This is a genomic window from Prevotella sp. P3-122, from assembly GCF_002251365.1.
Taxonomy (GTDB): Bacteria; Bacteroidota; Bacteroidia; order Bacteroidales; family Bacteroidaceae; genus Prevotella.
On sequence record NZ_NPJH01000046.1, the window covers coordinates 1 to 57,671 of the forward strand.

42 protein-coding genes, 1 tRNA gene and 2 pseudogenes (1 of these 45 running past the window's edge) are annotated in these 57,671 nt (G+C 48.3%); 22 read left to right on the forward strand and 23 right to left on the reverse strand.

Annotated elements, in window-relative coordinates:
• The 6 genes and pseudogenes from CIL02_RS16320 to CIL02_RS08565 form a co-directional block, all read left to right on the forward strand.
• Positions 1 to 355: DNA-binding protein (locus CIL02_RS16320; protein WP_094400893.1), on the forward strand; the 355-nt coding region annotated here is incomplete at its 5' end.
• 621 nt (positions 356 to 976) lie between these two features.
• Positions 977 to 1,051 (forward strand) — tRNA-Glu (locus CIL02_RS08545).
• A gap of 128 nt (positions 1,052 to 1,179) precedes the next feature.
• A complete protein-coding gene (gene lon, locus CIL02_RS08550; protein WP_094400895.1) occupies positions 1,180 to 3,648 on the forward strand; it encodes an endopeptidase La in 2,469 nt (822 codons plus the stop codon).
• A gap of 22 nt (positions 3,649 to 3,670) precedes the next feature.
• Entirely contained in the window at positions 3,671 to 4,798 is a 1,128-nt protein-coding gene (gene tgt / locus CIL02_RS08555) for a tRNA guanosine(34) transglycosylase Tgt (protein WP_094400897.1), read from the forward strand.
• A gap of 81 nt (positions 4,799 to 4,879) precedes the next feature.
• A complete protein-coding gene (locus CIL02_RS08560; RefSeq protein ID WP_094400899.1) occupies positions 4,880 to 6,154 on the forward strand; it encodes an LptF/LptG family permease in 1,275 nt (424 codons plus the stop codon).
• 41 nt (positions 6,155 to 6,195) lie between these two features.
• A pseudogene (locus CIL02_RS08565) lies at positions 6,196 to 7,467 on the forward strand (DEAD/DEAH box helicase); the annotation flags it as partial.
• A 347-nt stretch (positions 7,468 to 7,814) separates the two neighbouring features.
• On the opposite strand, the gene CIL02_RS08570 reads toward CIL02_RS08565, so the two are convergent.
• Positions 7,815 to 8,216 carry a DUF3127 domain-containing protein gene (locus CIL02_RS08570; protein ID WP_094400903.1) on the reverse strand — a complete coding sequence of 134 codons (402 nt, stop codon included), beginning with the start codon at positions 8,214 to 8,216 and terminating at the stop codon, positions 7,815 to 7,817.
• Positions 8,217 to 8,467: 251 nt separating this feature from the next.
• Between CIL02_RS08570 and dnaN the strand changes: the two genes are divergently transcribed.
• The 5 genes from dnaN to CIL02_RS08600 all read left to right on the forward strand — a co-directional run bounded on the left by dnaN (position 8,468) and on the right by CIL02_RS08600 (position 14,825).
• Positions 8,468 to 9,592 carry a DNA polymerase III subunit beta gene (dnaN, locus tag CIL02_RS08580; protein ID WP_094400907.1) on the forward strand — a complete coding sequence of 375 codons (1,125 nt, stop codon included), beginning with the start codon at positions 8,468 to 8,470 and terminating at the stop codon, positions 9,590 to 9,592.
• A 99-nt stretch (positions 9,593 to 9,691) separates the two neighbouring features.
• Entirely contained in the window at positions 9,692 to 10,552 is an 861-nt protein-coding gene (locus CIL02_RS08585) for a 3'-5' exonuclease (RefSeq protein ID WP_094400908.1), read from the forward strand.
• Between the two features lie 60 nt (positions 10,553 to 10,612).
• On the forward strand, positions 10,613 to 11,494 hold the full coding sequence (locus CIL02_RS08590; protein WP_094401017.1) for a DUF4835 family protein: 882 nt from the start codon (positions 10,613 to 10,615) through the stop codon (positions 11,492 to 11,494).
• Positions 11,495 to 11,502: 8 nt separating this feature from the next.
• Positions 11,503 to 13,161: a DNA repair protein RecN gene (gene recN / locus CIL02_RS08595; protein WP_094400910.1), complete on the forward strand. Its 1,659-nt coding sequence runs from the start codon at positions 11,503 to 11,505 to the stop codon at positions 13,159 to 13,161.
• A complete protein-coding gene (locus CIL02_RS08600) occupies positions 13,158 to 14,825 on the forward strand; it encodes a lipopolysaccharide assembly protein LapB (RefSeq protein ID WP_094400912.1) in 1,668 nt (555 codons plus the stop codon). The genes recN and CIL02_RS08600 overlap by 4 nt, the downstream gene beginning before the upstream one ends.
• A 128-nt stretch (positions 14,826 to 14,953) precedes the next feature.
• Here the strand turns inward: CIL02_RS08600 and CIL02_RS08605 are convergent, their stop codons facing one another.
• The 3 genes from CIL02_RS08605 to CIL02_RS08615 form a co-directional block, all read right to left on the reverse strand.
• Positions 14,954 to 17,413, reverse strand: coding sequence for an ATP-dependent helicase (locus tag CIL02_RS08605; RefSeq protein WP_094400914.1), 2,460 nt, complete (start codon positions 17,411 to 17,413; stop codon positions 14,954 to 14,956).
• Positions 17,397 to 18,125 carry a monofunctional biosynthetic peptidoglycan transglycosylase gene (gene mtgA / locus CIL02_RS08610; protein ID WP_094400916.1) on the reverse strand — a complete coding sequence of 243 codons (729 nt, stop codon included), beginning with the start codon at positions 18,123 to 18,125 and terminating at the stop codon, positions 17,397 to 17,399. The genes CIL02_RS08605 and mtgA overlap by 17 nt, the downstream gene beginning before the upstream one ends.
• 106 nt (positions 18,126 to 18,231) lie before the next feature.
• A complete protein-coding gene (locus CIL02_RS08615) occupies positions 18,232 to 18,906 on the reverse strand; it encodes an OmpA family protein (protein ID WP_094400918.1) in 675 nt (224 codons plus the stop codon).
• Between the two features lie 214 nt (positions 18,907 to 19,120).
• Here CIL02_RS08615 and proS point away from each other — a divergent pair, with 214 nt between their 5' ends.
• The 4 genes from proS (at position 19,121) to CIL02_RS08635 (ending at position 25,810) form a co-directional block, all read left to right on the forward strand.
• Positions 19,121 to 20,602 (forward strand): proline--tRNA ligase, encoded by a 1,482-nt coding sequence (gene proS, locus CIL02_RS08620; RefSeq protein ID WP_094400920.1) that lies wholly within the window; start codon positions 19,121 to 19,123, stop codon positions 20,600 to 20,602.
• A 377-nt stretch (positions 20,603 to 20,979) separates the two neighbouring features.
• The gene (gene rho / locus CIL02_RS08625) at positions 20,980 to 23,022 is read left to right on the forward strand and encodes a transcription termination factor Rho (protein ID WP_094400922.1); all 2,043 of its coding nucleotides are present in this window, start codon (positions 20,980 to 20,982) and stop codon (positions 23,020 to 23,022) included.
• Positions 23,023 to 23,283: 261 nt separating this feature from the next.
• Complete coding sequence (pgk, locus tag CIL02_RS08630) at positions 23,284 to 24,534, forward strand: phosphoglycerate kinase (protein ID WP_094400924.1); 1,251 nt, start codon at positions 23,284 to 23,286, stop codon at positions 24,532 to 24,534.
• A gap of 94 nt (positions 24,535 to 24,628) precedes the next feature.
• A complete protein-coding gene (locus CIL02_RS08635; protein ID WP_240513605.1) occupies positions 24,629 to 25,810 on the forward strand; it encodes a DUF5103 domain-containing protein in 1,182 nt (393 codons plus the stop codon).
• Positions 25,811 to 25,851: 41 nt separating this feature from the next.
• Here the strand turns inward: CIL02_RS08635 and truA are convergent, their stop codons facing one another.
• Entirely contained in the window at positions 25,852 to 26,583 is a 732-nt protein-coding gene (truA, locus tag CIL02_RS08640) for a tRNA pseudouridine(38-40) synthase TruA (RefSeq protein ID WP_094400928.1), read from the reverse strand.
• A 30-nt stretch (positions 26,584 to 26,613) separates the two neighbouring features.
• Complete coding sequence (locus tag CIL02_RS08645) at positions 26,614 to 27,870, reverse strand: DUF3078 domain-containing protein (RefSeq protein ID WP_170935051.1); 1,257 nt, start codon at positions 27,868 to 27,870, stop codon at positions 26,614 to 26,616.
• A gap of 81 nt (positions 27,871 to 27,951) precedes the next feature.
• On the opposite strand from CIL02_RS08645, the gene CIL02_RS08650 reads away from it, so the two are divergent.
• The 5 genes from CIL02_RS08650 to CIL02_RS08670 all read left to right on the forward strand — a co-directional run bounded on the left by CIL02_RS08650 (position 27,952) and on the right by CIL02_RS08670 (position 37,289).
• Positions 27,952 to 29,559: a CTP synthase gene (locus CIL02_RS08650; protein WP_094400933.1), complete on the forward strand. Its 1,608-nt coding sequence runs from the start codon at positions 27,952 to 27,954 to the stop codon at positions 29,557 to 29,559.
• A gap of 3 nt (positions 29,560 to 29,562) precedes the next feature.
• Positions 29,563 to 31,449, forward strand: coding sequence for a membrane protein insertase YidC (yidC, locus tag CIL02_RS08655; RefSeq protein ID WP_094400935.1), 1,887 nt, complete (start codon positions 29,563 to 29,565; stop codon positions 31,447 to 31,449).
• A 63-nt stretch (positions 31,450 to 31,512) separates the two neighbouring features.
• Positions 31,513 to 33,678: an alpha/beta fold hydrolase gene (locus CIL02_RS08660; RefSeq protein ID WP_371589255.1), complete on the forward strand. Its 2,166-nt coding sequence runs from the start codon at positions 31,513 to 31,515 to the stop codon at positions 33,676 to 33,678.
• Positions 33,679 to 33,729: 51 nt separating this feature from the next.
• Complete coding sequence (locus CIL02_RS08665; protein ID WP_094400937.1) at positions 33,730 to 35,346, forward strand: MFS transporter; 1,617 nt, start codon at positions 33,730 to 33,732, stop codon at positions 35,344 to 35,346.
• Between the two features lie 608 nt (positions 35,347 to 35,954).
• Positions 35,955 to 37,289 carry an NADP-specific glutamate dehydrogenase gene (locus CIL02_RS08670; RefSeq protein ID WP_094400939.1) on the forward strand — a complete coding sequence of 445 codons (1,335 nt, stop codon included), beginning with the start codon at positions 35,955 to 35,957 and terminating at the stop codon, positions 37,287 to 37,289.
• Positions 37,290 to 38,267: 978 nt separating this feature from the next.
• Here CIL02_RS08670 and CIL02_RS08680 read toward each other — a convergent pair.
• Genes CIL02_RS08680 through CIL02_RS08695 form a run of 4 tightly spaced genes read right to left on the reverse strand, consistent with a single transcriptional unit; the run spans position 38,268 to position 44,153 of the window.
• Positions 38,268 to 38,993: a DUF5932 domain-containing protein gene (locus CIL02_RS08680; RefSeq protein WP_094400943.1), complete on the reverse strand. Its 726-nt coding sequence runs from the start codon at positions 38,991 to 38,993 to the stop codon at positions 38,268 to 38,270.
• Positions 38,972 to 42,472, reverse strand: a complete 3,501-nt coding sequence (locus tag CIL02_RS08685) for a DUF5112 domain-containing protein (RefSeq protein ID WP_240513607.1) — start codon at positions 42,470 to 42,472, stop codon at positions 38,972 to 38,974. The genes CIL02_RS08680 and CIL02_RS08685 overlap by 22 nt, the downstream gene beginning before the upstream one ends.
• Complete coding sequence (locus CIL02_RS08690) at positions 42,453 to 43,124, reverse strand: bifunctional 4-hydroxy-2-oxoglutarate aldolase/2-dehydro-3-deoxy-phosphogluconate aldolase (RefSeq protein WP_094400945.1); 672 nt, start codon at positions 43,122 to 43,124, stop codon at positions 42,453 to 42,455. The genes CIL02_RS08685 and CIL02_RS08690 overlap by 20 nt, the downstream gene beginning before the upstream one ends.
• A gap of 6 nt (positions 43,125 to 43,130) precedes the next feature.
• Positions 43,131 to 44,153: a sugar kinase gene (locus CIL02_RS08695; RefSeq protein WP_094400947.1), complete on the reverse strand. Its 1,023-nt coding sequence runs from the start codon at positions 44,151 to 44,153 to the stop codon at positions 43,131 to 43,133.
• Between the two features lie 186 nt (positions 44,154 to 44,339).
• Between CIL02_RS08695 and CIL02_RS08700 the strand changes: the two are divergent.
• Positions 44,340 to 45,083 (forward strand): annotated as a pseudogene (locus CIL02_RS08700) (substrate-binding domain-containing protein); the annotation flags it as partial.
• Positions 45,084 to 45,298: 215 nt separating this feature from the next.
• The gene (locus tag CIL02_RS08705) at positions 45,299 to 46,522 is read left to right on the forward strand and encodes a site-specific integrase (RefSeq protein WP_094400951.1); all 1,224 of its coding nucleotides are present in this window, start codon (positions 45,299 to 45,301) and stop codon (positions 46,520 to 46,522) included.
• 73 nt (positions 46,523 to 46,595) lie between these two features.
• On the opposite strand, the gene CIL02_RS08710 is transcribed toward CIL02_RS08705, so the two are convergent.
• From CIL02_RS08710 to CIL02_RS08770, 13 genes are all read right to left on the reverse strand, one after another.
• Positions 46,596 to 47,108, reverse strand: coding sequence for a hypothetical protein (locus CIL02_RS08710; RefSeq protein ID WP_094400953.1), 513 nt, complete (start codon positions 47,106 to 47,108; stop codon positions 46,596 to 46,598).
• Positions 47,105 to 47,683, reverse strand: a complete 579-nt coding sequence (locus CIL02_RS08715) for a glycoside hydrolase family 108 protein (protein WP_094400955.1) — start codon at positions 47,681 to 47,683, stop codon at positions 47,105 to 47,107. The genes CIL02_RS08710 and CIL02_RS08715 overlap by 4 nt, the downstream gene beginning before the upstream one ends.
• Positions 47,684 to 47,700: 17 nt before the next feature.
• Positions 47,701 to 48,042 (reverse strand): hypothetical protein, encoded by a 342-nt coding sequence (locus CIL02_RS08720; protein ID WP_094400957.1) that lies wholly within the window; start codon positions 48,040 to 48,042, stop codon positions 47,701 to 47,703.
• Positions 48,029 to 48,193: a hypothetical protein gene (locus CIL02_RS16325; RefSeq protein ID WP_170935052.1), complete on the reverse strand. Its 165-nt coding sequence runs from the start codon at positions 48,191 to 48,193 to the stop codon at positions 48,029 to 48,031. The genes CIL02_RS08720 and CIL02_RS16325 overlap by 14 nt, the downstream gene beginning before the upstream one ends.
• Positions 48,180 to 49,361, reverse strand: a complete 1,182-nt coding sequence (locus tag CIL02_RS08725; protein WP_094400959.1) for an RNA-directed DNA polymerase — start codon at positions 49,359 to 49,361, stop codon at positions 48,180 to 48,182. Before CIL02_RS08725 ends, CIL02_RS16325 begins: the two co-directional genes overlap by 14 nt.
• Before the next feature lie 228 nt (positions 49,362 to 49,589).
• Positions 49,590 to 49,988, reverse strand: a complete 399-nt coding sequence (locus CIL02_RS08730) for a four helix bundle protein (RefSeq protein ID WP_094400961.1) — start codon at positions 49,986 to 49,988, stop codon at positions 49,590 to 49,592.
• Positions 49,989 to 50,059: 71 nt separating this feature from the next.
• Positions 50,060 to 50,824 carry a DUF1566 domain-containing protein gene (locus tag CIL02_RS08735; RefSeq protein ID WP_094400963.1) on the reverse strand — a complete coding sequence of 255 codons (765 nt, stop codon included), beginning with the start codon at positions 50,822 to 50,824 and terminating at the stop codon, positions 50,060 to 50,062.
• Positions 50,825 to 50,847: 23 nt separating this feature from the next.
• Positions 50,848 to 52,983, reverse strand: coding sequence for a hypothetical protein (locus CIL02_RS16030; RefSeq protein WP_141210179.1), 2,136 nt, complete (start codon positions 52,981 to 52,983; stop codon positions 50,848 to 50,850).
• 4 nt (positions 52,984 to 52,987) lie between these two features.
• Positions 52,988 to 54,046, reverse strand: coding sequence for a hypothetical protein (locus CIL02_RS08750; protein WP_094400969.1), 1,059 nt, complete (start codon positions 54,044 to 54,046; stop codon positions 52,988 to 52,990).
• 3 nt (positions 54,047 to 54,049) lie between these two features.
• The gene (locus CIL02_RS08755) at positions 54,050 to 54,511 is read right to left on the reverse strand and encodes a hypothetical protein (RefSeq protein WP_094400971.1); all 462 of its coding nucleotides are present in this window, start codon (positions 54,509 to 54,511) and stop codon (positions 54,050 to 54,052) included.
• A 16-nt stretch (positions 54,512 to 54,527) separates the two neighbouring features.
• Positions 54,528 to 55,688 carry a hypothetical protein gene (locus tag CIL02_RS08760; RefSeq protein WP_141210180.1) on the reverse strand — a complete coding sequence of 387 codons (1,161 nt, stop codon included), beginning with the start codon at positions 55,686 to 55,688 and terminating at the stop codon, positions 54,528 to 54,530.
• A 19-nt stretch (positions 55,689 to 55,707) separates the two neighbouring features.
• Positions 55,708 to 57,450, reverse strand: coding sequence for a hypothetical protein (locus CIL02_RS08765; RefSeq protein WP_094400975.1), 1,743 nt, complete (start codon positions 57,448 to 57,450; stop codon positions 55,708 to 55,710).
• A protein-coding gene (locus CIL02_RS08770; RefSeq protein ID WP_141210181.1) for a hypothetical protein crosses the window boundary here: on the reverse strand, positions 57,447 to 57,671 show its end. It continues 2,055 nt past the right edge of the window; 225 of the gene's 2,280 nt are visible here — the last part of the coding sequence; its start codon lies beyond the right edge, outside the window; its stop codon occupies positions 57,447 to 57,449. The genes CIL02_RS08765 and CIL02_RS08770 overlap by 4 nt, the downstream gene beginning before the upstream one ends.

Genomic DNA, 57,671 nt, shown 5'->3' on the forward strand with positions numbered 1-57,671 from the left:
CAACCACATCAGCGAGCACAATGGCGTATTCTCGAAGGGTACCGTGAAGGGCGTGACCACCGACATGGTAAGCTGCCTGCGCGAGATGCTCGTGGCTGGCAACAAGGTGATTATTGACGGGCTTGGCTCGTTCAGCATCTCGCTTTCGAGCGTAGGTGCGGAGAGCATGGAGAAATTCACCGCCAGCAACATCAAGTCCGTAAACCTTGTGTTTAAGCCTGCCGAGGAGCTGCAGGACCTTATCAAGGATGCCACCTTCACGCAGGTATCGTCCCGCAAGGCTCAGGCTGCCGTTCTCGCTGCCGAGAAGAAGGGTGAAGGAACTGTAGACATTGACGCCGCTAAAAACAGCTAAGCCATGAAAATGTCAAGCGAACAGAAGCATAGCATTATACAGGCCATCCTGACGTTCATATCGTCCGTGCTATGCGCCATCACAGCATCATCGTGCGTAGCGCATGCGCTGTGAGGTTCGAGGGTTCGAGAGGTTCGAGAGGTTCGAAGGTCGGAGGACTAAGGTTTGAGGTAATTATCGCGCTGTAAGCGCAAAAGCACATAGCCCAGGGTAAAGCGTAGCGACACCCTGGGCTATTGCATGTAGCTGATGATCGCCCTGAAAGGGCAAAAGCATAGACACCAGCAGGACAGATAACGCTTTTGCCCTTTCAGGGCGCATTGATTAGATTCCTCTAACACCCAGGGTGCCGCTTCGCTCTACCCTGGGCTATGAGCAGGTTGCCCTTTGCCTTTCCTTGCAGCCGGCGACCTTTGGTTCAGGGCGTTGCTACTGATATTTGTACATCAAACTGTACACCCTACTTATTTATTTAAAAGGAGCTACGTGTAGGCGTCGCTCCTTTTTTCAAAAAAGCTGTTAACAACACAAAACAACTCTTAAATACGGAGGTGTTTTGTGTGATATTTCAAAAAGAAACACTACCTTTGCATCGCTTTGAAAAAGAGCACCAATACAGATGGTCGGTTCATCTAACGGTTAGGATACAAGATTCTCAATCTTGGCATAAGGGTTCGATTCCCTTACCGACTACCAACGAGTTCCATTGACAGAAAATGCCAGTGGAACTTTTTTTTGCGAGAACCAAAAAACACTCCTCAAATTAGCTTATATGAACAAAAATAACTACCTTTGCACACTAAAAGCATAGAAGCGTAATAAAAATGAGCAAGAAACAAAACACTTCCATACAGATGATAGCCGATTTTGAAGGCGACATACGCAACCTTATCGACACTAAGGTGGAGGGCGAGATACCCGTGCTGGCCACCCGCAACATGGTGATGTTCCCAGGTGTTATCACTCCTCTGCTGATAGGCAGGGAAAGCAGCATGAAAATCGTCAAGAAGATGCAGAAGGACCCAAGTGTCATCATTGGTGTCTTCTGCCAGAAACAGAGCGACATCGAATACCCTACATACAGCGACCTGTACGACACGGGCGTATACGCAAGAATTATCAGGGTAATGGAGATGCCTGGCGAGCGTGGAGAGATGACTATCATCCTGCAGGGGCTTGGAAAATGCAAGCTCGACAGCCTTACGGAGACTAAGCCATTCCTGAAGGGCATTACGACTCCGATTATGGATGTGCTCCCCGATACCGAATCGTGGGAGTTCAAGTCGCTGATGAAGAACCTCCATCAGACAACCGCCGAATATATAAAGAAGAACGAGGACATGCCCGACGAGTCGCGCTTCGCACTGAAGAACATCAGCAATGATGTGGTGCTCGTGAACTTCATCTGCGCCAACATGACGTTCAGCGTGAAGGAAAAAATGAGCATGCTCGAGGAGAACTCTCTTGAGGAGAGAATATACACCACGCTGCGCACGCTCAACAAGGAGATATCGCTCTTTGACATCAGAAACAGCATCAGGGACAAGACACGAGAGGACCTGGACGAGCAGCAGAAAGAGTATTTCCTGCAACAGCAGATAAAGAACATCAAGGAGGAGCTCGGCGGCGGTGACGGCTCGCCGGAGAAGAAAGGCCTCATGGAACAGGCTGAGAAGAAGAACTGGCCTGAGGAGGTGGGAAAGGTGTTCTACAAGGAACTCGACAGACTCGACATGTTCAATCCGCAGAGTCCTGAGTACAGCGTTCAGCTGAACTATCTGCAGCAGATGGTGCAGCTGCCATGGGGCGAATATACCAAGGACAACCTCGAGTTGAAGAGAGCGCAGAAAATCCTCGACCATGACCACTACGGCATGGAGAAGGCCAAGGAGCGCATACTCGAGTACCTGGCCGTACTGAAGCTTAGGGGTGACCTGAAGTCGCCTATCATCTGCCTGTACGGGCCTCCGGGAGTGGGCAAGACCAGTCTCGGAAAGAGCATAGCGGCGGCCATGAAGCGCAAGTATGTAAGAATGTCGCTCGGCGGCCTGCACGACGAGTCTGAGATAAGGGGACACCGCCGCACATACGTCGGTGCCATGCCGGGACGTATCATAAAGAGCATCCAAAAGGCTGGCTCGTCAAACCCCGTGTTCATCCTCGACGAGATAGACAAGGTGACGCAGAACACCATCAACGGCGACCCCTCGTCGGCATTGCTGGAAGTGCTGGACCCGGAGCAGAACAACGCATTCCACGACAACTACCTTGACGTGGACTACGACCTGTCGAAGGTGCTGTTCATAGCTACGGCCAACGACCTGAACACCATTCCACGGCCACTGCTAGACCGTATGGAGATTATAGAGCTGAGCGGATATATCACCGAGGAGAAGGTGGAGATTGCAAAGCGGCATCTCGTTCCAAGGGAACTCGCAAATACCGGCCTTGACAATATCACTCCCAAGGTGACATTCAACAAGGCTGCCCTTGAGAAGATTATCGAGCAGTATACACGTGAGAGCGGAGTAAGGCAGCTTGAGAAACAGATAAACAAGGCTATGCGCAAGCTGGCGTTTGTGAAGGCACGCGACGAGGAGTTGCCATACAGCAAGATTACTCCTGCTGAGCTTGAGGGACTGCTCGGGAAGCCTCCGTTCTACAGGGACATATATCAGGGCAACGACTATGCCGGCGTGGTGACAGGACTGGCATGGACGAGCGTTGGTGGTGAGATACTGTTCATAGAGACATCGCTGAGCATGGGCAAGGCGGGGAAACTCACCCTGACAGGAAACCTCGGTGACGTGATGAAAGAGAGTGCCGTCATTGCGCTGGAATATGTAAAGGCGCACGTGGACAAACTGGGCATCGACTACCGGCTGTTCGAGCAGTGGAACATACATATTCACGTTCCTGAGGGGGCTACACCGAAGGACGGCCCGTCGGCGGGTATTACCATCGCCACATCAATAGCTTCTGCTCTTACACAAAGAAAGGTGAGAAAGAACACTGCCATGACAGGCGAGATTACTCTTCGCGGAAAAGTGCTGCCAGTAGGAGGCATCAAGGAAAAGATACTGGCTGCCAAGAGAGCCGGCATCACGGATATCCTCATGTGCAAGGACAACAAGAAGGACATCGACGAGATACCTGCCATATATCTCAAAGGCGTGACATTCCATTATGTAGAGAACATCCAGGACGTATGGGATTTTGCACTCACCGACGAGATTGTCAGCAACCCCGTAGACCTTACGGTGAAGGAGGACGACAGCAAGCAGGGATGTTAGGAACAGCAATTACAGACAGCAAATGACATTTGAACTACAACATACCGACAACGCATCTGACGCAAGGACAGGCATCATAACAACAGACCACGGACAAATAAAGACCCCTATCTTCATGCCCGTGGGAACGGCTGGCACGGTGAAGGGCGTACACTTCAGCGAACTGCGCGAGGAGGTGAAAGCACAGATTATTCTCGGGAACACTTATCACCTCTACCTCCGACCAGGACTCGACATACTAAGGGCGGCTGGAGGACTGCATAAGTTCAACGGCTGGGACAGGCCGATACTCACCGACAGCGGAGGCTTCCAGGTGTTCTCGCTGACGGGCATCAGGAAACTCAGGGAGGAGGGGTGCGAGTTCCGCTCGCACATTGACGGCTCCAAGCATATATTCACCCCCGAGAATGTCATGGACACCCAGCGCATTATCGGCGCGGACATAATGATGGCTTTCGACGAGTGTCCTCCGGGACAGAGCGACTACGAATATGCCCGGAAGAGCCTGCTCCTAACACAACGGTGGCTCGACAGATGCCTCACCAGATTTAACGAGACGGAGCCGCTGTATGGCCATAGACAAAGCCTCTTCCCCATCGTTCAGGGATGCACCTTCAAGGAGCTGCGCCGCGAGGCAGCCAAATATGTTGCCGACAAGGGTGCTGACGGCAATGCCATTGGAGGACTCGCTGTCGGCGAGCCTACGGAGGTGATGTACGAGATGATTGAGGTCGTCAACGAGATACTGCCTAAGGACAAGCCACGCTACCTAATGGGGGTGGGCACACCGCAGAATATCCTTGAAGCCATCGAGCGAGGGGTAGACATGTTCGACTGCGTCATGCCTACACGAAACGGACGCAACGCCATGCTCTTCACATACGAGGGGACAATGAACATGAGGAACAAGAAATGGGAGGCTGACTTCTCGCCTATTGACCCGGATGGCTGCGACGTAGACCGCATATACACGAAGGCTTACCTGCACCACCTCTTCAAGGCTCAGGAACTGCTGGCCATGCAGATTGCAAGCATACACAACCTGGCATTCTACCTCAGACTTGTCACGGATGCCCGCCAGCACATTGAGCAAGGGGACTTCACAAAGTGGAAAGCCAGCATCATCGACCAGCTCGGAGTGAGGAGGTAAGAGAGGAGGAGATACTAAGAGAGAACTCCTTCTAACTCCCTATAAAACAACGGCATCAAAAAAGGACAAAAGACAGCAATAATGGCAAGTATTAGGAAGCTACGACGTCATCGCAAGAGATATAGGACGCTAAGATGGATGGACAGGCATACCAAAGGCCTGCAGGCAGTCCTCGCTTGGACATACCGCAAAACGGCATGGCTCAGGAAAGCAATGCTGTGGATAGCCGGCAAGCTGAGCTTCATGAAATACCTGAATATAACAAGGTATATTAAAATCCTTGACTGGTATATCATCAAGAAGTTTATTGGAACATACATCTACTCCATACTTCTCATCATCTCCATCTCGATAGTCTTCGATGTCAATGAGAACCTGGCTAAGTTCGCACAGTATCAGGCACCACTCAAGGCTATTGTCTTCGACTATTACCTGAATTTCGTACCCTACTTTGCCAACCTCTTCAGCCCTCTGTTTGTCTTCATTGCCGTAATATTCTTCACCTCGAAACTTGCCGGCAACTCCGAGATTATCTCCATGCTCGCCGCGGGCGTCTCCTTCAAGCGCCTCATGCGGCCATACATGATATCGTGTGTCCTCATCTCGTCGCTCTCGTTCTACCTCAGCGCATACGTGATACCTCATGGCACGGTCATCAGGCAGAACTTCGACTCCATGTACCGCAACAAGAAGAAGAACACCTCGGCGGAGAACATTCAGCTGCAAGTAGGCAATGGTGTTATTGCATACATGCAATACTACGACAACAACAGAAAGAGCGGCAACGGCTTTAGCCTCGACAAATTCGAGAACAAGAAGCTCGTCAGCCACCTCACGGCAATGGAGGTGCAATACGACACTATCTCTGACTCCAAGTACCACTGGAAGATACGCAACTGGAAATGCCGGGAGCTGAAAGGACTGAAAGAACATATCACCAGCGGTATGGAGAAAGACACCATCATACAGATGGAGCCTACCGACCTTGTATACTCCAAAGGACAGCAGGAAACGTTCACCTCGCCCGACCTGAAGGAGTATATATCGAAACAGAAGAACAGAGGCTCCGGCAATGTCGTGCAGTATGAGGTTGAATACCACAAGCGCATAGCAGCCAGCTTCGCCTCGTTCATACTGACAACCATCGGCCTGTCGTTGTCCTCAAGGAAACGCAAGGGTGGAATGGGTCTCTCGCTCGGTATAGGCCTGGCGCTCAGTTTTGGCTACATCATGCTGCAAACGGTGTCGGCTACTTTTGCCATCAATGCCAACATGCCACCAATGCTGGCTGCATGGATTCCAAATATGATATTCACCGTTATCGCCTACTTCTGCTATCGCAACGCACCAAATTGATACTTAGGCAGTAAGGCGAAACATAAAAAGTATTACTTATAGTGTATTTTGACGAATTAGAACTAAGCGACAACATTCTCGACGCACTCTATGACATGCGCTTCGACGAATGTACTCCCGTACAGGAACGTTGCATCCCGGAAATTCTCGCCGGACACGATATGTTGGGAATAGCGCAGACAGGTACTGGCAAAACAGCTGCTTACCTTCTGCCAATACTGTCATTGCTTGACGAAGGTAATTATCCAAAGGATGCCATCAACTGCATCATCATGTCGCCAACAAGAGAGTTGGCTCAACAGATTGACCAGGCCATGCAGGGCTTCGGCTACTATCTCGGCGACATATCAAGCCTTGCGGTGTATGGAGGCAATGACGGACAAAGATATAGCCAGGAAACTAAATCGCTAAAACTTGGCGCCGACGTGATAATAGCTACCCCGGGACGCCTGATCTCACACATGCAGCTGGGAAATGTCGATATGAGCAGGGTGTCATTCTTTGTCCTTGACGAAGCCGACCGTATGCTCGACATGGGCTTCTCGGAGGATATTCTTTCCATAGCCAAACAGCTACCCGCAAACTGTCAGACCATCATGTTCTCTGCTACAATGCCGCAAAAGATTGAGCAGCTGGCAAAGAGCCTGCTGAAAAATCCCGTCGAGGTGAAACTGGCTGTCAGCAAACCGGCAGAGAAAATAAGACAGAGCGCATACGTATGCCATGATGCACAGAAGCAAGGACTGTTCAAGCATATCTTCAACGACAAGACCCTCACCAGGGTAATAGTATTCGCCGGCAAGAAGGAGAAGGTGAAGGAGATTTCGAGAAAGCTGAAGCAGATACATGTGAACGCTGGCGAGATGCACAGCGACCTTACTCAAGCAGAGCGCGATGAGGTGATGTTCAAGTTCAAAAGCTCGCAGATAGACGTTCTCGTTGCTACCGACATCGTTGCACGAGGCATTGATATCGACGACATACAGATGGTCATCAACTATGACGTGCCACACGATGTAGAGGACTATGTCCACCGCATAGGTCGCACGGCACGTGCTGACCGCGATGGAATGGCTATAACGTTTGTCAATCCCCAGGACATAAGGTATTTCAACCAAATAGAGGCGTTCCTTGAGAAGGATATTGAAAAAATTCCGATACCACCGGAGCTTGGTGAGGCTCCGGAATATAAGCCTGTATCAAAACTCAGACAGAAGAATGGCAGGCATGGAAGAAAAGACAGAGGCAACGGCAGCAAAGGCAAAAACCGAAACAACAGAAGGAGGAAACCCGCTGCTAAGAAACAAAGAGAAGATAAGGATAAGAGGAGTTAAGAGGAGATAAAGGGAGAGGAGTAAGAGGAGATAAGAGACAATACCGTAGGCAGCGCGCGCTGAACCAAAGGTCGCCGGCTGAAAGGAAAGGCAAAGGAAAGGCAAAAGCGCAGAAGCACATAGCCCAGGGTAAATCGTTTTCGTTTTCGTTTTCGTTTTCGTCTCCGTTATCGTTATCGTTATCGTTTTCGTTACCGTTTTCGTTATCGTTTTCGTTATCGTTTTCGTTAGCCAGAGTGAGCAATCCTATGACACATGGTCGGAAGGATTGCTCACTCTGTATTGTTGTTGTGAGGCATACCGTCGGAAGGCATGCGTCACAAAGCTTAGAATGGGAGATCATCGGCATTGCCATCACCGCCATCCTGCATGGGAGGGAACGGAGCCTGAGCAGCAGATGCTGCTGTGGGAGCGGCTGCCGGAGCAGGCTGGGCAACAGGCTGTGCACCAACTGTAGATGGGTCAACAAGACGTACATCAAAAGCACGTATATTGTTGAACCAGCGTCCGTTATATTCATGAGCGTCAATATCAAACGACACCATTACCTCCTGTCCAACCTGTATATTGAAACGCGCCAGACGGTCTGCGCCGAACACGTCGAACACCATCTTGCGGGGATAAGCATCATGGGTTTCAACAACAAAACTCTGCGACTTCCACTCTCCACGTGCAGAAGTACCACTTCTCTCGGGAAGAGCTACGATAATTTTTCCTTGTAATTCCATTATTTATATTTGTTTAAATACTTTTCGGCGTGATGCCTTCTGTTGATTTTTACTTTTCGATTGCGAAATTAATAAATTCTTCTAAATTAAGAAACTTTTCCCTCCATTTTTTTTGCCTTACCATGTCTTTTTTGTATTTTTGTACCACGTAAACAGGAAACGGGTGCAACACGCCAACCTTTGACAAATGACGTGCATGGTGCCTCGGATTTTTATTTAAAGAGAATATAAACATCAAAAAATATACGACCATGAGATTTACCTTATCCAGTTCTGTCCTAAACAGCAGACTGCAGACTTTATCAAAAGTCATCAACAGCAAAAACCCTCTGCAAATTCTTGACTGTTTTCTTTTCGAGTGTCAAGACGGTGAACTGCGTGTCACTGCTTCCGACAATGAGAACACAATGAAAACCACCATTCACCTCGACTACCAGGAGGGTGAGGGAAGGTTTGCCATACCCAACCGTACGATACTCGATGCAGTAAAGGAACTGCCTGAGCAGCCACTAACCTTCAACATCGATACTAACAACTACATGGTAACAATTTGCTACCAGAATGGCGAGTATAATTTTGCGTGCCAGAATGCAGATGAATATCCGTTGCCTGTTAACAATCTCGACGGACAGACCGTGCTCACCATGAAGTCAGCCATCTTGAGCGACAGCATCTCACGTGCAATATTCGCTACCGACAACAACGAGGTGCGCCCGGTGATGAACGGTATATATTTTGACCTTACCACAGAGAATCTCTCCATTGTTGCTACTGACGGTCACAAGCTGGTACGCAACATCAATTTCGAGTTAAGGAATGACGTGCCTGCATCATTCATCCTTCCCAAGAAACCGGCCACACTGCTGCGCAACAGCCTTGCCAAGGACGATAGCGAGGTAACGATATGCTTCACATCAAGAAATGCTCAGATTACATTTGGAGATACTACCATAGTCTGCATACTCATCGAGGGCCGCTACCCGAACTACAATTCCGTAATACCTACTGACAATCCCAACATTCTTACTCTTGACCGCCGCACTCTGCTAAGTGCCATCAAGCGAGTACTGCCATTTGCAAGCGCAAGCAGCCAGCTCATACGCTTCAACATCGAAATAGGAAAGGTTGAGGTGTCATCGGAGGACATCGACTTCTCGACAAGTGCCAAGGAAACTCTTATCTGCGACTATGGCGGTCAGAAAATGAGTATTGGCTTCCGTGGTGACTCCCTAATTGAAATACTCAACAGCCTTGACAGCGAGGAGGTTTCCATTAAGCTCGCAGACCCAAGCAGAGCAGGAGTAATAGTACCTGTAACACAACCAGAGAATCAGGAAATACTAATGCTGGTGATGCCAATGCTCATCAGTGACTAATCAGCACTATACAACACTTTCAGCAACAGTTGCCACCGTGGATGAGTTTTCTGCGGTGGCAACTTCTGAAAAGACCTATTTACAATATCCATACAGGAAATGAAACTCAATCTTACAAAACCCTTAGTAATATTCGATTTGGAAACGACTGGTCTCGACCTCGTCAATGACCGGATAATTCAGATCTCGTTCATTAAGGTTTATCCCGACGGCAAGGAGGAGCGGGGTGACTACTTAGTAAATCCGGAAAAGCCTATACCTTCAGAGATATCTGCGCTGACAGGCATCTCTGATGCTGACGTCGCTAATGCCAAGACATTCAAGCAGCTCTCATCGGAGCTTGAGGCAAAGTTCAAGGGATGCGACTTTGCGGGATTCAACAGCAACCACTTCGACATACCACTCCTTGCAGAGGAGTTTCTGCGCTCAGGGATAGACTTCGACTTTGCCAAATGCAGGCTTATCGACGTGCAGACCATCTTCCACAAGATGGAGCGCCGCAACCTTGCTGCCGCATACAAGTTCTATTGTGGCAGGAAGATGGAAGAAGATTTCGCCGCACACCGTGCCGACCAGGATACCGAGGCAACATACCGTGTGCTGCAAGGTGAGCTCGACCGCTACAACCCCCTGACGGCAGAAACACCTGACAGGGCATTGCCCAACGACATGGACTATCTCGCAGAGTTCTCGAAAACCAACAACTATGTTGACTTCGCAGGACGTATTATATGGAAGGAGATGGTTGATGCCAAGAATGAGACCATCAAGGACAAAGACGGTAAGCCACTCATGCACGAGGTGTTCAACTTTGGCAAGTACAAGGGATGGGATGTTGCCGAGGTGCTCAAGCGAGACCCGGGCTATTACAGCTGGATGCTGTCCAGCGACTTCACCAACAACACTAAGCAGGTGCTCACACGCATACGTCTGCGCGAATTCAACAAACGTCTATCGTAGCCCATGAAGAAATCATCTGTCACTATTCTCGGACGCATCGCAGCCATCGCTACGACAGCAATGGCACTCGTCTGCTTCTGTCCGCAATCGCATGCGCAGGAGCTACAGGCAAAAATAACCATCAACAACAACCAGATACAGGGCACGGACAAGAGCGTCTTTGAGAACCTCCAGCAGACGCTTGAGCAGTTTGTCAACGACAGGCAGTGGACAAACCTGCAGTTTCAGAAGAATGAGCGCATACAGTGCTCATTCAACATTACTGTTACAAAGTATGACAAGAGCTCGAACCTCTTCACATGCAAGGCCCTTATACAGGCTTCACGCCCCGTGTACAACTCTGCCTATACAACGACTATTTATAATAATAGTGACAATGAATTCACATTTGAGTTTGCGGAATTCGACCAGCTGGAGTTCAACGAGGAGACCCTCGACAACCAGCTTGTTGCCCTTTTTGCATACTACGCCTACCTCATCATAGGCATCAACCTCGACACCTTTGCGCCTATGGGCGGTGAGGATGTGCTGCAACGTTGCATGACGCTCACGAACAATGCGCAGAACCTTAACTTCCCGGGATGGAAGTCGTTTGACAACGACCGCAACCGCTTTGCCATCATCAACGACTATCTCGACGGTGGAATGGCCCCGTTCAGACAATTGCAGTATGACTACTACCGCAAGGGACTCGATGAAATGGCCAATAATGCAGAGCGTGGGCGTACGGAGATAACAACGGCCATTCAGGAAGACCTGAAGAAATGTCATGAGGACAAGCCACTAAGCAGACTGCCACAGATATGGACAGACTACAAGCGCGACGAGCTGGCAAACATTTACAAAGGCAAGGGAACGCAGAAGGAAAAGGAATCGGTATATGAGATTCTGTTCTCCATAAATGCAGCACAGAGTAATGCCTGGAACAAGATAAAACAATAGAAAACAAGATGTTAAGACAACTATACATCCGGAACTTCACACTTATCGATGAGCTTGATATAACATTCAAGCCTGGTTTCTCGGTCATCACCGGTGAGACGGGTGCCGGTAAGAGCATCATCCTCGGTGCCATCGGACAAATTCTCGGCAACAGGGCTGATGCCAGGATGGTAAAGGCTGGATGCGACAAGTGCGTCATTGAGGCTCACTTTGACCTTAGTAACTATGACATGGAGAGCTTCTTCGATGACAATGACATCGACTACGAGCCAGAGGACTGCATCATACGCAGGGAACTGAAGGCCAACGGCAAGAGCCGCGCTTTCATCAATGACACACCTGTTGCACTAACTACAGCAAGGGAACTGGGACAGCAGCTTGTCGACATACATAGCCAACACCAGAACCTGCTGCTGCAAAAAGAAGATTTTCAGCTGAACGTCGTTGATATCATTGCCCATAACAGTCAGTTGCTGAACGACTATAGGACACTCTTTGATGGCTATGCCAAGGCTAAGGCGGCACTAAGAGAGAAGGAGGAGGAATGTGAGAAAGACCGTGCCAACGAGGATTTCCTGCGTTTTCAGGCTGATGAGCTGGTAACGGCACAACTCGTCGACGGCGAGCAGGAGGAACTTGAGCAGGAACTGGAAACGCTCTCGCATGCCGAGGACATAAAGGGTGCCTTGTTTGATGCGGACAACTTGCTTTCGGGCGATGACAGATGCATCACCCAGTCATGCAAGACCATGCTGTCAAGACTCTCCGACATAGGGGACGTCTATCCTGCCATCAGGCAGGTCACCGAGCGTATAGACTCCGCATATATTGAGCTGAAGGACATAGCGCGGGACATCAGCAACCTTGCAGAGAGCATCGACTTTGACCCTGCACGCCTGACAATGGCTAATGAACGCCTCGACACAATATACACACTTCAGAAAAAACACCATGTCGAGAGCGTTGCCGAACTGATAGCCATTCGCGACAACCTTACGGCACGGCTCAACGATATCACCAACAGCGAAGACATGCTGGAGGACATGCGCAGGCAGGTGGAGGACATGTACCGCAAGGCTACAGAGGCTGCCGCAAGGCTTACGGAAAGCAGGCAGGAAGCAGCAAGGCACGTGACCGAGCAGTTGCTCGCCCAAATGACAGCATTGGGTATGCCCAACGCCCGCTTCGAGATAAAGTTCGAGACAAAAGAGCTGGCTGTTGACGGTGCTGACAGAATAAGCTATATGTTCAGCGCCAACAAGAATGTCCCGCTGGAACCCATAGCACAGGTGGCATCTGGTGGCGAGGTGGCAAGGGTGATGCTGTCACTGAAAGCAATGATTAGCGGAGCCGTAAAACTGCCTACTATCATTTTTGACGAGATAGACACTGGTGTCAGCGGCCGCGTGGCTGAGATGATGGCTCAGATAATGAGGCAGATGGGACAAGCCGACCGCCAGGTTATCAGCATCACGCATCTTCCGCAGATTGCAGCCCTTGGCACCACTCACTACAAGGTGGAGAAGACTGATACCGACGACACCACCATCAGCCGCATGCGCATGCTTGGCCACGACGAGCGCATCACGGAGATTGCACAGATGCTCAGTGGCAGCAATATCAGCGATGCCGCTATAGAAAACGCAAAATCATTATTGGAAAAATGAAAAGAATACTATTCCTCGCCTGCACACTCATCATGGTTGCAGGCTCATCTCTTCATGCTCAGACTCCAGCTGTAAAGAAGGCTGCGCAAAGCGTCTTCACGCTGACCACTTTCGACAAGTCTGGCAACATCGTAGGAATGTCTCATGGAGTCTTCACCGGCAGTCAGGGCGAGGCTCTGGCTATGTGGACACCATTTGTTGGTGCTGACAGCGCCGTTGTCACCGACAGTAAGGGTGTGACCATGGCTGTCGATGCCTTGCTCGGTGTTAACGACATCTATGACATCTGCAAGTTCAGGGTCAAGGGAAAGACTGTGCCTGTTGCAGGCATGGCCGGCAGTGCCGCAAAAGGCTCAAAGGCATGGATTGTCGCCTACTCGGTGAAGAAACCAGAGATGCAGCATGTAGCCATACAGGACACGGAGGCCTTCATGGACTCACTGACATATTACCTTTTCGACGACAACGACGTGTCGTCAACCTCTCTCGGATGTCCCATTGTCAATGACCAAGGACAGCTCCTCGGCATCATGCAGCGTCCGAAGAATGGCGGTCGTGCCTTCTCTACCGATGCACGGCTGAGCGCTACTCTCAGGCTCTCTGCACTGTCCATCAATGACAACACCCTCCGCAAGTGCGGAATTCGTACGGCCCTGCCATCGAAGTCGAGCGATGCCGTAGTCACGCTCATGCTTGCCTCGCAGCGTGGCGACTCAGCTCTTTATGCAACATACATAGACGAGTTCATAACCACCTTCCCTACCCTGCCCGACGGCTACAACGCCAAGGGTGAGCAGGAAATGATTGCCGGCAACTACGCCAATGCGGCACGCAACATGGAGACTGCCATCAAGGTGGCGGAGAATAAGGACGAGGCCCACTACAACTATGCCAACCTCATATACCGGAAAGAGGTCTACGTGCCAGAGCCAAAATACAAGGACTGGAGCCTCGACAAGGCATTGCAGGAGGCAGAAGCGGCCTATGCCATCAATCCCCTTCCCGTATACAAGCATCTGCAGGGAAAAATCATCTATGCTAAGGGTGACTATCAGCAGGCATACGACACGTTCATGTCACTCACGTCAACCAACTTGCGCGGTGGCGAGCTGTTCTATGAGGCTGCCCAATGCCGCCGGCAGCTCAACGCTCCGGCAGAAGAGATTATACAGCTTCTCGACAGTGCTGTCTCGGCACAACCAAACGACGCAACGGCGGCACCGTACATTCTGGAACGTGGAATGGCATACGACAAGGCCGGCAAACAGCGCAAGGCTTTCATCGACTACTGCGCATACGACTCGCTGATGAGGGGCAGAGCCTCACACAGCTTCTATTACATGAAATTCCAGTGCGAGAACAAGATACGCCTTTACCAGCAGGCTCTCAACGATATTGCGCATGCCATTGTCCTCAACAGGACAGAGCCTACATACTATGCCGAGATGGCAAGCCTCCAGCTGAAGGTGGGACAATATGAGCAGGCCATAAAGACCACCGACCTCGCCCTGCAACTGACCGACAAATATTCAGACCTATATATTATAAGAGGTGTATGTTTCGGAGAGATGTCAAAGACCGAGGAGGCTCTTCAGGCATTGCAGAAGGCTAAGGAGCTGGGTGACGATCGTGCCGACGAGCTTATAAGCAAATACCAGAAATAGCCAGTTGTCCAGTTATAGAGTCACACAACCATAAAGGGATGATTACACATTTGATTGTAATCATCCCTTTACTATAGTACGCTGACGGCATACGTCAGCAAACGGCTAATGTCATTAATAATGCCACCTCACTTCACGATATTGAACTTGGCGAACTTCAGCAGCAGTTGCTTGATACCAACATTTACGAAGTCGACTGTCGCCTTGGTGTTCTCTCCCGTGCCCTCAACACGCAGCACTTTTCCTATGCCAAAACGCTGATGCTCGATGGTATCACCTTCATTTAACCTCTGCTGTCCAGCCTGCTGCAGAGGTATTCCCGGTTGCGGCACAGATGTTGAAGGCTGTTGTGGGGACAATGTTCTTCCGCCTTTTTTCATCACCTCGTTGACACGTCTGAGGTTTCCACCACTGGTAGCAAACATTCTCTTGAAGCCATCGCCAAATGGGTCTACCGCAGGCTCAGGCTTTCGTGGGGACGTTATTCTTGGTTTGGGGTCGGCCATAAACCTGTCTGCAACAGGACGGCTGTTCTGCACATTCCTGCCATACGGTCTGTTATCTGTTTCCCATGGCAGTCGAGTCTCCGTCTGGCTTCCTGTATAGGCATCATAACCAGTATCACCACTTACCAGCCTATGGTCTATTTCCTTAAGGAACATGCTTGGTTGCATAAATTCCGTACGTCCGTATCTGAAACGGCTCTTGACATGCGTAATCATGCACCTCTTCTCGGCACGGGTAATAGCAACATACATCAGCCTCCGTTCCTCCTCAAGCCCGCGTGGCGAGTCCATGCTCATCTGGCTTGGGAAGATGGTCTCTTCTGCCCCGACGATATATACCGTCTTGAATTCCAGTCCCTTGGCGGCATGGACAGTCATCAGTGACACACGGTTGTCCGTAGCCTCGTCGCTCTCGCTCTCCATGTCGGTGAGCAGCGATATCTCCTGCAGGAAATCATCTAACCCCGTCTGGCTTCCCATATCCTCCTCGAGTCGTGCGGCCACGAAGTCGTGAATGCCCGAGATGAATGAGTCTACATTCTCCCGACGGGTATCTCCCTCTGGCGATGTATCCTTGGCAATGTCAGCCATGATACCGCTCGTCAGGACAATCTCCTTTGCCAGCTCGTAGGCATCAGCATGGTCTTTCTTCTCGACGAAACTCTCAATCAGGTCCCTGAATGCCCCGAGCTTTGACATAGTGCCCTTGTTTACTGGCAGGTTATATGTCATGGGCTGTGAGATTACTTGCCAGAAGCTGACATTGTACTCGAGCGTGGCGGCACTGATTTTTTTTATGGTAGTGTCTCCGATACCTCGTGCCGGATAGTTGACAACTCTCCTAAAAGCCTCCTCGTCGTTAGTATTGGCGACAAGTCGGAAATATGCCACAATGTCCTTGATTTCCTTCCTTTGGAAGAAGCTCTGCCCTCCGAATATCCTGTACGGCATGTTCTGTTTCCTCAGCTCCTCCTCGAAGCTCCTGCTCAGTGCGTTGGCCCTATACAGTATGGCGAAGTCGGAATATGCCATACCGTTCTTCCTTACCTGTTTCCTGATATCGTTGCATACCATCACGGCTTCCTCCTTGTCGGAATAAGCCTCTCGGATGATAATCTTTTCTCCTTTCTCGTTTTCGCTGTACACCTCCTTTGGTATCTGCCTGCTGTTGTTCTTCATGAGGCAGTTGGCAGCCTGCACGATGTTTTGCGTAGACCTGTAGTTGCGCTCGAGCTTGAACAGCTTAGCGTCAGGATATTGGCGCTGAAAGTCGAGGATGTTGTCGATATTGGCACCGCGGAAGGCGTAAATGCTCTGATAGTCATCGCCAACCACGCAGATGTTGTGGTTTTCGCGTGTCAGCAGTGAGAGAATTCTCTGCTGCACGTAGTTTGTGTCCTGATACTCATCCACGAGGATATATTGCAGTTTGTCCGCATACTTTATCCTGACTTCCTCGTTGTCGGCAAAAAGCCTGTATGTATGCATCAGCAAGTCGTCAAAGTCCATGGCGTTGGAATTGGCGAGCCGTTGCTGATAAGTGCTGTATATCTTTGACGTCTCAGGAACACCTGTCCTGAAGTCTCTCTCGGTGAGCGATATGTCTTTGTCATAGGCATCGGTACCAATCAGCTTGTTTTTGGCCAGTGAGATGTGCTTGTGTACCGTAGCGGGCTTGTACGCCTTCTCGTCAAGTCCCATCTCCTTGACGATATTCTTTATGAGCGACCGTGAGTCATTCTCATCGTAGATGGTAAACGAGGAGGTGTAGCCAATGTGGGATGCCTCAGCCCTTAGAATTTTTGCGAATACAGAGTGGAATGTGCCCATCTTCAGCCTCGAGGCGTGTTCCTCACCGACAAGGGTTCCTATTCTCTGTTTCATTTCGTTGGCAGCCTTGTTAGTAAATGTCAGTGCAAGTATTCTCCATGGAGCCACGCCTCTGCTCACGAGGTATGCAATCTTGTATGTCAGCACCCTCGTCTTGCCTGAGCCTGCTCCGGCAATTACCAGTTGCGGTCCGTCGAGCCACACTACTGCAGCTCTTTGCGCTTCGTTGAGTTGGTCAAGAATGTTTTCCATAAACTCCTCCCACAGCCGTCTTTGGGTCGTAGTCTTCACCCTCTTTGGGGAATGAGGGTATATATCTCATGTTGTTCGCTATTGCTCTCTGCCTCTTTCTGATGTAGCTGCTTGGTGTCTTCGAGCTGTATATATGAGGATTGGGCAGTGTCGCTGCCACTAATGCACACTCGCTGCGTGTCATGTCGCATGCTTTCTTGCCGAAGTTCTGCTCAGCCACAGCGTCAATGCCATATATCCTGTCGCCCATCTCCACAGAGTTGAGGTACACCTCCATGATACGCTGCTTGCTCCATATCATTTCTATGAGGGCAGTGAAGTAGACCTCGAATCCTTTTCTCACCCATGAGCGTCCTGGCCATAGGAAGACATTCTTGGCCGTCTGCTGCGATATGGTGCTGGCACCATATTTCTTGCCGCCCTTGGTTGAGAGGTTGCGCTTGGCGGCCTTGCCTATGGCGTCATAGTCGAAACCATGGTGTAGTAGGAAACGCGCGTCCTCGCCTGCCATGACAGCTACGGGCATGTGTGGCGACATCTCTTCAAGCGGTATCCAGTGATGGTGCATTGTTACACTCTTCGTCTCTATCGCCCTGATAAACATCAGTGGCGTGAAGTATACGGGTATGAACCTATAAGCGACAACAGCAAGTATTGTCGATGCGAAAAACAGGACCATCACCCAACGTATAATTTTCTTTACCAGTCTCATATAACAGGACTACATCCTCTCTTTGCACAAAATAAGCAGGAGCACTCCCCATCGTTGTGAACGGAGGGAATGCTCCTGCCGTGAACTATCAGTCTAAGTGTGTTGCTTAGTTAAGGTTTCCAGCATTGGCAGCGTCAACCATAGCCTGGCTGGCATAGAGGAATACCTCCACACGGCGGTTGGCCTGACGGCCAGTAGCTGTGCCGTTGTCTGCAACGGGCTCTGCACTACCCTTGCCCACGATCTTCTGGAACTGAGAGTTGGCAACACCGCAGCTAACGAGATAGTTGACAACGCTCTTGGCACGATTGTTGCTCAACGGAAGGTTGATACCATCGTTACCTGTAGAGTCGGTATGTCCATAAACGTCCACGTGGCAGTCGGTATTGTTCTTCAGCACGCTGGCAAACTGGGCGAGATCGTTCTTTGATGCACTGTTCAGGTCAGCCTTGCCTGTAGCGAAGAGCAGACCAGAGTCGAAGGTAACCTTAACGGCCTTCAGACCGTTGGCATCTGTAACTTCCTCAACCTTGGCATTCTCAACCTTTGCGGCCTCGGCAGCAACCTTATCCATGTGCTTGCCGATGATGGCACCTGTGCCTGCTCCCACGGCTGCACCAATAGCAGCACCAACAGCTGTGTTACCTGCAATCTTACCGATAATAGCACCTACGGCTGTTCCGGCACCTGTACCTATTAAAGCTCCTGTACCTGTCTTTGTTGCGCAGCTGCAAACTGCGAGAACGCAGAGTCCTGCGGTCATCATCTTAAGATTTTTCATACTCTCTTTTTCTTTTGTGTTTTGTTTAAAAATAAATCTGTTCGTAATTATACATTAGTCCCAAAAACAGCATTTGCCGTCATTGGTTGGCATATTCACGCTGCAAAGTTAATTCTTTTTTCCTCATTGTATGTAATATCCCAACATTTTTTTGTAATTTTGCGGCAAAATTAAGCATAAGCACTTACTCTGCAATCTAAATTACACATAAAATATGGCAAAAGAACTCAAAGATTTGACCAAAAGGGCTGAAAATTACAGCCAGTGGTACAATGACCTCGTAGTAAAGGCCGACCTTGCCGAGCAGTCAGCCGTTCGAGGATGTATGGTTATCAAGCCCTACGGCTATGCCGTATGGGAGAAGATGCAGCAGCAGCTCGACAAGATGTTCAAGGAGACAGGCGTACAGAATGCCTACTTCCCTCTGCTCATCCCCAAATCATTCCTCAGCCGCGAGGCCGAGCATGTGAAGGGTTTCGCTAAGGAGTGCGCTGTCGTTACACACTACCGTCTGAAAGCCAGCGAGGATGGAAACAGCGTAGAGGTAGACCCTGCTGCAAAGCTGGAAGAGGAGCTGATTATCCGCCCGACCTCAGAGACAATAATCTGGAACACATACAAGAATTGGATACACTCATGGCGCGACCTGCCTCTGATGTGCAACCAATGGTGCAATGTAATGCGATGGGAGATGCGCACGCGTCCATTCCTGCGCACGGCAGAGTTCCTATGGCAGGAGGGTCACACCGCCCATGCCACACGCGAGGAGGCGGAGGAGGAAGCACGCCGCATGCTGAAGGTGTATGCCGAGTTTGCCGAGAAGTGGATGGCCGTGCCAGTACTGCAGGGAGTAAAGAGCGAGACCGAACGTTTCGCCGGTGCCCTCGATACATACACCATTGAGGCCATGATGCAGGACGGCAAGGCTCTGCAGAGCGGCACCAGTCACTTCCTGGGACAGAACTTCGCAAAGAGCTTCGACGTTACATATCTTAATAAGGAGAACAAGCCCGAGTATGTATGGGCCACATCATGGGGAGTATCTACACGTCTCATCGGCGCGCTCATTATGACCCACTCCGACGACAACGGACTGGTGTTGCCTCCACGCCTTGCTCCTATTCAGGTTGTCATAATACCTATCTCCAAAGGTGGCGAGCAGCTCGAGGCTATCACCAATAAGCTTAGTCCCATCATTAGCCAGCTGCGTGACATGGGCATCAGCGTGAAGTATGATGATGCCGACAACAAGCGTCCGGGCTTCAAGTTTGCCGACTACGAGCTGAAGGGAGTTCCCGTAAGACTTGTCATGGGTGCCCGTGACCTGGAGGAGGGAACTATCGAGGTAATGCGCCGTGACACCCTTGAGAAGGAAACACGCCCCGTTGACGGCATCGTGGAGTATGTCAGCAAGTTACTTGAGGATATCCAGGACAACATCTTCGAGAAGGCACGCAGGTATCGTGATGACCACGTTTACGTATGCGAGGACTACGAGGAGTTCAAGCAGAAGGTTAAGAACGGAGGCTTCTTCCTATGCCACTGGGATGGCACCGAGGAGACAGAGGCTCAGATAAAGGAGGAGACTCAGGCCACCATCCGTTGCGTACCATTCGCCTACGAGCAGACACCTGGTGTGGACATGGTTAGCGGAAAGCCCGCAAAATACCGTGTTATCATAGCAAGAAGCTATTAATAAGGCTCGTATGGAATATGTAGTGACTCTTTAATGATTTTCATTCCTAAAGTGAGTCACACATATATCTCATCGGCTGCGAATATGACTACACAACTGATAAGGTAAATAACTAGGGTGTACATCAAACTGTACACCCTAATATATTTGCATGACTTGACACCTCATACGACAAACTACAACAAATTAAAACCATTTATTTCACACATATACTACCAACCCGGCTGGTTAATGTTTGTTAAAGCATTTAACTTTCTCAACTATACAACTATATAGTTTAAAATAAAAACTGTACCTTTGCAAGGTCATTTTATAACAGGGGTTACAGTTCTTGAAACTCCTTCTTATATCCAAATTTAAAATTTCACATTTTATATATGTATAGTAAAGACGAACTATTATCTAAAGATATCGCCGCATTGGCAGATATTGCAAAAAGTCTTGGTATAGATAAGGTGGACAACATGTCTCCTGAAGAGACAGTTTATGCCATATTGGACCAGCAGGCTATTGATGAGGGTAACAAGAATCCACTCGGAGGCAAGAGAAAACGCACACGAATAGTTAAAGCAGGTACAGATAGAGTTTACTCTGTACACGGAAAAGAGGGCGAGAACTACGACCTCAAGAAAAACAAAGTACAACAGCCAGTTGAGAAAAACTTGTTCAGCGAAGCTCCTGTTCCATCTGTCGAGGAACCATCGGTTGTGGAGCAAGCTACTGATATCAGCAACGATATTCAACCAGAAACTTCCGCAGATTTCATCGCAGAAGAAAACATTGACGTGAAAGCTCTTGAGGCTGAATTAGCCTCTCTGCCAAAACATCGTGGACCAAAGACTAAACGGGAGAAAGAGATACTGGCACTTCTCGACAATGCAAAAAACCAAAACAAATCGGCATACATGCAAGAAGAGAATGCAGACAATGGATACAACGAAGAAATAACTGCTACAACAAACGAAGATATTGACTTCGTTCCGGAAGCTCAATTTCACAATCTGGACAACAGTTCTGCAGACAATGCCCTGCTGGAACAACTTCAGGCAAAGATTGGAAATAAAAGAGAGGACGAGCGTGAGACGTCTGACGAACGTGGACAGGAAGAGTTGGACAATGTGTGGGCTGACGACCCCAACGACGGAACGGATTTCATTACCGTTGTTGATTTGCCAATAGAGGACCAGGGTGCCGTTCCTAACTATGATATGTTCGACAATCCCACCACACCACCCGTACCACACGTCAGCACAACACAGTATCAACAGCAAGAGGACAACAACAAGGATCAGTACGACTTTGCCGACCTCATAAAGGCAAACGGAGTTCTCGAGATAATGCCAGATGGCTATGGTTTCCTCCGCTCCAGCGACTACAACTATCTGTCATCGCCCGATGATGTATATGTGTCTACTGCACAGGTTAAGAAATATGGTTTAAAGACTGGTGACGTGGTAGAATGCTCTGTTCGTCCACCGCGTGATGGCGAGAAGTATTTCCCGCTCACAAGCATCAGCACCATCAACGGCCGTACACCGGCTGACATACGCGACAGGGTACCGTTCGAGCATCTTACTCCTTTATTCCCTGACGAGAAATTCAACCTTTGCGGCAATCCTAATACCACTAATTTGTCTACCCGTATCGTAGACCTCTTCTCACCTATCGGCAAAGGTCAGCGCGCACTCATCGTGGCACAGCCCAAGACAGGTAAGACAATATTGATGAAGAGCATTGCCAACGCCATAGCCGCCAATCATCCCGAGGCATACCTCATGATGCTGCTCATCGACGAGCGTCCAGAGGAAGTAACCGACATGGCACGTACCGTAAACGCAGAGGTCATTGCCTCTACCTTCGATGAGCCAGCCGAGCGTCACGTCAAGATTGCGGGCATTGTTCTCGAGAAGGCAAAGCGCATGGTGGAGTCTGGCCACGACGTTGTCATATTCCTCGACTCCATAACCCGTCTGGCACGCGCCTACAACACCGTGGCTCCAGCCAGCGGTAAAGTACTCACCGGTGGTGTCGACGCCAACGCCCTGCAGAAGCCCAAGCGCTTCTTTGGTGCGGCGCGCAACATAGAGGGCGGCGGCTCGCTGACCATCATTGCTACGGCACTTATCGACACGGGAAGCAAGATGGACGAGGTTATCTTTGAGGAATTCAAGGGTACGGGCAACATGGAGCTGCAGCTCGACCGCAGCCTCTCCAACAAGCGTATCTTCCCGGCTGTCAACCTTGTGGCATCAAGTACACGCCGTGATGACCTGTTGCAGGACAAGACCACTCTCGACCGCATGTGGATATTGAGAAAATTCATTGCCGACATGAACCCCATCGAGGCCATGAACTCCATACACGACAGGATAGTAAGAACCAAGGACAACGACGAGTTCCTGCTGTCCATGAACGGATAGAAAGCTTAGGAAGAGTTGGGGAGCGGAGCAAAACTCCCCAACACAACCTTTCCATACCCGCTTTTTGCAATATGGAGACGACAGCCAACGCCCTAATGCAAAAAAAAAACTAAATAATTCGGCATGATTGTATCTGTATAGAGTATTTTTTATTATCTTTGCAATGGAATAATGACAGTATTCCGACGACATGGTACACGGTTGCCAAAGTCGCATACATGCCTTTGATTATTAGTTTTACTTTAATAATAACGGAAAAAAATGACAATCGATCAATTCAACTTTGCCGGCAAGAAGGCAATTGTTCGTGTAGATTTCAACGTTCCATTGGACGAGAATGGTAATGTAACTGATGACACCCGCATCCGCGGTGCTCTTCCTACTCTCAAGAAGGTACTCGCTGACGGTGGTGCTGTTATCATGATGAGCCACATGGGTAAGCCCAAGGGCAAGGTTAATCCAAAACTCTCTCTCTCACAGATTGTTGCCAAGGTTTCTGAGCGTCTTGGTGTAGAGGTGAAGTTTGCTGCTGACTGCGCAAACGCTTCTGAGGAGGCTGCCGCCCTCAAGCCAGGTGAGGCACTCTTGCTTGAGAACCTCCGCTTCTATCCTGAGGAGGAGGGCAAGCCAGTAGGCGTAGAGAAAGGCACTCCTGAGTTCGAGGCTGCCAAGAAGGCCCTGAAGGAAAGCCAGAAGGAGTTTGCGAAGAAGCTCGCATCGTATGCTGACTGCTATATCATGGATGCCTTCGGAACAGCTCACCGCAAGCACGCATCAACAGCTGTCATTGACCAGTACTTTGATGCAGACAACCGCATGCTTGGATATCTCATGGAGAAAGAGGTGAAGGCTGTCGACGCAGTGCTCGGAGATATCAAGAGACCGTTCATCGCCATCATGGGTGGCTCTAAGGTATCGTCGAAAATCGGTATCATCGAGAACCTTCTTGGCAAGGTGGACAAGCTTATCCTCTGTGGCGGAATGACATACACATTCTCTAAAGCACACAATGGTGAGGTAGGAAAGTCTATTTGCGAGCTTGACAAGCTGGATGTCGCTCTTGGTGTTGAGGAACTGGCTAAGAAGAATGGTGTTGAGCTCGTAATGGCACCAGACGCTGTGTGCGCCCCAGAGTTCAGCAACGACGCTCCACAGAGCGTACATCCTTCCAACGCCATACCTGCCGACCTTGAGGGTCTTGACGCAGGCCCAGAGGCTCAGAAGCTCTTTGCCGAGGCCATTAAGGGCTGCAAGACTATTCTATGGAATGGTCCTGCCGGTGTATTCGAGTTTGACAACTTCTGTGCAGGCTCACGCGCCATCGGTAATGCCATTGCTGAGGCAACAGCAGAAGGCGCTTTCTCACTCATTGGTGGAGGCGACTCTGTAGCTTGCGTCAACAAGTTCGGTCTCGCTGACAAGGTTAGCTACATCTCAACTGGTGGCGGTGCTCTCCTTGAGGCAATTGAGGGAAAGGTTCTTCCTGGTATAGCTGCTATCAAGGGTGAGTAATCTGTTGAACATAAAGAATTTACTTACATCCAATATAAAGGGTGCGCGCCAATGTGCGTGTACCCTTTTATTGTTGTCCCTACCCTTCTGCGGCTTGGCACAGAGACACGAGATATTCTCCGACCGTATAGCCTCCCTGCAGGTGGTGTCAGGCCAGGACTGGATGTCTATTCCCATAACGACACTCGGCGGCGAGCCTGTCAATATATCATTCGATGACCTCACGCATGAATACCATCGCTACACATACAAGCTGGAACATTGCGAGGCCGACTGGACGGTTTCTGAGGAATTGTTCGCAAGCGACTACTGCGAGGGCTTCACTTCCGACAACACCATTGACGAGCTGACAGAATCCATCAACACCAATGTCCTGTATACACACTACACTCTTCAGATACCAAATGACAGATGCCGCTTGAAGATAGGAGGCAACTACAGGCTTACCATTACAGATGAGAACAATGGCGACGAGCCAGTGCTCGCAGCGTGTTTCATGGTGGTAGAACCGGAGATGAGGGTGTCGATGAACATGACAACCATTACCGACCGAGACGTAAACGGAAGACATCAGCAGATTGGCATGGAGGTGATGTATGGCAAGCTGCCTGTCACGCGCCCGGAGTCACAGATAAAAACCGTCGTCATGCAGAATGGCAGATGGGATAATGCTGTTGTCAACGCAAGTCCGCAATATATAATGGGTGACGGGCTTCGATGGGACCATTGCCGAGACCTGATATTCGATGGTGGCAATGAATACCGAAAGTTTGAAATTCTCGACGTTGACCATACAACAATGGGACTTGAGAGCATAACATGGGATGGCGAGAAGTACAACGCCATGATATGGACTGACGAGCCTCGTCCCAACTACGTCTATGACGAGGATGCCAACGGAGCATTCTATATCAGAAACAGCGATAACATCGAGAACGACTATGCTTCAGAATATGTAATGACCCACTTCCGTCTTAAATCCCCGCACCTAAACGGTGACGTATACATCAACGGGGCTTGGACGAACAACCGCTTTCTGCCTCAGTACAGGATGACGTACGATGAAATGGAGAAAATCTATAAAGCCTCCATATTGTTGAAGCAAGGTTACTATTCTTATCAATATCTGCTTGTAGATGCCGATGGAAAGGCAAAAAATGTACCTTCTGAGGGTAATTTCTTCCAAACCGAGAACCAGTATCAGGCCCTGGTGTATTATCGTGGTATTGGTGGCAGAACTGACCGCCTCGTTGGATTCGCCCAAATTCGCAGGTAACAACATCTATGGATGGTGTTCCATTGCGCCATGCCCCAATCTTAGTAATCAACACTCCAGAGGAACAGGCCATGTGCAGGCATGCTCTCGCCTGCATCACAGCGAGTTCCATTGTCTATTATGTCACGCATGCCGTCTATGGTCATGCGCCCGCGTCCGACTTCTATCAGTGTTCCGACAACAGCACGCACCATGTTGCGTAGGAAACGATCTGCAGCAATCTCAAAATACCAATGTGTATTGTCTATCTTTACCCATTCGGCACGTCTGACGTCGCAAAAAGTTGTCTTCGCATCAGAGTGGGCTTTACAGAATGCACGGAAATCATGTGCTTGCAACAATAACGTTGCGGCACGGTTCATAGCGTCGAAGTCAAGAGCGTAATGCAATTCTACGGAATGTTCTCGTACGAAAGGATCGCGATGAGTATGCACGAAATAACGGTATGAGCGTTCTTTTGCGGAGAAACGGGCATGCATATTGTCGTTGACAGGATAGATACTGTTTGTGGAAATATCAGGTGGAAGTACTCGGTTAAGACGATATGCTAACTGTTGACAATCGATGTCATCAGTGGTCTCAAAGTGTACAACCATAGTTTTGGCATGCACGCCAGCATCTGTTCGTCCTGCACCAACTACGGAGATTTCCGTACGCAATATCATAGATAGACAACGTTGAAGTTCTCCCTGAACGGAAATGCCGTTTGGCTGTATCTGCCATCCGTGGTAACGCTTGCCGTCGAAACTCAGGTTAATGAAATATCTGGCCATAAAATATAATTATATGTGGATGCCCGACTGCTACATGGAATATGAGAAACCGAAGGCTATGTATTCCTTTAACTGGAAATAGCCGTAGTCTTCATCCCGCTTGCGTGAGTCATCGAAACGTGGATATAGCGAGATAGTCGATATGACATATTTGTTGAATTTCAGTGAAAACGTATTCTCCCACTCCATTTCCGACCGCTCGTACGTTGTATAGTACTTAAACCGTGTACGCCACGATACGGACTGACTGAATATCCAGTTAAGATCAGCTGTTATAAGCGAACCGTAGTCGTTGAGAGCCTGGCGGTCGGACTCTATGCCGTAGCGTGTGTTAAGATATTTGCGGTCTACATATTTCAGGTTGTATGACAACGGAGCAAGGTGTATGCTTCCCGTGAGCTTGTTCTTGAACCATGAAGGCTTATAGTCCATACCGACAGACAGGTTCAGGGATATTGGGGACATGAAATCGCTATAAACTGTTGTTTTATTGCTCTGGTATCCTCTGAACATTTGTGTGGTGACAATGCTCTGTACGGTGTAATACCATTTTTTTGTTGCCTGCAAGCCAAAAGATGACGTGAAGCGAATGTAGTCGGTATTGGTCTTCACCTTATGAACCGTGTCGCTGGGGCTTGTGAATACACCCAACTTCATCTCCAGCTTGTTGTCCCATTTCACCTTCTGCTTGTTGTTGTAGTTTGCCTCAAACACCACTCCGGCGATAAACGAATAGTTGCGCTCACCACCTTTGTACCAGTTGTCGGAGACATAGTTTTGCTGGAACTGCAAACTGTAGTCGCCTTTGAAAGTCCAGAAATTCGGCTTCAAAATAATAATTTTCGGCTCAGGCATGGTTGGGGGCTCTTCCCTCATTACCACATCAGCCTGTGGCTTGCTTACGGGTGTTGTAACCACAATTGGCTTGCTGTCGACAGGCGGGGCCACGCTATCGATTGTGCTCTCCTTTGTCAGAACAAGGTCCGGACGATTGAGATAGATATTGAGAAACACATCGTCGAGCAGGGCTTCCGATGTGGAGATAGTATCTGAGTCGAGCGAAAATTTCCTTTTTGCTATACCTCTGTAAAATGTCAACGGCATGAAGAGCCTTGACTGCTGTTCTATGTCGAGAGTATCGGTTATGCTGACATTGTTGGGATTGATGCCAGACACAAGCTTGTCCAGGCTGTCAGCCCTGTGTTTATGGGGCGTTTGAGTGGGGTGATGTGCCGCAAGTGGCTGGACTGTCAAGGCCAGCACTATAAGTAAGTATATGTAATTCATCTTTTTATTCGTTTTTGCTTGCAAAGATAATAAAAATATTGTAACTTTGCACCACATTTACACTAAATACATTAAATTATCGTGGCAGAAACAAAGTATATTTTCGTCACTGGAGGCGTGGTTTCCTCGCTTGGTAAGGGAATCATATCATCGTCAATAGGCAAGCTTCTTCAGGCAAGAGGCTATAATGTCACCATCCAGAAATTCGATCCGTATATAAACATCGACCCAGGAACGCTCAACCCATACGAGCACGGAGAGTGCTACGTAACGGTTGACGGTATGGAGACAGACCTTGACCTCGGTCACTACGAGAGATTTACGGACATCAAGACAACAAAAGCAAACTCTCTGACAACAGGACGCATCTATAAGGCAGTTATAGACAAGGAGCGTAGGGGCGACTATCTCGGCAAGACCATACAGGTGGTTCCTCACATCACGGACGAGATTAAGCGTAATGTCAAGCTGCTCGGAAAGAAGTACAACTACGATTTTGTGATTACCGAAATCGGTGGTACCATCGGAGATATTGAGAGTGCTCCATATATGGAGGCTATCAGACAGCTGAAATGGGAGCTTGGCAAGAAAGCCGTTTGCGTACACCTTACATACGTGCCTTATCTGAAAGCAGCCGGCGAGGTAAAGACCAAACCTACACAGCACAGCGTGAAGGAGCTGCAGAGCGTCGGTATCCAGCCGGACATCCTCGTGCTGAGAACGGAGATGCATCTTGGTGACAGCATCCGCAAGAAGGTAGCAGCATTCTGTAACGTAGACTTCGACTGCGTAATACAGAGCGAGGATATGCCAAGCATATACGAGGTGCCCGTTGGAATGCAGGATCAGGGACTTGACACAGCCATATTACGTAAGTTTGGTGAGCCTGTCGGCGAGAAGCCAGGACTGGGCCCATGGCGCAAGTTCCTTGAAAGACGCAACAATGCCAAGGAGGAGGTACATATCGGACTGGTAGGCAAATACGACCTGCAGGACGCATACAAGAGCATTCGTGAGAGCCTGTATCAGGCTGGTACATACAACGACAGGAAGACCGTACTGACATTCATCAACTCGGAGAAGATAAACAACGAGAATGTTGGAGAGATGCTTGCCGGACAGGATGGCATTGTCATCTGCCCGGGATTTGGACAGAGAGGTATAGAGGGAAAAATTATTGCCGCCAAATATACCCGTACGCACGACATACCGACATTCGGTATATGTCTCGGCATGCAGATGATGGTAATAGAGTTCGCCCGCAACGTGCTCGGATATGCTGATGCCAACAGCCGTGAGATGGACGAGAAGACACCTCATAATGTCATAGACATCATGGAGGAGCAGAAGAACATCACCAACATGGGCGGTACGATGAGGCTCGGAGCATACGAGTGCGTGCTCAAGCAGGGCTCAAGGGTTATGGACATTTACGGCCAGACTCTCATACAGGAGAGACACCGTCACCGCTACGAGTTCAACAACGACTACCAGCATGAATACGAGCGTTGCGGTATGCAATGCGTAGGCAAGAACCCGGAGAGCGACCTTGTGGAGATTGTCGAGATACCGGGACTGAAATGGTATATCGGAACACAGTTCCATCCGGAGTATCAGAGTACGGTACTCCATCCGCACCCATTGTTTGTAGATTTCGTAAAACACTCAATAGAAAATCAGGAAAAATAAAAAATGGATAAGAATAATATCATAGGATTTGTGCTCATCGCACTTGTTCTTATCGGTTTCACATGGTATCAGCAGCCCTCTGCCGAGGAGCAACGGGCAGCATTCGTTCAGGATTCAATAGCTCAGGTAACCAAGGCAAAAGCTGAAAAACAGGCAAAGCTCGCTGAAGCTGCAAGACAAAAAGCCATAAAGCAGGCCATAGCCGAAGATACTACAAGTCTTTTCTACAACGCATTGAGGGGACAGGCAGAGAGTATAGTCCTGAAGAACGAGAAAATCGAGCTCACCCTCAACACCAAGGGCGCAACCGTTGAGAAAGCCGTCATTAAAGGATTTGATGACTACAAGGGCAACAAGGAGATTACGCTGTTCGACGGTGAGGACCAGAAACTGAGCTATACCCTTAGCGCAAAGGAGACCAACATCTCCACATCCGACCTTTATTTTGTTCCATCAGCCGTTACCGACAGTACGGTGACGTTTACAGCCGAGGCCGCCCAAGGCAAGTCCCTGACTATTGAATACCGTCTGGGTGCCGACTACATGCTCCACATGAAGATGTACGCTGAGGGCATGCAAGGACTCTTTGCTCCAGGCACACAGACCATGGACGTAAACTGGAAAGACAAGTGCAGGCAGCAGGAGAAGGGCTTCATGTTCGAGAACAGGTATGCCACGCTTACATACCACAACACTGATGGAGGCACTGATTATCTTAGCGAGACCAGCGCTGAAGAGGACGAGCCTACTGAGGAGAAGACAGACTGGATAGCTTTCAAGAACCAGTTCTTCTCTGCCGTTATGATAGCGAAGGACAATTTCGATAAAGGAGCTCTCCTGACGAGTGTCCCACAAGAGAAGGGCTCAGGCTATCTGAAGCAATATGAGGCCAAGCTCAAGGCTTTCTTCGACCCGTCGGGCAATAAGCCGTCAGAGTTTGAGTTCTACTACGGACCCAACGATTTCCGTCTGCTTAAGCGTGTGGAAAAGGAATCGGCATTTGGCAAGGAACTGGAGATGCAGCGTCTTGTTTATCTCGGATGGCCGCTGTTCCGTATCATCAACAGGTGGTTTACCATCTATGTCTTCGACTTCCTTACAGGCCTAAACATCAACATGGGTATCGTACTTATACTCATAACGCTGCTCCTGAAGTTCATCACTTTCCCAATGGTGAAGAAGAGCTATATGAGCTCGGCAAAGATGAGAGTTCTCAAGCCGAAACTCGAGGCGGCAACAGCACAGTACAACAAACCTGAGGACCAGATGCAGAAGCAGCAGGCTATGATGGCCGAATACAGCAAGTATGGCGTAAGCCCACTCTCCGGATGCCTGCCCATGCTCATTCAGATGCCTATCTGGATTGCGATGTTCAACTTCGTGCCAAATGCCATACAGCTCAGGGGACAGAGCTTCCTGTGGATTAGCGACCTCAGCACGTATGACCCTATCATCGAGTGGAACTCCAACATCTGGCTCATCGGCGACCACCTGTCGCTGACATGTATATTGTTCTGCGTATCGAACATCCTCTACTCATGGATGACCATGAGACAGCAGCGTGACCAGATGGTTGGCCAGCAGGCTGAGCAGATGAAGATGATGCAATGGATGATGTACCTTATGCCGCTGATGTTCTTCTTCATGTTCAACGACTATTCTGCCGGACTCAACTTCTACTACTTCATATCACTGTTCTTCAGCGCCGCCATCATGTGGGTATTGCGCAAGACTACCGATGACGAGAAGCTCCTGAAGATACTTGAGGCCAAGTATGAGGAGAACAAGAAGAACCCGAAGAAGATGACGGGCATGATAGCACGCATGCAGGCACTGCAGGAAATGCAGAGACAGCAGTTGGAAAAGCAACGCCAACAGAACCGCAGATAATATCTGGTCTGCATCGCTATTGACAATACTCGTATATACATATTTATAATATATAACTGAAGTATGGATTTCATTAAGAAACTGACGATAGCTGCCGCTCTGTGTATGAGCGGCAGTTTCGTAATTGCACAGGAAATGATAAGCAGAAACAATGTCACTTTGAAGAGTGACTTGATGACACCAGAGGCTCTTTGGGCCATGGGACGTATTGGTGGGTATGCAGCCTCGCCTACCGGCAAGCAGATTGTATACCAAGTAGGTTACTACAGCGTTGAGAAAAACAAGAGCCACCACATGCTCTTCGTTATGAATGCCGACGGCAGCAACAGCAGGCAACTCACTACCGATGACAAGAATGAAACCGATGCCACCTGGATAGAGAACGGCACCAGGATAGCCTTTCTCAGAGGTGGACAGATATGGTCGATGAATGCTGACGGTACCGACCGCAAGCAGCTCTCTAACAGCAAGACGGACATAGAGGGCTACTGCTTCTCCCCAGACGGCAAGAAGGTACTGATGCTGATGAGCATCGACTACTATGGCTCCATAAAGAAGAACCCAGATGACCTGCCTCTTGCCACAGGCCGCTTGTGTACCGACATGAACTACAGGCACTGGGATCACTATGTTGAGCAAATCGCACATCCTTTCGTAGCTGACGTTACAGAAAATGGTATTAGCGAGGCAACGGACATTCTGAAAGACGAACCATACGAGTGTCCATTAGCACCATTCGGAGGTATAGAGCAACTCGCATGGAGCAACGACTCCAAGTCAATAGCTTATACCTGCAGGAAGAAGGAAGGCGTGGAATATGCCATATCGACTGACTCTGATATCTATCTCTATGACTTGGAGACCGGAAAGTCCAGAAACCTCTGCAAGCCTGAGGGATATAAGGAACCTGCCATCGATGCTACCAAGACCATGAAGGACCAGGCTGTCAACAAGCAGGCTGGTGACATGAACGTAGGCTACGACCAGAACCCAAAGTTCTCGCCTGACGGTAGGTATGTGGCATGGCTCAGCATGGAGCGCAACGGATATGAGAGCGACCGCAACCGCCTGTGCATGTATAATCTCGCTACGGGAGAGAAGACTTACCTCACAGAAAGCTTTGACTCGAATGTTGACGACTTCTGCTGGAGCGACACGAAGGATGCCATGATATACTTCATTGGTGTTTGGCACGCTACAGAAAACCTTTATGCCATCACAAAGAAAGGTGAGGTAAAGCAGCTTACTGACTACTGTGCGGACTTTGGCTCTCTGCAGATGCTTGGCGACCACAAGCACATACTGGCAGAAAGACACAGCTATGGAGAGCCCGCCGACCTGTATGTAATAACACCGGGCAAGGATATTGCAAAAACAGCCATTGTCCAGATAACTGCCGAGAACAAGCACATAACAGACCAGCTGGCTAAAATACAGGTAGAAAAGAGATGGGTGAAGACTGACGACGGCAAGGACATGCTCTACTGGGTAGTGCTGCCCCCGCACTTCGATGCCAACAAGAAGTACCCTACCCTATTGTTCTGCGAGGGTGGTCCACAGAGCCCGGTAAGCCAGTTCTGGAGCTATCGTTGGAACTTTATGATAATGGCATCTCAGGGGTATGTCGTTGTAGCTCCTAACCGCCGTGGACTGCCAGGCTTTGGCAGCGAGTGGAACGAGCAGATTTCCGGTGACTGGACTGGCCAGTGCATGAGGGATTATCTTACTGCCATCGACGATGCCGCTGCCAACCTTCCGTATGTCGACAAAGACAGACTCGGATGCGTGGGAGCATCATTCGGCGGATTCTCCGTATATTATCTTGCCGGTCATCACGACAAGCGGTTCAAGGCATTCATTGCTCACGATGGAGCTTTCAATCTTGAGTCTATGTACACGGATACAGAAGAGGCATGGTTCAGCAACTGGGAATATGAGGATGCCTATTGGAACAAGGACCTGTCAGCAAATGCCAAGCATACATACGAGAACAGTCCGCACAAGTTTGTCGATAAGTGGGACACTCCTATTCTGTGCATCCACGGAGAACTTGACTACCGTATCAATGCCAACCAGGGCATGGGAGCATTCAACGCCGCAAGGCTCAGGGGTATTCCTGCTGAGTTGCTCATCTTCCCTGACGAGAACCACTGGGTACTGAAACCACAGAACGGCATACTGTGGCAGCGCACATTCTTCAACTGGCTTGACCGCTGGCTGAAGAAGTAAAACAAATAGTTGTTGAAATAATAACATTAAATAATAAATATCAAATAGACAATGAGCACACAAAAAACACTTCGTGACTCTGCGGGTCTTCGTTGGACAGCATTGTTGTTACTGGCGTTGGCAATGTTCTGCGCCTACATCTTCATGGACATCCTGTCTCCTATCAAGGACCTTATGCAAACCCAGCGCGGTTGGGATTCCGATGCTTTCGGAACGATGCAGGGAGCAGAGACATTCCTTAACGTATTCGTATTCTTCCTCATCTTCGCCGGTATCATCCTCGACAAGATGGGTGTCCGCTTTACGGCCCTGCTCTCTGGTGCGGTAATGCTTGTTGGAGCCATCATCAAGTGGTATGCCATCAGCGACAGCTTCATTGGCAGCAGCGTGGAGACATGGTTTACAGAGAACCTTAATCACATTCCCGTATTCGAGCAGTTGGGTGTCTCCCCATTCTATGAGGGAATGCCCGCCTCTGCCAAGCTTGCAGCTCTGGGCTTCATGCTTTTCGGCTGTGGCGCAGAGATGGGAGGCATTACCGTCAGCCGTGGTATTGTAAAATGGTTTAAGGGTCGCGAGATGGCTCTTGCCATGGGCTCCGAGATGGCTCTTGCCCGTCTGGGTGTTGCCACCTGCATGATATTCTCTCCGTTCTTTGCCAAACTTGGTGGCGACATTGACGTATCACGCTCAGTTGCCTTTGGCGTCGTACTTCTGTGTATTGCGCTAATCATGCTTGTTGTATATTTCTTCATGGACAAGAAACTCGACGCACAGACAGGCGAGGCAGAAGAAAAGGATGACCCATTCAAGATTTCTGACCTTGGACAGATACTTACCTCTATGGGGTTCTGGCTCGTGTCCCTGCTCTGTGTGCTCTACTACTCTGCCATATTCCCATTCCAGAAATATGCCGTGAACATGCTCCAGTGCAACCTGACGTTCACAGAGGTTCCTGCGGACTCTTTCTGGGCTTCATCTTCTGTCACTATCGTTCAGTATCTCATCATGCTCGTTGTTGCTGCTACGGCGTTCACATTCAACTTCATGAAGAACAATGGAGCAAAATACTCTATGCTCGCCTGCTCTGTCATCGCGCTCATATCGTATTGCTACATGGGATATATGAGGCAGTCGGCCGAGTCCATATTCGCTGTGTTCCCACTCCTTGCCGTTGGTATCACACCTGTACTTGGCAACTATGTAGACCACAAGGGTAAGGCTGCAAGTATGCTTGTACTTGGCTCGCTCCTGCTCATTGCCTGCCATCTGACCTTTGCATTCATACTTCCTGAGTTCAAGGGTAACCAGGTTGGTGGCGTGATTGTGGCTTATCTGACAATCCTGATTCTTGGAGCCTCTTTCTCCCTTGTGCCGGCATCTCTGTGGCCAAGTGTTCCAAAGCTCGTTGATGCCAAGGTGATTGGCTCAGCCTATGCCCTAATCTTCTGGATACAGAACATCGGTCTCTGGTTGTTCCCATTGCTCATTGGCAAGGTTCTCACAGCCACCAACGAGGGAGTTACTGATGCTACAGAGCTTAACTATACCGCCCCATTGGTTATGCTCGCATGCCTTGGTGTAGCAGCTCTTGTTATCGGTGTAATTCTTAAGGTCGTAGACAAGAAAAAGAATCTTGGACTTGAGAAACCAAACATTGTAGATTAACATCAACAATATCCCCCAAAAGCCTTGGTACATACGACCAAGGCTTTTATTTTGTTCATACGGTATTTCGTGTGATAACCATATAGCAGTGTGGTCTGAATTTGTTACCTTCATTGCCGATAAGGTTATAATCTTGTCTGTGGCGTATTCATATTTGCGGTTCATGCTATATCTCGAGTGACAATATATTGTTGCGTGGTCTATGCATATATATATCATAGCCGATAAGGTTATTAACCTTTCAGGCGTAAGGTTATTAACCTTTCAGCCTTAAGGTTATTAACCTTATCAAGGATGCAAACGTATTCATGTCCTTTGGCAAACTATTTCACCCACTTCAGTTAATAATATACTTCAGGAATAATATATAATAATGCGTCACTCCATATATCTGATGAACCTTTTACTTTATATTACCAAACTATATTATCCTTACATTCTGCATGTCACAATAGATTTTCGTTATACAAAACGCAATATTTATAACTATTTAGCAAGAAAACAAGAAAAAAGATATCTTTTTGTTGGTAATATCAAAGAAAAACTATACCTTTGCAACCGCAAATCTGCAATAACAGTATTATAAACAACCATAAAAGGAAAAAAGAATGAAAGCAACAGAAGTTGTAGAGAGTCTAAAGCAGAGATTCCCTAATGAGCCTGAGTACATCCAGGCAGTAAGCCAGGTGTTGGGTACCATAGAAGAAGAGTACAACAAGCATCCTGAGTTCGAGAAAGCAAATCTTATTGAGAGACTCTGCATCCCAGATCGCCTGATAGAGTTCCGTGTGACATGGGTAGACGACAAGGGTAACGTACAAACAAACATGGGTTACCGCATTCAGCACAACAATGTGATTGGCCCGTACAAAGGTGGTCTCCGCTTCCACAAGTCAGTAAACTTGTCTATCTTGAAGTTCCTCGCTTTCGAGCAGACATTCAAGAACTCTCTGACCACTCTCCCTATGGGTGGTGCAAAGGGAGGCTCCGACTTTACGACACGTGGAAAGAGCAATGCTGAGGTAATGCGTTTCTGTCAGGCATTCATGACAGAGCTTTACCGTCATGTAGGTCCAGACGAGGATGTACCAGCAGGTGATATCGGTGTTGGTGGCCGTGAGGTAGGTTATATGTTCGGTATGTACAAGAAGCTCACTCACCAGTTCCAGGGTATGCTCACAGGCAAGGGTCAGGAGTTTGGTGGTTCCAACATCCGTCCTGAGGCAACAGGCTACGGTAATGTATACTTCCTTCAGAACATGCTTCAGACACGCGGCATAGACCTCAAGGGAAAGACAGTACTTGTTTCAGGTTCTGGTAACGTTGCTCAGTATACCATAGAGAAACTTCTCCAGCTTGGAGCTAAACCGCTTACATGCTCTGACTCCGACGGATATATCTATGACCCGGACGGTATCGATGAGGAGAAGCTCGCCTACATCATGGAGCTGAAGAACGTTGAGCGTGGACGAATCAAGGAGTATGCCGAGAAATATGGTGTTAAATATGTAGCAGGAGCAAAGCCATGGTTCGAGAAGGCTGATATCGCAACACCTTGCGCTACTCAGAATGAGATTAATGAGGAAGCAGCCAAGGCTCTTGTTGCAAACGGCGTGATTGCTGTCAGCGAGGGTGCTAACATGCCTACCCTTCCCGAGGCCATCAAGGTATTCCAGGACGCTAAGATTCTCTATTGTCCAGGTAAGGCCAGCAACGCAGGTGGCGTAGCTGTATCAGGATTGGAGATGAGCCAAAATTCAGAGCGTTTGAAATGGAGCCGCGAGGAGGTAGATGCCAAGCTGCACGACATCATGAACGACATTCACGAGAACTGCGTGAAGTATGGTACAGAACCTGATGGTTACATCAACTACGTCAAGGGTGCAAACGTGGCTGGCTTCCTGAAAGTTGCCAAGGCTATGATGGCTCAAGGTATAGTATAAGGAACATATTTACATAAATATTTATTTCTTCAAACAGGTTAGAGCATCGCATTGTAATCATGCGATGCTCTGTTTGTTTGAATATAACGCTTATTATCTTTATAATAAGTCTGATTTATCAAATAATACCGCTGTGTGATTGTGTGTCATTATTATTGCGTGCCTGTGTTAAGGCACACAGAAAATTTCTTAAAAATATTAGCTAAAAAGTTTGCAGAAATAAAAAATTATGGTTATCTTTGCATCGTTATCCTGAAAACAATCTTTTTACCTTAAAAGAGACTAATACCTATTGAAGATTAGAAGCGGTTGCCTGTGAAGGTATCCGCTTTTTTTTTACATTATAATTTTGTACTGGAAATATCTTTTTGATAACTTTTAATTAATTTCCTAAAACATACGCTAAAGAAGACACAAGTTGAAGTAACAATATGTACACAAAACACACAGAGGGTAAATAGTTACTTCCCGTAGTAATGCTGTTCCATATATCATAGAAGCCTCTGAGACTGCCGCTAACAAGACCATAAGATATTGACATTATGGTTACAAGTAAACAAAGCATAGGTATTAGTCCGCTTGAGAAACTACTTGGAAACAGCTCGCCTGTCACGCTTAAAAGCACAGCGTGTGGAATTGCCGTTAGGAGCACTATCAAGACAATGAAAGTACAGAGTTCCACAAGTACGACATTTAGTGCAAACCTTTTCTGCATATTTATCTTGTGATTTTGCGAGAACAACTCTATCAGGCCACTATTGACAAATACGTTGACTGTCAGAGTAAGCAGTATAATATATACAAGTAATGGCGAGGCCATATCCTGTGCAAAGGAACTGAAGAACCATCTAAGCCCTCCCGCCCCGATGAGAGGACGGATTTGACTGTCGGGGATTGCCGCTGAGACTATCCACGACCCGAAAATCAGTATTGTCTGCAATACTATCAGTATGTAGGCAAAGATGGCGCAAGTTCTTTTCATTCGTCGTCAGGAATAAGATTGTCAATATCAATTATTCTCAGTTCTAGTGCCCGCACCGCCAGTCGGGTTGCATTGATACCCATACCGCCGTTGCCATTAGGAAAGAGTTTCTGTATAAGCTCATTCTGTCTCTTCTCAAGACTCTTCACTCCGAAAGGCATGCCACGTAGGGCTGTAATCTGTTCCTTAGTATATCCTAAAGCAAGATGTCTGAGGAATCGTTCATCGTACTCATCAATCTCATAATTAATCAGTGCCTCCTGCTTTTGTATTTGCGAGCCAACGCTATGTTTGAATCTTTCTACAATCTTCTCAAGTATAGGCTGGTTGAAGACCATACGCTTACCGCTCATCACACTTGCCACGTCTTCGCGTGTAAGCAGTTCGCCACTCTTGAGAATGATACCATCGCAACCTGCGTCAAGAACGTCAACCCATAGTTTCTCGTTCAGGATTTCGCCTGTAAATATGAGTACTTTAACTGAGGGATATGTGCTTTTGGTGTTTCTGCATATCTCCACACCTACTGTTGTCGAGCCACCTAAGCCGAGGTCAAGCAGCACGAGGTCAGGAACCTGTGTCTTTATCAGCTTCCAGTAAGCCTTCTCTGAGTCTGCAGAACCAATAATGTGTGCCTCCGGAATATCATTCTTGATGATGCCCTCTGTGCCCTTTAGCTCAAGGGGTACGTCCTCAACGACTATAATGCTAAAATTTTCCATATATTTTTCGGTAATATTATTTCTATGATGTTATTGTCCCGGGCAAGTATGCCACATGTCCGTTTATTTGTATACTCGCCTATTTCCCTGACTATCTGTTTGCACAGGAGGAAATTCAGGTCTATAGTCTGTGCTGTGAAAAGCTCTTTAACCTGCTTGTCGTCAAGATGCAGCTCAGTGAGAGTAGCGCTAACGCAGACATACTCGCTATCCTTGTCGATTGCTGTTGTTGTTATCTTACATCCCTTGTTGGTTTTCTGCAGTATATCCATGAGCAACAAGAGCATGTCTCTGTCAGCCTTCATAGGTTTATCAACTTGCCTCATAGCCTGTTCACTCAGCATCGAGTATAGTTGCTTATAGTATGTTACAACTTCCGACAGAGTGTTGAGATTGCTGTCTGCTCCTACTGCCAGCTGTTGTATACGTGAGGGATAGTACATGGTCTCATGTTTTAGTGCCGACAGGCAATTATCCATCACGCTGTTGCTCACATGCAAAGCATCGCTCTCGTACTCAGCCTTGCGCAACTCGTCTTGCGCCAGCTCAACCTGTTCACGGCTATTGGCAGTGACATCCACGCTTGTCTTCAACGAACTGACAATCTGGCTAATCACCTCGTCAAATTTCTGCAGTCCAAGCTTCGACTTCTTATGGCACAGGGCCTCTATGCGCCTCAGTTTCTCCTCGTCTGTCAGCTGAGACAGGAGTATCTCGTTTATGTTGTTCACTCTGTCGATGCAAAACCTATAATACAATCGATGCCTGAAATACACAATATATGATATAGGTAATATCGAGAGTAACAATATGACAAGTATCGAGACAGCAACAGCCATATTGTTTCTCGAACGTTGCATGGTCCTAACATAGTGTGGCAGCGATGTATCAGCACAGCACTCATGGTATAGCTTTGTGTAAACTTTATTGTTATACATATAGAGGTCCCACATGTGTAACGACAATGCAGCTACGGCTGTCTCATTCCTTATGTCAAGTATCACATCATAGCTCGTCTTCATACCATCATGGAACCATATTATCTCTGCGGGCAGGACACTGGCTGTTGAGTAACGTACCATCATCGGAATGTTCCTTGTTTTCGGCATGACTTTCCTTGCGTGTCTGTTGAGATAGACGATGCAGCTGTCTGCGTACGTAAGAGTCAGCTCTGGCTTGCCTTCAAGATTGGCATAGTAGGCACTGTCGGCAAACATTGCGGCTCTACGAAGATGGTATGTTTTGATGGAGTGTGTAAATTCTGTTCTCGATGATATTTTGTCAGCAGACGCCAGTTGACAACACATCAAGATTCCTATCAGCATAATCAACCTTCTGCCTCCCTTTGGCAAACGGAATGCCAAACGGCTACCCTTGCCTTTCTCGCTACTTGCTTGGATATCACAAACGGAGAAAATCCGGCTGATCTTTTTATATTTCTCTATTATACCCTTGCAGTTAAGTAATCCGAAGCCGTGCCCACCACTACGCAATGAACCGTCATCGCTGACAGGTTTGTTGTCGAACAGGTGATCCACCTGTTCTGCTGACATTCCTACGCCATCGTCCTCCACGCTTATCTCAACATAATCACTTTCTTCTTGCGCCATTATGGTAACATGTCCACCAGCAGGTGTGAACTTGCGTGCATTGTCAGCAATGGTATTCACCATGAATAAGGTGAGTGTACGGTCTGCCTTCACTATAGCATCCGTTGTTCTGACATCTAAATCTACTCCATGCAGTGCAAATCCCGTACGGCTCTTTTTTACAATGTCAAACAATTGTTGCAGCGGAAAACTCTCTATATGCAGGTTTATATTTCCCTGCTGCATCTGAATCCACTTGGTAAGAACATTATTGTATTCGTTGATGATGTCAGTAAGCTCATGGATATATTCATATCTTTCAAGCCTGACATTCTCTTCCTCACGGCAATTGGCCAGTCTGTTTATTTCATTGATAATTCTGTCTATGAACGGAGTTATGCTGTTAACTATTGCCAACTTGGCTCTCTGTTCAAGGTTCCTCTGTCGGAACTTTGCGACATTCATTCTGACAAATTCCGTCCGTTCCTCAATTTCCTCAATCTGCTCCAGCAGTTCTGCTTTCAGTCTCTCGTTATTCTCCTTCCATTTACGCAAAGGGTCAAGCATTGATTCTACAGAGAAATTTCTCTCATCGCGTTTACGCTTATGCGCAAGAAAGAAAAACAGGCCAAATGTGAAGACTATCATCAGCAGTACTGCAACAAGCATTATGTTCAGAGTCCTGACAGAACTGTTGAGCTGATCGGCCCTGGCTTCCAATTGTTTGTCCTGCCGTGTCTGGTCCTGCAAGTCAAGATATATGTTTCTGTTGAAATCACTCATCGCCTTGTCGTTCTGAGCAGAGTAGACAAGGCACAGTTGCTCACGAATTGAGGCTACGAGGTCTGGAGCCCTATTAATAATGGTATCAGTATACAGGGCATTGTTAAGGCAAATTAGCGCAGACGGATAGTCCTTTATTTCCCAATAGCAACTTGCAAGCGTTCGGTGAGCTCCTGCAGTCTGATAGACATCACCATATTTTGTAAAGAGGTTTAGCGACCGCTGTGCCAAATTGCCTGCAAGTAACGAGTCGGGCATTCCGTCAATATTGACATACTCGATGAAGGGATAGTTGGCTTTCAATAACTGCGGTGACGTAGAGGGCTGCAACATGTGCTCGCTAAGTGCCTGCATGGCCTGAGCCATCCAGTAGGGATAACCTCCCTGTTCGGCAAGCAGATAGCATTTCATCAGAAGACTGAACTCCTCCTGGGCTACAGCCTTACTGTCCTCACCGGCAATTATTCCACCAGCTCCTATATTATATAGGTAATACAGATACTGGGCGCTGTCGCTCTTTATCTCCCCCTCGGCATCAATAGACTCTATCATCTTGACACTTGGCTCTGTCAGTCCAAGATAATAATAATATATTGAAGAGTTGATATAGTATTCGCTCTTGGCATACACGAAGCGGGCATCCTGGTGTTCGTTTAGAAGATTCCTCTCCACCTCTATGCGCTCCATATATTTCCGGGCTTTCTCCTGATGGTCGTAAAACTGCTTGTTGTTCGACTGACGTTGGCAAAGCCTCATATACTGTATCTCCGCAACCATCAACTCCACCTGGTTGTCTGTTATGTTAATAGCGCTGTCCAGCAACTCTGCAGCTTTAACGAAGTCCATTCGCGCAATATTTACAAATGCAAGGTTGTTGAAAGCCTCTGCCTTTCCCGCATCATAGTGTGTAGCGGCCGACAATGCCTTACGGGCATACAACTCAGTAGAATCAAGATTACGGTAATGGTAGGCATATGATAATTCGTTCAGCGTGTCCGTCTGCTGCCTACCTTGCTCGGAACAAGCTGAAACAAAAAGGGTGCTCCATATGCACAATAACACTATGGAGCATCCTGTACGGTAATATTTAAGCTCTTGCCTTAGCAATATATCCGAGAGCCTCTACACACTTGTCTGTTATGGCCTGCCAGTTCTTGGCTGCTATAACATCCTTAGGGAACAGCTTAGAGCCCATGCCAACGCATAGAACACCAGCCTTTATCCACTGTGTCAGGTTTGCCTCGTCAGGTTCTACAGCACCAGTAACCATAATGTTTGACCAGCGCAGAGGGCCAAGTACATTCTTTACGAATGAAGGACCGCCAACGTTGCCTGCTGGGAACACCTTCGTGACGTCACATCCTGCAGCCTGCGCATCATTGATTTCTGATACAGAGCCACATCCTGGGCTATATGGAACCAGACGGCGGTTGCACACAGGAGCTATCTCAGGGTTGAAGTTCGGACCAACAACGAAATTGGCACCAAGCTGTAAATAGAGAGCTGCGGTAGGCGCATCAACTACAGTACCGATACCAAGTATAAGTTCCGGACATTCCTTAGCAGCCCACTTAATCAGCTCACCGAATATCTCATGGGCAAAGTCACCACGGTTAGTAAACTCGAAAACACGAACACCACCATCATAGCATGCCTTGATGACATTTTTGCAAATGTCAATGTCGCTATGGAAGAAAACCGGTACCATACCAGTCTCCTTCATGGCTGTCATAACTTGAATTTTATTAAATCTTGCCATAATATATTATCTTTGTACTCGTCCGTTTGCATTACCTCCTGCCAAGCTCTCTACCTCGTCAGCAGATACCAGGTTGAAATCTCCAGGGATAGTGTGCTTGAGAGCAGATGCTGCAACAGCAAACTCAAGCGCCTCTCCCTGTGTCTCCTTAGTAAGAAGTCCATGGATAAGACCACCAGAGAAAGAGTCACCACCACCTACACGGTCGATGATAGGCATGATGTCATAGTGCTTGCTCTGATAGAATTCCTTTCCGTCATAGATAAGTGCCTTCCATCCGTTGTGTGTTGCAGAGAAGGACTCGCGCAGGGTAGAGACAACATACTTGAAGCCAAACTCCTTCATCATACCCTGGAATATGCCATAGTAGCCCTCGGCATCGGTCTTGCCACCCTCTACGTCAGCATCAGGCTTGAAGCCAAGACACAACTGAGCGTCTTCCTCGTTGCCGATACATACGTCAACATACTTCATCAGTGGACGCATAACAGAGATAGCCTTCTCTGAAGTCCAGAGCTTCTTACGGAAGTTCAGGTCAACAGATACTGTTACACCATGGCGCTTGGCAGCCTCGCAAGCCAGACGGGTCAGCTCTGCAGCCTTGTCGCTGATAGCAGGTGTAATACCAGACCAGTGGAACCACTGTGCACCTTCCATGATAGCATCGAAATCAAAGTCTGAAGGGTCGGCCTCCGCTATTGAGCTGTGGGCACGGTCATATATAACCTTTGAAGGACGCATGCTTGCTCCTGTCTCTGCATAGTAGAGACCTACGCGGTCACCACCTCTGGCAACAAAGCTGGTGTCAACACCATAACGCCTCAAGGCATTGATGGCAATTTGACCAATCTCATGCTTTGGCAGTTTTGACACAAAAAACGCCTCATGGCCGTAATTAGCCAAACTTACAGCAACATTTGCCTCACCACCACCTGGTATGATGCGGAAAGAGTCACTCTGAATAAAACGGTCATTGCCTTCTGGCGACAGGCGAAGCATAATCTCACCTAATGTAACAATCTTAGACATTTTCTTTTTTGTTTGAATTATACAAATATTAGATTAATCTTTTTGTTTGCATTGCAAAAGTAACGATTATTTCGATAACAAAGAAATAATTAGCCCGAAAAGTTTGATTTGTATTAAAAATAATTTGCTGTGCTTTCGCACAATTCAACTTTTATTGCTACTTTTGCATGCAAATATACATTAATTATGAATGAGAAAATAAGAATCAAGGACATTGCTGAACGTGCGGGAGTATCAGTCGGTACCGTTGACCGAGTGCTTCACGAACGTCCAAATGTGTCAAAACCTGCACGCGAGAAAGTGGAGAAAGCCCTTAGGGAGATGAACTACCAGCCAAACATGTACGCCTCTGCCCTCGCATACAACAAATCTTATACTTTCTATCTTCTTATTCCCAAACATGATTCGGAAGCTTACTGGGAAGAGATTGAGGAAGGTGCCCGGAAAGCTATGGAGGCACGTAGAGATTTTCATATCAATGTGAAGATTATCTATTACCAGCGATTTGATGAAGACTCTTTCAGGGAGCAGTACACGTCATGCCTCGACAGCAATCCTGACGGAGTTGTCATAGTGCCGGTGGACCTTGAGACAACGAGGGAATTCACGTCGATACTCCACGAAAGGAGTATTCCCTTCATATTACTCGACTCCTACATGCCTGACCTTCGTCCCTTGTCGTTCTTTGGCCAGGACTCATTCAGCAGTGGCTATTTCGCAGCCAAAATCCTCATGCTTGTAGCATTCAACGAGAAGGAGATTATGCTGATGAAGCTTACAAAAAACGGGAAGGTACTGAGCAAGCAGCAGGCAAACCGTGAAGTTGGGTTCCGTCACTATATGCTCGACCACTTCCCTACCATCAAGATAACAGAACTCGACCTGCCCGTTGACGGAACAAAGAAGGCCTTCAACCTAATCCTTGAGGAATAAAGTCTTTCGTGTCTGACCTATATGGTAAAAAATGCCGTAACGTGCTGATTTTCAAAGTATATTAAAGAAACGTGAATAAATGGTCAATTGTTAAAAATCAATGCCTTACACCGAAAATCGGCCTTTGGTGGCCGTTTAAGTGGTAGATTTTGTATAACTTTGGCGCAAATTTCAGCAACAATTAAGCAAATTTACAGATAATAATCAGCAATATGGCAAAATCAAATCTTCGCCTCGATACTCGACGGGCATTAAAAGATGGCACGTTTCCCGTCCAAATCTGTGTCGGCTACGGCACTAACCTCTATCTGGCCACGGGCATATTTCTTGCACCCGATGAATGGGATGCCACGGCCAAACGCTGTGTGGGCAAAAATGCCAAACGGGTCAATGGTGTGCTGTCGGCCTTGCTCACTCAGGTATCAAACCGCATTTTGGAGTTGCGCATGATGGGGCAATACGACAAACTGACACCGGCCCAACTTCGGGAAATGCTCACCCACCTTGATTTGTCAGCACCAACCATCGGTGTGCCAACTCTGGGGGCAATGTTCCAAAAGGTTATTGATACGAAAACGGGCGGCACTCGCACACTCTTTGAACAAACATTGAACAAAGTAAATGCTTTCTGTGGGGATGCCAATGCCGTGCGTTTTGAGACGATAAACAAAACGTGGCTCACGGGCTTTTACACTTCGATGGATAAATTGTCGGTCAATAGCCGGGCAATGCACTTACGCAATCTTCGCAACGTCATAAACTTTGCCGTGGATGATGGGATAACGCAAAACTACCCATTCCGCAATTTCCGCATACCAAAGGAAGAAACGGCCATGAGGGTGCTGCCATTAGCAAAGTTCCGTGAACTCCTGGCCCTGCCTCTGGGCAAATCTGACTTGGAGCATCGGGATATGTTCTTACTCTCGTTTTACCTTATCGGCATTAACATGGTAGATATGGGTGGCCTCACCTCTGACAATTACGTGAATGGTCGCATTGAGTACCGACGTGCAAAAACGGGCAAACTCTATTCCATCAAAGTTGAAGATGAGGCGGCGGCAATCATTGAAAAGTACCGTGGCCAAAAACACCTCCTGCGCTGCTTTGACAGATACAAAAGTTATAAAGACTATATGCAGCACCTCAATAAAGCACTCAGGCGCATGGGGCCAATCCAGACGGATGCCAACGGCAAACCTCAGTACACCGACAACCATTTGCCCATAATGCAGCCGATTGAGCCACAAATCACGTCGTATTGGGCGCGTTACTCATGGGCGACGTATGCCGCTGAATTGGATATACCAAAGGACACTATATCTGAGGCACTTGGCCACAAATACGGCTCTGCCATTACGGGCGTTTACATTAAATTTTCCCTTGACAAAATAGATGCCGCAAACCGACGTGTCATTGACTATATGTTGGGCAAATAAAAAACCGTGCTGGCCCTCACGGGTTGGCACGGTCTCATCAACTTTCGTCGCACTTTTACAGATATGTACAAAATCAATGTTTAGCCTTGATGTATATAAATAGAATATAAAGCAACACGGCAATGCAGCACAATGAGCCAATCCATATTAACGGCCTTTCGTACCATTGCACGGCCTTACTTATCTTTTCCTCGGTTTCTCGCTGCTTGCTTTCGTTCTTATTGATGCCGTTTGCCTGGTCGGTGTGGCTGGCTGATATGCTGTCACGCTCTGCCACTCCGTTTTTGATGGTAACGTCGGTCTTGCCCATGCCTTTAATGGATTTCACGCCCTGCATGGTCACGTTTCCTGCCGTGTCAATGCTGACCGTACTGCCACCATCCACAAACTCGATCGTGGTCGATTGCTCGACGTGCTGGGTGGTCGCGGTGGTGTCGGTGTAATTTGATACTGTGCTCATCGTGTAGGCCACGGTGTGCGTGGTGTCAATGAGGCTGGCCGTGGTGTTTTCCTTAATGACTGTCTGTTTGGCTCTGCACCCAATCAGCATGAGCGCGGCCAGAATGATGAAAATAAGCTGCTTCATACTCCCTTAAATTTGATGTCGTTTAACCGATTCAACCAACCTCTTTTGTACTTCAAATTGGTTGGTCGGCTTCTGCAAATTCTCTCGATGTAGGCCAACCGTTCTTTCCTGATGAGGTCAAACAGTTGCTTGGGGTCTTTGGCATTGACGGCGGCAATCGTCTTGGGGCCAACAATGCCGTCGGCTGTCACGCCAATGGTTTTTTGTGGGATGGTGATGCCATATTTGCCGCTGCCCCAAACCCAATCAACCAATATGAGGGCGATGGATTCGTTGTTAATCTGGTCGGCTTTCCACTTATCCCAAAACATCGTCTTTAGTATTTCCAACCATTCTTTGTATTTAATGGCTTTCAGCCTCACAATGGTTGGCCGTGGGTAGCCTTTCCGGTGGCAATACTCCGTGAACGTGGCCAATGTCACGCCACACATGGTTGCACCTCCCAAATCGTCGGGGTCATTGGCAAACCCTTTCAACTTGGCTTTTTCAAACAATTGCTCATTGGTCAAACCAATGCCCGTTGTGCCTGTTTCCCATTTCAGGATAAACGGCACGATGTTTTCAACTCTTGCCATGCTCTTTTGTTTTTAAGTTAATATCCGTTTTGTGGTTCTCTCTGGGCGCACTTAGGGCGCACACATCGAAAACGCTGCAATTCCAATTCAATACTTTGCTTCTCTTTCATCAACTCAAAATAATCATCTTGCAACTTACGCAATCGGTCTGTCTGGTTGACAAACCTTTCCTCTTTCTCTTTGAGTTGGTTTTGCAAAAACTCCATGCTGTCGCGCAAAACTCCAAATTCCACACCATCGGCTTCGGCCTCTTCTTTTCGCTTGTTGGTCTTTCGGTTCAAAAGGTACTTGATGGCCTCCCATCCTCCCATTGTTCCGACAATGGTTGCAACAATCTCAATAACGCTAACTGTCTCCATGTTCTTTTGTATAAAGTTCAATTACAATATCGTTTTCGCGTTGTTCTATCAGTATCACATATTTCGTTTCTAACAGATGCAGCAAACCCATATCAATCACATCAACGCGCAATGTAATCGGGTCTTTCGGTTCAACTTCAATAATCGCCATCCCTTATGCGTTTTTGAGTAATGCAATTTTGTTTATACTTGTTTTTGATGGCCACAACTTCGTAATGGCCTTTTATGTAAATCCATTTGTAAATACGTGGGGCAATCATACCCAATATCTCGCGTCTCTTGCCGTACTCATTGGACTGTCTGAGTAATCCCAAATATGAGTTGATGGAGCAAACAGCGTGGTTTACTTCGTCAATGTTCCTGACCCTGTTGAGTTTCCTGACGGCTGCAATAAAGTTGGTCAATACTCTGTTGCAACAATATTTCCGATATGGTTTTACTATTGCGCCCGTAAACTCAACGCCCTTGGTGTAATGTTGGAAATAAAATTTTTTCGGGTTGAGGCTCAACCCCAATTCCGCTAACTTAACGCGGATTTTTGGTACTGCGCTCAACAGCACCTTTTTGTCGGTGTGGATGCAATAAAAATCATCTACATATCGCCCGTGGTACTTTATGCCTAATTCCTCGATGTACCAATCCAGAATGTTCAAAAGGAAGTTGGCAAACAACTGTGCGAATAAATTGCCGATGGCAACACCTTTGCCCTCCCCATTGGTGAAAAGGGATTTGTTGGCTGGTAGGTGTTCCCACATTTCGCGTGGGCTGTGTCTTTCACAATTCTGCTCTGGGCAATGCAGCACTACGATTTGGCAAAGGTAACGCAAATCGTCAATGTCGCTGCCCCGGTAATACTTTACGATGAACTTATCAATCATCCGTGCCAACATGGATTTGTCAATGCTCATAAAGAAACCTTGCAAATCCAATTTCATGATGTAACAGTCGGTGGTGTAATTGTTGCTGGCCTCCTTAATATCGGCCTCCAGCATCTTCACACCATACAACTGCCCTTTGCCTTTCCTGCAATTGAATGTCCGTGGACTAAACACCAATTCAAACAACGGCTCTAAACGCAAACCGATGTAATGATGTACAATCCTATCTTCAAATGAGGCGGCAAATACTTCACGATACCTTGGTCGCGTTACGACAAAACAGATAGATTTGCCCGGATGGTATGTTCGCGTGTTGATACGGTCACGCAAAGCAATTAGGTTGCTTTCGTAATTCATTTCATACACGATCGCGCTTGCCGTTCTCCGCTTTCTGCGGCGGCAATCGTAATACGCTTCTAACATTCCATCAGTTGTTACCATATCTTTATACTTTTTAAGCAATGTCCGTAAATAGTGCTGAGACGGGGCGCACTCGATTCGTGTTCGTGGCCTTAGTGTTGTTGTTCATGTTGCCGTTGTTGAGGTTCAGATTCCATGCGTTGGTCGCGCTGTACTCGGTGGCTCGCCAATCTGTGCCGTATTGTCTTGTTCTTAACCGTGAATGACGGTACACGGCCCATTTATTACGGATTGCACACTCGGTTTGTCTTAACTCTCCGATTCCGGCATTTGCTCAACTCCCTTTTTGGCGGTCATTGAGTTTTTCCATGCTGTACTCTGTTTGCCTATCGCGTCCATTAGTTCAATGATATGTGCGTGCCGCCCCATACCTTTAATCCATTGCCTTTCTCCTGCAATACGCATTAGGGTTTTCAATGTTTCAAATTTGGTCTGAAACACGATGAGGTGGCGCAATCTGTTGGGTTTATCCATGTAAGCTGCCGCAATGTCCTCGATGAGTCCAATGCCCAAATCCTGCATTTTTGCACCCACACTGAATTTATAGGCGCGTGGGAAATTCGGCATAATATCCAATATCTCATCCAGCAACGCCCGTGCATCCAGATAGATTCGCGTGTTCGATACCAATTTCAATTGATTACCCATTTGCTTTCTTGCTTTTGTTTAATGCACCCGTCTTGCGACGGGTGCAAAGGTTAAAGATTAAAGTTTGAAGATTAAGAAATAAATGCTGAGACGGGGCGCACTCGATGCGTGCTCGTGGCCTTAGTGTTGGTGCGCATGCCGCCGTCGCCGAGGCTCAGACGCCATGCGTTGGTCGCGCTGTCCTCGGTCGAAGTCCAATAGGCATCTTCCACCAACTGCGTTGCACCCTCGATGAGCGACAAAGCATAATTGATTTTTGTCATGTTGGCATAAATCATCATCATTTCGCCCAACGATGGCAACCACCATTTGCCAGCGGTCAAACCTTTGCCGTTGGCGTTCACACGGCTGTAAGCGTGACAGAAGCCGGGGGCATAGCCCTCACCGCTCATTTCGGCATGGGTGATTTGGCTGGCCGTGTTCGCCTTACCTGCAAAATCGCTGTAAGCGGTTTCTCGGTTGCTGGTAGTCACACCACCACCTGCCACGTTGGCACTGCCCCAATTAAGTTTGGTTGTGCTTTCCGTCGGGGCCACGACTAATACATGGCCACCCTCGACTACCACAACACCGTCGGCCACCTCTCCTGCGTTCTGCTGTGCCGTCCACTTGTGGGGTTTGAACATGATGGGGTAATCGTCACTTTTACGATGGGTCATGATAAACACGCCATCCTCCAGCGAATTGAGGTTGATGCCACCCATTAAAGCGGCTTTCAGATTGGCCAATGTAATTAGTGTTACATTGCCGTTGGCATCAGTCATTGGGAATTTCTGTGCCGTGGTGACAGTCGTAACAGTTGCTTGGGCTGTCAGTTTCTTTGTCTGTTTTGCCATAATTGCATTTTTTAATGTTAAACTTAATTTTGTCTGTTAATAATTCTCGCTGTGTACTTGGTAGTATATCCGTTAATTGTCTGGGTTCGGCTGCTGTCATACACCAACATGATTTGCAGGCTGTCGCCGCTGCCCATTGCGCAATCATCCCAATTTGAGCCGTCCCAATGTGTCAGCAATGGCAATTGCTCAGTGTTCCACGGGTATGTGTTTGAACTGCTCTTTTTCTTGTTTCGGCCATATACACTCCAATTCTGGGTATTGCTTAAATCGGATATGATGGTAATTTTGAGGCAAAAGTTTGTGCCGCTTTTTATGCCTAACGATTCACATACTGCGTTTAACTTGGGCAAACAAACGCCCGAATTGCCATACTCGCAATGCACGATGAATTGGTTTGACTTTTTCAGATTCAACACCAAATCACCCTGATAAATCGTGTTGGCCGCTGCAATGGTGTACTTGTGGAATGAGAAACCTGCAATGTACCCGTCCAGAATACCATTGCCGCTGCCTATGAAAGCATAGTTTCTGGCGGCGTTCTTTGCAGACAGTATGAGGGCATAATTAGCACCGATTCCCCATTGATCGCTTGTGTCTTCATTCTCAAACCGTGCCATGGCTCTCAATCCTGATGAGGTCGGGAGTACGTTGCCGCCAATGCCTGCAAACGCCTTTTTGCTGTCATTGCGAAATATGATGTAGGCATCATTCGTGAATGGGTCGTTTGTCAGTCCGTTGCCGCTCACCTTGAAACCTGCAATCGTGCCGCTCTGCACCGTGATATTATTGAATGTTCCCGTTTGGCACGTTACTATGCCATCCTTTGCCAGAAATACGGTGTTTCCGCTGGCATCTTTCATTTCAATCACTTCAACACCCAAATTCTTAACTAACGCGTATGTGGCCAGCAAAAGTTTCGTGGCGGTTATCTCGATTTTGTCAGCAAGCTGCCAATATCCGTTGTTATTGTCGTCATCGCTTGTGGGGTAATTGCTGGCGGTCTTGACGTGGCTTTTCACGCATGAATAATAGTTATCTTCGTAGATAACCACATCATAATTTGGTTCGTCCTCTGCCCCTTTATAGAACTTATAGCCAACGGCCACATCTGTCCATTCTTGGGGGCCTCGGAGTGCTGGGCCACGGTCGCCCTTGTCGCCCTTGTCGCCCTTGTCGCCCTTGTCGCCCTTGTCGCCCTTGTCGCCCTTGTCGCCCTTGGGGCCTTGCAGGTTGCCCAAATCCACCCATTTGCCATCATCGGCAATTAGTAAATGTCCTGCGTATGTGCTTGCACTCTCCGCACTTACAACATACATATCACCATCTGTTGGGGTTGTTTGGATATACTGCTCTTCGGTTTCGCTCCAATAGTAAATGCAAAATGGGGCGTCAACTGCCCACACCTCGGCATCAACTTTATTATAACCGCTTGTATTTGGTTTCCAATCGTGCAACGTACCCTCGACCTTTACACTCGTTCCATCTTCGCCATTCTCACCGTCTTTTCCGTCTTTTCCGTCTTCACCACGTATTTGTGCCCATGTGTAATCATTCACATCGTCGCTCTCAACGTATGTTGTTTTGTTTTTGGCTATACCAATAAAAGCGGTGTTGGCATCGGGTGTGTCGGTCATGCCGCAATGGGTAATAATTGGGTTGGCTGGGGCATACTTAATCCATGTGTAATAAGTAGTGCCGTTTGTTCCGTTCGTACCCTTTGCACCCGTTACGCAAATTGCCGTTGTGTAATAATCGCGGTCGGTCAAAACAATATGTGAGCGCGTCCAGATGTAATAACCATTTAGCCATGTCGGGCGTGACGTTGACCAACTTCCACCAATTAGGAATTGCCAGCTTGTGCTTCTGTAATACTCTTCGACAATATCAACCACACCATTGCCCGTGCCACCCTTGCCACCCGTTATGCAAACGGGGTTGGTATATTCAGGCTCACCATCTGAATAATCAATGCGCGTTCTGCTCCAGATGTATTGCCCATCAATCCATTCTGGGGCATCGGTACTCCAGCCCGTAGTGGGGGCCGTGACGTTTGATGTGCTTTGCGCATACTCCACGTCAACGGCCAATACACTGCGGCCATCGTCACCTTTTTCACCCTTACGGATAAACTTAACTATTCTGGTAACGCTTGGCATGGCTTTAGTCCTTTGATGTGATTGTAATTGACACGTCGCCACCTGCTTGAACACACTGCGCTCTGGTCACGGTCTCTGTGGCTTTGTCCGTTCCCATGCTGCCGGGGTTGAGGTAATTGCCCACGGCATCCTTGACCACGAAATAAAACGTGGTGTCTAACGCCTTGGTGCTTGTTCCTCGCTTGACCACAACGGGCGTGTACGTGACAGTGCCGTTGCCGCTGGTGTCCTCTGTGATAGCCTCATCTTCGGGGCTGGGGTGTGGGTCAATCTGCAATGGGTCGCTGGCATCCATAACGCCCTGAATGTCCTTGCCCAATTCCTCCGTACTCGCTCCGCTTCCACGGTTGACGGTAACGCGAAATTCACCGTAACTGTTGATGTCGGTGTCCTGCACGGTAATGGTCTGGGTTGTCTTACCCGTCAATACTACCCATCCGCTGGCCTGCATCTGCTCCCATACGTATGAAAGATTGGCCGTGAGTTCCGTGCCTTTCTGATAGGCCATTGCCTTTAACTGACAACTGCCTCCCTTGTCGTTAATAACAAAGTTCTTTCCGTCGGGGCTTACGATCGTCACGCGGATTCCGTTGCCCGTGGCCTGTTGGATGGGAATATTGTACGATGCTTCGATTTGGTCAGTCTGAGTGCCGTATGACACGGTGGCCACCATCTTAATGACGGCTGGCGCAAAACCTGCGGCCTGTGCAATGTTCTTGACAATCTGAATACCATAATAAAGGTTGTCACCTGCCGGGGCAATCTTCTTAAACAGCCCTGCAAATGTTCCCGTGCTGGTATCGCCATTCCACTGAATGAGTGTGCCGTTGAAATAGAAATTGATGGCATCGGGCGTTGCAACACCCTCGGCCACACGGCTCGACGTACATACGAAATAAAGTTTGGGTTTCGTTACCTCAAAATTGGGGTAGATACCCGTTACTTGGCTGGTGCTGCCCTCCCATTCCTGGTATATGTCACCATCAGGACACATGATAACGGCGGCATACGTTCCAGCCTTAGACACAAATTTGATGGTTCTGGTTGTTGATGCACTGCTCATGGCTTATTCTGTTTTGGAGTTGTCAGATTCGGTTGCCTCACTCTCGCCCTCGGCTTTCGCTTCGGTTGGCTCTTCGTAGGTATCGCCATCGCCCTCATCGTCTGTTGGCTCTTCGGTGCTGGCTGCTGCTGGGGCCTGGCCCTCTCCGTTTTCATTGGTCACGGCTTCTGCCTCATTACCCGTCTGTGGTTCGGGGTCTGCCTTGGCCTCATCCATGATGAAACGCTCATCGGTGGCCACGGGCAAAGGTCGGTTGTACTTGCCATCCTGCTCTTGCTTGGCCTCATGGGGCATGAGGGCAATGCCGCCAATCTGCGTTAATGTCTCGTTGAGCATAGGCAATGGGCCAAATGCTGTCATATCGCCCTGCCAAAGAATGTAATTGCCATCTTTCAGTTTCAGACGGTCATTTTCCAGATGCAAATAAGCTGCAACTTTCGGATTTGCTTTAATGTAACGTGCCATAATCTCGATATTTTTATTAGTGAATTAAAATGATGTTTCCGTCGCCGTCTTCAAACAACTTTCCGTCGCCATCTTCCCATGCTGCCACGGGGCCGATGTCCTTAACGTCAATGCCGTACACTGCACCAAATTGGGCGTTCATGGCTGACGTGGATAACATATCAGGCTCTTGGCCGTGGGCAATGAGGCTGTACGACAATGCACCGCTGGCCTTGTTTGTCGCCACATACCAAAGCACCAACAACTCCCTTTCGGGGTTGGCAATCTCTCCGTGGGTGTCATAAATAGATGCGCGTGGGGCAATAGCCAACATTCCGCTGGGGATATTCACGGGGCAATCTACGATGTCAAAATCATACTTGTGGATTCGACGCACAAACTCCACCACTTTGCAGGGGCTTCCATCGTTGAGCGTAATGGCTGCTGGGTTGCCCTCTGGGTCATATTTCGCTCTGCAACGCAAAGCCAAAGATGCGCCCATGAGGTCACGATGCACAACAGCACTGAGGCCATCGGCGGCCACGTCAATGCAATAATCCAATGCTGGTTCTGCGCCTACAACTGACCATGTGCCATCGTCGCGTAACAGTTCCCACACGAAAAGACGATTGGCCACTGCACACTCCTTTGTACCTAATTTAAGGCTGGCGGTCACGGTCTGGTCGGCCACGTCATTGAGGGGGTCATAAATGGTTTGGTCGGCGGCATCCAAAAACAACTCAGGCAATGCCGTGGAGTTCCTGCACATGATGTGGAATGTGTCTTGAATGACGTACAACTGCCCTGTACGGCTGTCGGTGTACTCGGCATAAAACTCCAGCGTAATCGGGTGCTGAGGCTCTGCGTTCTTTTTTACCTTAATACGTCCGGCATCGTTTCCGCTTGCTGTAATCTCATAATCTGCATTGGTAGTCTCAATGAGGGTCTTAGCACCATCAATAATCTCATACCAACGCACATTAGCCAAAAGATGGTTAATGCTGCCCGATGTCAAAATCTCGTCCTTATCCATGCGCCCGATTCTCGGTTGGATAATGAGGGGCGTGAGGGTGTAATCAGGCGTAAACAATCCCGATTCGGCATCATACGTCTGTCGGGCCGGTACGCTGCCATCAACCGCAATCGTGCGGCTAACCTGCAACGGCTTAAAGTTAAAATCAAATCTTCTTGTTTTCATATATTCAGCTGCTTATATGTTAAAACTCAAAACTAACGCTCTCTGTGGCCGCTGTCTCACCCATGCCGTCGCGCAATGTCACCGTGGCCGTGTACCTCAACACCCTTGGCACATACCCGTTGAAATCTACGTCGGCGGCTGTCAGATTTATGGATTTACCTGCACCTGCCCGTTTCAATGTCCATGCGTTATCGCTGGCCACTCGCTCAACGCCTTTATCATCTTCACTGTATCGTGTCCATATCACATCGGCATCCAGAATGTCGGAGGTCACATCAATGTTGTGGAGTTTGGCAATGATGGTCAATGTAACGGCAAATCGGTCGGGGTCGAAAAGGTAATCAGTATCGGCAAACTCAACCGTGAAATCGGGGTTGCCCTCCACCATTGCCCAATCGGTATTGTTCCATGCCGGGGCGGTCTTTGTCAGATTCTTGCAACACCGATATTTGCAACCCATGTACCACACATCGCTTGTTTCCCATACGCCCGTCGTGAGGTTCTTGGCCTCGCAATAATAATTGGCGGCTGCATACCATTGGCCACGATCAACGTATGTAACAATCGGCTTGCCTTGGAAATCAACCCTTATTACGTCCTGCACGATGAGTCCACCGATGTAAACGTAATCCAGATTGTCGCGCAATGGTAACGGGTTTCCATCGCGGTCGGTCATGTGCTTAACAAACTCTGGTATCGTGCCAAAGGTGGCTGCATAGTTGGATTGGTCAATGATGGGCTTTGTCACACCATTCAAATGCACAATGCGCCCCTCCGTGCTTGACAGATAAAGGCAGCTTTGGCGTGTCTTATCGGTTTGGTTGCCCCATCGGGCAATCTTCATCAACTCGCACGGCAAAAAGTTCTTTCCGGCTGGGGTCTCATCGTCGGGGTACATCGTCACCTCAATGTAATTGAGCGTGGGGTTTACGCTGTTTACCCTCATCCATGAGGTGTACATGGCGGCGTTTCCCTGGCCCGTCATGCCCAATGCTATTGCACCCAAATTATTGATAATACCTTTCAGCACATTGCCGACGGCTTGGGCGGTAAAATATCCCTCCCATTTGGGGTGCAAATATAGGCCATAACAATTGTCGCCCAAATCCACAACTCTCTCGATTGTGTCGGCCTCAGTCAACAATTGGTCGCCCTCGATGGCTGACAGTCGGTTGATGATTAACTCAACGGCCTCAAAGTATGTGCGTACCCTCACGCTCTCAAACTCTGCATTGCCGTCTTTGTCAATACCTGCGCCCTTGCCAGCATATAAAGATTTGACAAACTCGCCAAACTCTGAACCATCTTGGAATATGGCCATACCAACGGCAATCAATCCCTGCTCAAATGTAATTTTGCCCTGTGCCACATCGTCTGCAATACGGCTCAGGAATTGTTGGCGCACGGGGCTGTCGGGTGTGAGGTCTTGTGCGAAATCGGCAAAACCTGCCTTGACTTTCTCGGTCTTACTCTGCCATTGGGTTTCAGTTGTGGTCTCACCCGTTTCGGGGTCGGTCGTTTCCACCTCCACCTCAACTAACCTTGTCAGATACTCATAACCTTGGCTGTCGGTGCTTATCTGGTCTAACGCTGACTTGTTGGCGTGGGTGTGGCCGTCGCTCTCGGAAATGTTGCCGCTGCTGGTCACGCTGACAACGGTACTGCCTCCACCTGCGGCAATACCTCCCAACTCTCTCAATCGCTTGGCTCTGGGCTTCGCGGTTCTCTCGTTGGCCTCGGACTTATATATTTTCTTACTCATGCCTCACCCTCCTTTTTATATTCGTCGGGCCGCAATTCAACAATCACGGCTTGGCTTACATCTTCAATCGCGTTTTGCGTATCAGCTGTCAACAAAAATACCTTGCCGGGCTGGTTCTGCTCTGTGTATGCCACAACACCATCGGCGGCAATCACGGCCTCGCCCTCCAACTTAGTACGGCGGTCTGCAAACTGACTGTAAAGTGTACCAATTAATAACTC

Excerpts from the sequence above, each read along its gene's own strand:
- CIL02_RS08725 (WP_094400959.1), bottom strand. The coding sequence starts at position 49,361 with ATGGTAACAACTGATGGAATGTTAGAAGCGTATTACGATTGCCGCCGC.
- rho (WP_094400922.1), top strand. The coding sequence starts at position 20,980 with ATGTATAGTAAAGACGAACTATTATCTAAAGATATCGCCGCATTGGCA.
- dnaN (WP_094400907.1), top strand. The coding sequence starts at position 8,468 with ATGAGATTTACCTTATCCAGTTCTGTCCTAAACAGCAGACTGCAGACT.
- yidC (WP_094400935.1), top strand. The coding sequence starts at position 29,563 with ATGGATAAGAATAATATCATAGGATTTGTGCTCATCGCACTTGTTCTT.
- CIL02_RS08660 (WP_371589255.1), top strand. The coding sequence starts at position 31,513 with ATGGATTTCATTAAGAAACTGACGATAGCTGCCGCTCTGTGTATGAGC.
- CIL02_RS08560 (WP_094400899.1), top strand. The coding sequence starts at position 4,880 with ATGGCAAGTATTAGGAAGCTACGACGTCATCGCAAGAGATATAGGACG.
- lon (WP_094400895.1), top strand. The coding sequence starts at position 1,180 with ATGAGCAAGAAACAAAACACTTCCATACAGATGATAGCCGATTTTGAA.
- CIL02_RS16030 (WP_141210179.1), bottom strand. The coding sequence starts at position 52,983 with ATGCCAAGCGTTACCAGAATAGTTAAGTTTATCCGTAAGGGTGAAAAA.
- CIL02_RS08615 (WP_094400918.1), bottom strand. The coding sequence starts at position 18,906 with ATGAAAAATCTTAAGATGATGACCGCAGGACTCTGCGTTCTCGCAGTT.
- CIL02_RS08585 (WP_094400908.1), top strand. The coding sequence starts at position 9,692 with ATGAAACTCAATCTTACAAAACCCTTAGTAATATTCGATTTGGAAACG.
- CIL02_RS08705 (WP_094400951.1), top strand. The coding sequence starts at position 45,299 with ATGGCAAAATCAAATCTTCGCCTCGATACTCGACGGGCATTAAAAGAT.
- CIL02_RS08765 (WP_094400975.1), bottom strand. The coding sequence starts at position 57,450 with ATGAGTAAGAAAATATATAAGTCCGAGGCCAACGAGAGAACCGCGAAG.
- CIL02_RS08715 (WP_094400955.1), bottom strand. The coding sequence starts at position 47,683 with ATGGCAAGAGTTGAAAACATCGTGCCGTTTATCCTGAAATGGGAAACA.
- CIL02_RS08720 (WP_094400957.1), bottom strand. The coding sequence starts at position 48,042 with ATGGAGACAGTTAGCGTTATTGAGATTGTTGCAACCATTGTCGGAACA.
- CIL02_RS08680 (WP_094400943.1), bottom strand. The coding sequence starts at position 38,993 with ATGGAAAATTTTAGCATTATAGTCGTTGAGGACGTACCCCTTGAGCTA.
- CIL02_RS08670 (WP_094400939.1), top strand. The coding sequence starts at position 35,955 with ATGAAAGCAACAGAAGTTGTAGAGAGTCTAAAGCAGAGATTCCCTAAT.
- recN (WP_094400910.1), top strand. The coding sequence starts at position 11,503 with ATGTTAAGACAACTATACATCCGGAACTTCACACTTATCGATGAGCTT.
- CIL02_RS08690 (WP_094400945.1), bottom strand. The coding sequence starts at position 43,124 with ATGGCAAGATTTAATAAAATTCAAGTTATGACAGCCATGAAGGAGACT.
- CIL02_RS08645 (WP_170935051.1), bottom strand. The coding sequence starts at position 27,870 with ATGAATTACATATACTTACTTATAGTGCTGGCCTTGACAGTCCAGCCA.
- CIL02_RS08605 (WP_094400914.1), bottom strand. The coding sequence starts at position 17,413 with ATGGAAAACATTCTTGACCAACTCAACGAAGCGCAAAGAGCTGCAGTA.
- CIL02_RS08710 (WP_094400953.1), bottom strand. The coding sequence starts at position 47,108 with ATGAAGCAGCTTATTTTCATCATTCTGGCCGCGCTCATGCTGATTGGG.
- CIL02_RS08695 (WP_094400947.1), bottom strand. The coding sequence starts at position 44,153 with ATGTCTAAGATTGTTACATTAGGTGAGATTATGCTTCGCCTGTCGCCA.
- truA (WP_094400928.1), bottom strand. The coding sequence starts at position 26,583 with ATGGCCAGATATTTCATTAACCTGAGTTTCGACGGCAAGCGTTACCAC.
- CIL02_RS08570 (WP_094400903.1), bottom strand. The coding sequence starts at position 8,216 with ATGGAATTACAAGGAAAAATTATCGTAGCTCTTCCCGAGAGAAGTGGT.
- CIL02_RS08590 (WP_094401017.1), top strand. The coding sequence starts at position 10,613 with ATGGCACTCGTCTGCTTCTGTCCGCAATCGCATGCGCAGGAGCTACAG.
- CIL02_RS16325 (WP_170935052.1), bottom strand. The coding sequence starts at position 48,193 with ATGGCGATTATTGAAGTTGAACCGAAAGACCCGATTACATTGCGCGTT.
- CIL02_RS08760 (WP_141210180.1), bottom strand. The coding sequence starts at position 55,688 with ATGAAAACAAGAAGATTTGATTTTAACTTTAAGCCGTTGCAGGTTAGC.
- proS (WP_094400920.1), top strand. The coding sequence starts at position 19,121 with ATGGCAAAAGAACTCAAAGATTTGACCAAAAGGGCTGAAAATTACAGC.
- pgk (WP_094400924.1), top strand. The coding sequence starts at position 23,284 with ATGACAATCGATCAATTCAACTTTGCCGGCAAGAAGGCAATTGTTCGT.
- CIL02_RS08755 (WP_094400971.1), bottom strand. The coding sequence starts at position 54,511 with ATGGCACGTTACATTAAAGCAAATCCGAAAGTTGCAGCTTATTTGCAT.
- CIL02_RS08600 (WP_094400912.1), top strand. The coding sequence starts at position 13,158 with ATGAAAAGAATACTATTCCTCGCCTGCACACTCATCATGGTTGCAGGC.
- mtgA (WP_094400916.1), bottom strand. The coding sequence starts at position 18,125 with ATGAGACTGGTAAAGAAAATTATACGTTGGGTGATGGTCCTGTTTTTC.
- CIL02_RS08665 (WP_094400937.1), top strand. The coding sequence starts at position 33,730 with ATGAGCACACAAAAAACACTTCGTGACTCTGCGGGTCTTCGTTGGACA.
- tgt (WP_094400897.1), top strand. The coding sequence starts at position 3,671 with ATGACATTTGAACTACAACATACCGACAACGCATCTGACGCAAGGACA.
- CIL02_RS08750 (WP_094400969.1), bottom strand. The coding sequence starts at position 54,046 with ATGAGCAGTGCATCAACAACCAGAACCATCAAATTTGTGTCTAAGGCT.
- CIL02_RS08730 (WP_094400961.1), bottom strand. The coding sequence starts at position 49,988 with ATGGGTAATCAATTGAAATTGGTATCGAACACGCGAATCTATCTGGAT.
- CIL02_RS08735 (WP_094400963.1), bottom strand. The coding sequence starts at position 50,824 with ATGGCAAAACAGACAAAGAAACTGACAGCCCAAGCAACTGTTACGACT.